Annotated in this window: 59 protein-coding genes and 1 tRNA gene (2 of these 60 running past the window's edge); 52 read left to right on the top strand and 8 right to left on the bottom strand. The window is 44.6% G+C overall.

Going from position 1 to position 57,671, the window contains the following annotated elements; all coding sequences use genetic code 11:
- On the bottom strand, positions 1-337 hold the 5' end (the start) of the coding sequence (gene dnaN, locus I2H74_RS11270) for a DNA polymerase III subunit beta (protein ID WP_195574030.1). 806 nt of this gene lie to the left of the window's left edge; only the first 337 of its 1,143 coding nucleotides appear in the window; its start codon is at positions 335-337; its stop codon lies beyond the left edge, outside the window.
- Positions 338-518: 181 nt separating this feature from the next.
- Positions 519-1,874 (bottom strand): chromosomal replication initiator protein DnaA, encoded by a 1,356-nt coding sequence (gene dnaA, locus I2H74_RS11265; RefSeq protein ID WP_195574029.1) that lies wholly within the window; start codon positions 1,872-1,874, stop codon positions 519-521.
- 992 nt (positions 1,875-2,866) lie between these two features.
- Here dnaA and rpmH point away from each other — a divergent pair.
- The 12 genes from rpmH (at position 2,867) to I2H74_RS11205 (ending at position 15,074) form a co-directional block, all read left to right on the top strand.
- Complete coding sequence (rpmH, locus tag I2H74_RS11260) at positions 2,867-3,001, top strand: 50S ribosomal protein L34 (protein WP_085494584.1); 135 nt, start codon at positions 2,867-2,869, stop codon at positions 2,999-3,001.
- A gap of 134 nt (positions 3,002-3,135) precedes the next feature.
- Positions 3,136-3,492, top strand: a complete 357-nt coding sequence (gene rnpA / locus I2H74_RS11255) for a ribonuclease P protein component (RefSeq protein ID WP_195574028.1) — start codon at positions 3,136-3,138, stop codon at positions 3,490-3,492.
- Between the two features lie 90 nt (positions 3,493-3,582).
- On the top strand, positions 3,583-4,353 hold the full coding sequence (locus I2H74_RS11250; RefSeq protein WP_195574027.1) for a YidC/Oxa1 family membrane protein insertase: 771 nt from the start codon (positions 3,583-3,585) through the stop codon (positions 4,351-4,353).
- Entirely contained in the window at positions 4,350-5,108 is a 759-nt protein-coding gene (gene jag / locus I2H74_RS11245; RefSeq protein ID WP_195574026.1) for an RNA-binding cell elongation regulator Jag/EloR, read from the top strand. Before I2H74_RS11250 ends, jag begins: the two co-directional genes overlap by 4 nt.
- A 94-nt stretch (positions 5,109-5,202) precedes the next feature.
- On the top strand, positions 5,203-6,585 hold the full coding sequence (mnmE, locus tag I2H74_RS11240) for a tRNA uridine-5-carboxymethylaminomethyl(34) synthesis GTPase MnmE (RefSeq protein WP_195574025.1): 1,383 nt from the start codon (positions 5,203-5,205) through the stop codon (positions 6,583-6,585).
- Positions 6,586-6,637: 52 nt separating this feature from the next.
- Entirely contained in the window at positions 6,638-8,545 is a 1,908-nt protein-coding gene (gene mnmG / locus I2H74_RS11235) for a tRNA uridine-5-carboxymethylaminomethyl(34) synthesis enzyme MnmG (protein WP_195574024.1), read from the top strand.
- A gap of 76 nt (positions 8,546-8,621) precedes the next feature.
- Positions 8,622-9,344 carry a 16S rRNA (guanine(527)-N(7))-methyltransferase RsmG gene (gene rsmG / locus I2H74_RS11230; protein ID WP_195574023.1) on the top strand — a complete coding sequence of 241 codons (723 nt, stop codon included), beginning with the start codon at positions 8,622-8,624 and terminating at the stop codon, positions 9,342-9,344.
- Between the two features lie 975 nt (positions 9,345-10,319).
- Positions 10,320-11,135 (top strand): nucleoid occlusion protein, encoded by an 816-nt coding sequence (gene noc, locus I2H74_RS11225; RefSeq protein WP_195574022.1) that lies wholly within the window; start codon positions 10,320-10,322, stop codon positions 11,133-11,135.
- A 373-nt stretch (positions 11,136-11,508) separates the two neighbouring features.
- Positions 11,509-12,270, top strand: a complete 762-nt coding sequence (locus I2H74_RS11220) for a ParA family protein (RefSeq protein ID WP_195574021.1) — start codon at positions 11,509-11,511, stop codon at positions 12,268-12,270.
- Entirely contained in the window at positions 12,263-13,111 is an 849-nt protein-coding gene (locus I2H74_RS11215) for a ParB/RepB/Spo0J family partition protein (protein ID WP_195574020.1), read from the top strand. The genes I2H74_RS11220 and I2H74_RS11215 overlap by 8 nt, the downstream gene beginning before the upstream one ends.
- Before the next feature lie 280 nt (positions 13,112-13,391).
- A complete protein-coding gene (locus I2H74_RS11210) occupies positions 13,392-14,528 on the top strand; it encodes an aminotransferase class V-fold PLP-dependent enzyme (protein ID WP_229106586.1) in 1,137 nt (378 codons plus the stop codon).
- Between the two features lie 30 nt (positions 14,529-14,558).
- A complete protein-coding gene (locus I2H74_RS11205) occupies positions 14,559-15,074 on the top strand; it encodes a DUF4446 family protein (RefSeq protein ID WP_195574018.1) in 516 nt (171 codons plus the stop codon).
- Here the strand turns inward: I2H74_RS11205 and yyaC are convergent.
- A complete protein-coding gene (yyaC, locus tag I2H74_RS11200; RefSeq protein ID WP_195574017.1) occupies positions 15,071-15,658 on the bottom strand; it encodes a spore protease YyaC in 588 nt (195 codons plus the stop codon). The two genes, I2H74_RS11205 and yyaC, sit on opposite strands and share 4 nt — an antisense overlap.
- Before the next feature lie 300 nt (positions 15,659-15,958).
- Between yyaC and I2H74_RS11195 the strand changes: the two genes are divergently transcribed.
- The 4 genes from I2H74_RS11195 (at position 15,959) to I2H74_RS11180 (ending at position 17,644) form a co-directional block, all read left to right on the top strand.
- Complete coding sequence (locus tag I2H74_RS11195; protein WP_195574016.1) at positions 15,959-16,246, top strand: DUF3343 domain-containing protein; 288 nt, start codon at positions 15,959-15,961, stop codon at positions 16,244-16,246.
- Positions 16,246-17,175: a mechanosensitive ion channel family protein gene (locus I2H74_RS11190; protein ID WP_195574015.1), complete on the top strand. Its 930-nt coding sequence runs from the start codon at positions 16,246-16,248 to the stop codon at positions 17,173-17,175. Before I2H74_RS11195 ends, I2H74_RS11190 begins: the two co-directional genes overlap by 1 nt.
- A complete protein-coding gene (locus I2H74_RS11185; RefSeq protein WP_195574014.1) occupies positions 17,165-17,371 on the top strand; it encodes a DUF951 domain-containing protein in 207 nt (68 codons plus the stop codon). Before I2H74_RS11190 ends, I2H74_RS11185 begins: the two co-directional genes overlap by 11 nt.
- 182 nt (positions 17,372-17,553) lie before the next feature.
- A tRNA-Ser gene (locus I2H74_RS11180) sits at positions 17,554-17,644 on the top strand.
- Between the two features lie 83 nt (positions 17,645-17,727).
- Here the strand turns inward: I2H74_RS11180 and I2H74_RS11175 are convergent.
- Positions 17,728-17,970: a zinc ribbon domain-containing protein gene (locus I2H74_RS11175; RefSeq protein WP_195574013.1), complete on the bottom strand. Its 243-nt coding sequence runs from the start codon at positions 17,968-17,970 to the stop codon at positions 17,728-17,730.
- Between the two features lie 246 nt (positions 17,971-18,216).
- On the opposite strand from I2H74_RS11175, the gene I2H74_RS11170 reads away from it, so the two are divergent.
- A complete protein-coding gene (locus tag I2H74_RS11170) occupies positions 18,217-18,603 on the top strand; it encodes a hypothetical protein (protein ID WP_195574012.1) in 387 nt (128 codons plus the stop codon).
- Positions 18,604-18,908: 305 nt separating this feature from the next.
- On the opposite strand, the gene I2H74_RS11165 is transcribed toward I2H74_RS11170, so the two are convergent.
- On the bottom strand, positions 18,909-19,103 hold the full coding sequence (locus I2H74_RS11165; RefSeq protein WP_195574011.1) for a YjzC family protein: 195 nt from the start codon (positions 19,101-19,103) through the stop codon (positions 18,909-18,911).
- Between the two features lie 224 nt (positions 19,104-19,327).
- Here I2H74_RS11165 and rpsF point away from each other — a divergent pair, with 224 nt between their 5' ends.
- The 18 genes from rpsF to I2H74_RS11075 all read left to right on the top strand — a co-directional run bounded on the left by rpsF (position 19,328) and on the right by I2H74_RS11075 (position 37,077).
- Positions 19,328-19,612 carry a 30S ribosomal protein S6 gene (gene rpsF / locus I2H74_RS11160; RefSeq protein WP_195574010.1) on the top strand — a complete coding sequence of 95 codons (285 nt, stop codon included), beginning with the start codon at positions 19,328-19,330 and terminating at the stop codon, positions 19,610-19,612.
- A gap of 43 nt (positions 19,613-19,655) precedes the next feature.
- Positions 19,656-20,153: a single-stranded DNA-binding protein gene (ssb, locus tag I2H74_RS11155; protein ID WP_195574009.1), complete on the top strand. Its 498-nt coding sequence runs from the start codon at positions 19,656-19,658 to the stop codon at positions 20,151-20,153.
- Between the two features lie 47 nt (positions 20,154-20,200).
- Positions 20,201-20,473, top strand: coding sequence for a 30S ribosomal protein S18 (gene rpsR, locus I2H74_RS11150; protein ID WP_195574008.1), 273 nt, complete (start codon positions 20,201-20,203; stop codon positions 20,471-20,473).
- Positions 20,474-20,724: 251 nt separating this feature from the next.
- Positions 20,725-21,420 carry a DUF421 domain-containing protein gene (locus tag I2H74_RS11145; RefSeq protein WP_195574007.1) on the top strand — a complete coding sequence of 232 codons (696 nt, stop codon included), beginning with the start codon at positions 20,725-20,727 and terminating at the stop codon, positions 21,418-21,420.
- 57 nt (positions 21,421-21,477) lie between these two features.
- On the top strand, positions 21,478-22,509 hold the full coding sequence (locus I2H74_RS11140; protein ID WP_229106556.1) for an LCP family protein: 1,032 nt from the start codon (positions 21,478-21,480) through the stop codon (positions 22,507-22,509).
- 119 nt (positions 22,510-22,628) lie between these two features.
- Positions 22,629-23,051, top strand: a complete 423-nt coding sequence (locus tag I2H74_RS11135) for a CBS domain-containing protein (protein WP_195574006.1) — start codon at positions 22,629-22,631, stop codon at positions 23,049-23,051.
- Between the two features lie 51 nt (positions 23,052-23,102).
- Positions 23,103-23,405, top strand: coding sequence for a MazG-like family protein (locus I2H74_RS11130; RefSeq protein ID WP_195574005.1), 303 nt, complete (start codon positions 23,103-23,105; stop codon positions 23,403-23,405).
- Positions 23,402-24,334, top strand: coding sequence for a DUF2232 domain-containing protein (locus I2H74_RS11125; RefSeq protein WP_324254050.1), 933 nt, complete (start codon positions 23,402-23,404; stop codon positions 24,332-24,334). The genes I2H74_RS11130 and I2H74_RS11125 overlap by 4 nt, the downstream gene beginning before the upstream one ends.
- 12 nt (positions 24,335-24,346) lie before the next feature.
- Entirely contained in the window at positions 24,347-26,311 is a 1,965-nt protein-coding gene (locus I2H74_RS11120) for a DHH family phosphoesterase (RefSeq protein WP_195574003.1), read from the top strand.
- Positions 26,308-26,751 (top strand): 50S ribosomal protein L9, encoded by a 444-nt coding sequence (gene rplI, locus I2H74_RS11115; RefSeq protein ID WP_195574002.1) that lies wholly within the window; start codon positions 26,308-26,310, stop codon positions 26,749-26,751. The genes I2H74_RS11120 and rplI overlap by 4 nt, the downstream gene beginning before the upstream one ends.
- A 1-nt stretch (position 26,752) precedes the next feature.
- Positions 26,753-28,105, top strand: coding sequence for a replicative DNA helicase (gene dnaB, locus I2H74_RS11110; protein WP_195574001.1), 1,353 nt, complete (start codon positions 26,753-26,755; stop codon positions 28,103-28,105).
- 312 nt (positions 28,106-28,417) lie between these two features.
- A complete protein-coding gene (locus tag I2H74_RS11105) occupies positions 28,418-29,206 on the top strand; it encodes a spore coat protein (RefSeq protein ID WP_195574000.1) in 789 nt (262 codons plus the stop codon).
- 542 nt (positions 29,207-29,748) lie between these two features.
- Positions 29,749-31,275, top strand: coding sequence for a peptidoglycan DD-metalloendopeptidase family protein (locus I2H74_RS11100; RefSeq protein WP_195573999.1), 1,527 nt, complete (start codon positions 29,749-29,751; stop codon positions 31,273-31,275).
- A 243-nt stretch (positions 31,276-31,518) separates the two neighbouring features.
- Positions 31,519-32,244, top strand: a complete 726-nt coding sequence (gene yycF, locus I2H74_RS11095; protein WP_195573998.1) for a response regulator YycF — start codon at positions 31,519-31,521, stop codon at positions 32,242-32,244.
- Positions 32,244-34,124: a cell wall metabolism sensor histidine kinase WalK gene (walK, locus tag I2H74_RS11090; protein WP_195574090.1), complete on the top strand. Its 1,881-nt coding sequence runs from the start codon at positions 32,244-32,246 to the stop codon at positions 34,122-34,124. Before yycF ends, walK begins: the two co-directional genes overlap by 1 nt.
- Entirely contained in the window at positions 34,121-35,485 is a 1,365-nt protein-coding gene (locus tag I2H74_RS11085; protein WP_195573997.1) for a YycH family regulatory protein, read from the top strand. Before walK ends, I2H74_RS11085 begins: the two co-directional genes overlap by 4 nt.
- Before the next feature lie 18 nt (positions 35,486-35,503).
- The gene (gene yycI, locus I2H74_RS11080) at positions 35,504-36,250 is read left to right on the top strand and encodes a two-component system regulatory protein YycI (protein WP_195573996.1); all 747 of its coding nucleotides are present in this window, start codon (positions 35,504-35,506) and stop codon (positions 36,248-36,250) included.
- Complete coding sequence (locus tag I2H74_RS11075; protein ID WP_195573995.1) at positions 36,247-37,077, top strand: MBL fold metallo-hydrolase; 831 nt, start codon at positions 36,247-36,249, stop codon at positions 37,075-37,077. Before yycI ends, I2H74_RS11075 begins: the two co-directional genes overlap by 4 nt.
- On the opposite strand, the gene I2H74_RS11070 is transcribed toward I2H74_RS11075, so the two are convergent.
- Positions 37,022-37,252: a hypothetical protein gene (locus tag I2H74_RS11070; RefSeq protein ID WP_195574089.1), complete on the bottom strand. Its 231-nt coding sequence runs from the start codon at positions 37,250-37,252 to the stop codon at positions 37,022-37,024. The genes I2H74_RS11075 and I2H74_RS11070 overlap by 56 nt on opposite strands.
- A gap of 315 nt (positions 37,253-37,567) precedes the next feature.
- Between I2H74_RS11070 and I2H74_RS11065 the strand changes: the two genes are divergently transcribed.
- The 9 genes from I2H74_RS11065 (at position 37,568) to I2H74_RS11025 (ending at position 48,418) form a co-directional block, all read left to right on the top strand.
- Positions 37,568-38,794: a S1C family serine protease gene (locus I2H74_RS11065; protein ID WP_324254049.1), complete on the top strand. Its 1,227-nt coding sequence runs from the start codon at positions 37,568-37,570 to the stop codon at positions 38,792-38,794.
- Between the two features lie 115 nt (positions 38,795-38,909).
- On the top strand, positions 38,910-39,083 hold the full coding sequence (locus I2H74_RS11060; RefSeq protein ID WP_195573993.1) for a CxxH/CxxC protein: 174 nt from the start codon (positions 38,910-38,912) through the stop codon (positions 39,081-39,083).
- Between the two features lie 260 nt (positions 39,084-39,343).
- Positions 39,344-39,901 (top strand): hypothetical protein, encoded by a 558-nt coding sequence (locus I2H74_RS11055; protein WP_229106555.1) that lies wholly within the window; start codon positions 39,344-39,346, stop codon positions 39,899-39,901.
- Between the two features lie 464 nt (positions 39,902-40,365).
- A complete protein-coding gene (locus I2H74_RS11050) occupies positions 40,366-41,235 on the top strand; it encodes an aminoglycoside 6-adenylyltransferase (protein ID WP_195573992.1) in 870 nt (289 codons plus the stop codon).
- Positions 41,236-41,476: 241 nt separating this feature from the next.
- Complete coding sequence (rlmH, locus tag I2H74_RS11045) at positions 41,477-41,956, top strand: 23S rRNA (pseudouridine(1915)-N(3))-methyltransferase RlmH (RefSeq protein ID WP_195573991.1); 480 nt, start codon at positions 41,477-41,479, stop codon at positions 41,954-41,956.
- A 385-nt stretch (positions 41,957-42,341) separates the two neighbouring features.
- The gene (locus I2H74_RS11040) at positions 42,342-42,995 is read left to right on the top strand and encodes a hypothetical protein (protein ID WP_195573990.1); all 654 of its coding nucleotides are present in this window, start codon (positions 42,342-42,344) and stop codon (positions 42,993-42,995) included.
- A 215-nt stretch (positions 42,996-43,210) separates the two neighbouring features.
- Positions 43,211-44,593: an ATP-binding protein gene (locus I2H74_RS11035; RefSeq protein ID WP_195573989.1), complete on the top strand. Its 1,383-nt coding sequence runs from the start codon at positions 43,211-43,213 to the stop codon at positions 44,591-44,593.
- 497 nt (positions 44,594-45,090) lie between these two features.
- Complete coding sequence (locus tag I2H74_RS11030; protein ID WP_195573988.1) at positions 45,091-45,447, top strand: nucleotide excision repair endonuclease; 357 nt, start codon at positions 45,091-45,093, stop codon at positions 45,445-45,447.
- An 841-nt stretch (positions 45,448-46,288) separates the two neighbouring features.
- On the top strand, positions 46,289-48,418 hold the full coding sequence (locus I2H74_RS11025) for a diguanylate cyclase (protein WP_195573987.1): 2,130 nt from the start codon (positions 46,289-46,291) through the stop codon (positions 48,416-48,418).
- A gap of 112 nt (positions 48,419-48,530) precedes the next feature.
- Here the strand turns inward: I2H74_RS11025 and I2H74_RS11020 are convergent, their stop codons facing one another.
- On the bottom strand, positions 48,531-49,016 hold the full coding sequence (locus I2H74_RS11020; RefSeq protein ID WP_195573986.1) for an NTF2 fold immunity protein: 486 nt from the start codon (positions 49,014-49,016) through the stop codon (positions 48,531-48,533).
- 386 nt (positions 49,017-49,402) lie between these two features.
- Here I2H74_RS11020 and I2H74_RS11015 point away from each other — a divergent pair, with 386 nt between their 5' ends.
- The 6 genes from I2H74_RS11015 (at position 49,403) to I2H74_RS10990 (ending at position 55,782) form a co-directional block, all read left to right on the top strand.
- The gene (locus tag I2H74_RS11015; RefSeq protein ID WP_195573985.1) at positions 49,403-50,044 is read left to right on the top strand and encodes a TetR/AcrR family transcriptional regulator; all 642 of its coding nucleotides are present in this window, start codon (positions 49,403-49,405) and stop codon (positions 50,042-50,044) included.
- 13 nt (positions 50,045-50,057) lie between these two features.
- Positions 50,058-52,370, top strand: a complete 2,313-nt coding sequence (locus I2H74_RS11010; RefSeq protein ID WP_195573984.1) for an ABC transporter permease — start codon at positions 50,058-50,060, stop codon at positions 52,368-52,370.
- 4 nt (positions 52,371-52,374) lie between these two features.
- Positions 52,375-53,133, top strand: a complete 759-nt coding sequence (locus I2H74_RS11005; RefSeq protein ID WP_195573983.1) for an ABC transporter ATP-binding protein — start codon at positions 52,375-52,377, stop codon at positions 53,131-53,133.
- A 348-nt stretch (positions 53,134-53,481) separates the two neighbouring features.
- Positions 53,482-54,318: a helix-turn-helix domain-containing protein gene (locus I2H74_RS11000; protein WP_195573982.1), complete on the top strand. Its 837-nt coding sequence runs from the start codon at positions 53,482-53,484 to the stop codon at positions 54,316-54,318.
- Positions 54,319-54,396: 78 nt separating this feature from the next.
- Positions 54,397-55,371 (top strand): ABC transporter substrate-binding protein, encoded by a 975-nt coding sequence (locus I2H74_RS10995; protein ID WP_195573981.1) that lies wholly within the window; start codon positions 54,397-54,399, stop codon positions 55,369-55,371.
- A gap of 72 nt (positions 55,372-55,443) precedes the next feature.
- A complete protein-coding gene (locus I2H74_RS10990) occupies positions 55,444-55,782 on the top strand; it encodes a cupin domain-containing protein (RefSeq protein ID WP_195573980.1) in 339 nt (112 codons plus the stop codon).
- A gap of 177 nt (positions 55,783-55,959) precedes the next feature.
- Here I2H74_RS10990 and I2H74_RS10985 read toward each other — a convergent pair whose 3' ends face one another.
- Positions 55,960-56,625: a DUF4097 family beta strand repeat-containing protein gene (locus I2H74_RS10985; RefSeq protein ID WP_195573979.1), complete on the bottom strand. Its 666-nt coding sequence runs from the start codon at positions 56,623-56,625 to the stop codon at positions 55,960-55,962.
- Positions 56,626-56,854: 229 nt separating this feature from the next.
- On the opposite strand from I2H74_RS10985, the gene I2H74_RS10980 reads away from it, so the two are divergent.
- Positions 56,855-57,010, top strand: coding sequence for a hypothetical protein (locus tag I2H74_RS10980; protein ID WP_195573978.1), 156 nt, complete (start codon positions 56,855-56,857; stop codon positions 57,008-57,010).
- Between the two features lie 28 nt (positions 57,011-57,038).
- Positions 57,039-57,671, top strand: the 5' portion of a protein-coding gene (locus I2H74_RS10975) for a MerR family transcriptional regulator (protein ID WP_195573977.1). 141 nt of this gene lie beyond the right edge of the window; 633 of the gene's 774 nt are visible here — the first part of the coding sequence; it begins with the start codon at positions 57,039-57,041; the stop codon falls past the right edge of the window.

Genomic DNA, 57,671 nt, shown 5'->3' with positions numbered 1-57,671 from the left:
TATCTGTCGATCCTGCACGAAGCAGGGTTTGGAATTGGTCCTGCATTTCGATTTCGATATGTTGGGAAGGAAGCTTTTTGATGATCTCGACAAAAAACTTTGCAGGCAATACAACACTGCCTGGACGTTCTACTTGAACTATGGTTTGTCGATCATCCTCGATTGGAATAAAGCTTTGGATGGAAATATCAGTGTCGCTTGCTGTCAATGTTACGCCTTGAAAAGTAACGTCCACTTTAATCCCTGTCAAAATAGGAATCGTTGTCCGGCTGGAAATTGCTCTAGATACGTTCTGTATCGCTTCGTTTAGCTCGTTTTTCAAAATGGATAGCTTCATGGTTCCACTCCTTATGCGAGAAGAAATAGTTCTTGCTGTCTATTTATAAGATGAACTTATTAATCTTTTTAAAATAGTAGTAATAGTAGGGCCTCTTGATACTGTGGATAACTATCATGAGGGCGCATAAGATAGAGCCTATTCACATGTGTATAGATTGTGTATAGGCTCTTTGAATTGTTCACAGTGTCGGATTTTTAATTTTCTCAATGAGATTCTGAACGACCTTGTATAGCTCCTGGTCATGATTCAGGCTTTGCGTGATCTTTTCGTGCGCATGAATAACGGTTGTATGATCTCGTCCGCCAAACGCTTCACCGATCTTCGGCAGCGAATAATCGGTCAACTCGCGAGAGAGATACATAGCGATTTGACGAGGGAAGGCAATGGCCTTGGTACGCTTGCGCGCTTTAAAGTCTTCTAAACGCAATCCATAATATTCCCCTACGCGCTGCTGGATATCCTGAATTGTAATCATCTTCGGCCGGCCAGTCGGGATAATATCCTTTAGGGCTTCTGCAGTTAGATGCGTTGTTATGTCTTGATTCGTCATGGTTGAATACGCGACAACGCGCGTAAGCGCGCCTTCGAGCTCACGAATGTTGGTGTTGATTTGATTCGCGATATAGACCATGGCTTCGTTCGGAATATCGAGGTTGTCGGCTTTAGCCTTCTTCCTCAGAATGGCGATCCGTGTCTCCAGATCCGGCGGCTGGATATCAGTAATCAAGCCCCATTCAAACCTAGAGCGAAGTCGCTCTTCAAGCGTTTCGATCTCTTTTGGAGGACGGTCACTGGAAATGACGATCTGCTTATTGTCGTTATGCAAGGCATTGAACGTATGGAAGAACTCTTCCTGCGTCGATTCTTTCCCTGCTAAAAACTGAATATCGTCAATGAGCAAAATGTCGATATTGCGGTATTTGTTGCGGAAACTTTCCCCGCGGTTGTCGCGAATCGCATTGATGAATTCATTCATGAACTTCTCGGACGTTGTATAAACGACGCGACTTTTGGGATTGTGTTCAAGAATATAGTGGCCGATGGCATGCATTAAGTGAGTCTTTCCAAGACCTACGCCTCCGTATAAAAACAACGGATTGTACGCCTTTGCCGGCGCTTCGGCTACAGCGAGCGAAGCCGCGTGAGCAAAGCGGTTGTTGGACCCGATGACGAAGGTGTCAAACGTATACTTTGGGTTCAAAATATTGGACACCGGCTCTTCCTGCATGGCAGCACGAGGCGGAGGTGTATGCTGCTGGACCTCTTCAGGCTCAGCTTGAGCAGCCTCCTCGATAATAAACTTGACTTCCACCTGTTTTCCCGTCATTTCGAGAATGACAGAACTGACGAGCTTCGTATAGCGGCTCTCCAGCCATTCGACAGCAAATGTGGTCGGAGCAGTTATTAAAATTTGGGTGTCAGTATACTTGACCGCCTTCGTGGCTTTAAACCAGGTGTCAAAGCTCGGCTTACTGAGCTTTGTTTGGATGACGGTCAGTACTTCCTGCCAACGTTCTTGTAATTGGCGATCCACAGATGGTTTCACTCCTTCAAACCTGTTGCGCCGTCGCTTCCTGACGCACGCTTTAAGAATACAACTCGCCTGAAAAGGACAAGCTCCCCGACAAATGGCGCAAAAAGGCTCTCTAAAAATCCAGAAAGCCCTCTAAACGACAGGGCGCTTTGTCGGGGTCTATGCTGATAGACATGCTTCAACATGTCGAAATATAAAGTATTGCGGTAACCTAGTTATCCACAATAGCAACATAATTAAGTGCGATAATATCAGGGTATGGATAACTTGTTCACAACTTTATCCACAGGATGTTGATAATTATATTGTGGAAAACAATTATTCACATCCGAAAAACAATATAATCATAGCAGATGAGCCCTTATATTTCAACGATAGTGCGAATTTTATCCACACTTTCAAGACCTTGTGTATAAAAATTATTCCCACCACAAGATATTGTTTATAAAGTGTGCCTGCTGTAAGGGAGGCAGGAAAATGCTGTCGAATGTTATACACAACTGTCGGATACGAAATCGGGGAAAAACGAAAAGTTTTGCACATGTGAATAACTTCTAATATAAATAGTGACGCGATTTAACAGGAAAATACCTGTGGATAGTGTATTTCCGAAAAACCATGAATATTCACAGCTTGATTGCGGCTATATTCGTTAATCAGAATGTGCACAAATGCGGAGAATGGCGAAAGCTAGAAGTTATAGAGCGCAGGATTTGAAAAAGCGTGGCATGAGATGGAATGGAGCGGAGTGGGATACTGTGAGAATGACAAAATTAAAAAAAGAGGGAGGAGACGGCAAGATCGCTATAAAAGCAATAAAAAGAGGAAGAGGCGGTTAGGGATTTCATAATGGAATACTTTTGCGGTAGTATGCTCCATTGACTTTTAATGGGGTATCTGTTTAAATGTATAAAGGAATTTTGCGCAGAAATATAAACCGTGCAAATATGCCGGATTATTTTTAATTCCCGCATGAGGAGGTGCAAACAATCATGAAACCAACATTTAAACCGAATGTTAGCAAACGCAAGAAAGTTCATGGTTTTCGTGCGCGTATGAGCACAAAGAACGGCCGTAAGGTGCTGGCTGCTCGTCGTCAAAAAGGCAGAAAAGTATTGAGTGCTTAAGTTATTGAAGCGAGACCACCGCGGTGGTCTTTTTTTCTTTCTACACGTTTAATTGATTGATCTCAGGTGCATACTTGGAGAATGATGCTAATCATGATCCGGCACTACGTCGAATAAGAGGTAGGAATACGACTGTGCAAAAACAATACCGTCTAAAGGATCGCGCGGATTTTTCCCGTGTATACCGTCATGGCCGTTCATGGGCTAACCATCAGCTTGTTCTCTATGTGTTTCATAGACCTGAGGTGGAGCGATTCCGCGTCGGGATATCTGCAAGCAAAAAAATCGGAAATGCCGTCGTCCGCAATCGCATGCGGCGATTAATCAAAGAGATAGTCCGGCTTGAAAGCGACCACATGATCAGTCATGTGGACCTGGTCTTTATCGTGCGAAAAGGCGCAACAGAAATGGATTATGAGCAGTTGAGAAAGAGCGTTTTGCATGTATGCAGAAAAGCTTCTGTCTTGAAAAAAGGAAATCCAGTGAAATGATGCCGAAGTCGTAACTTGGACCGTTTCCTTTGAAACCGGTTATATGATATATTTACAATGGAATCGGATGGTTAGAGAGGAGTTTTGCTATTGTCGCTTAAGAAGTTGCTTTCGAACCGAAAATTGCTCTTAGCGGTGCTTGCCGTTGTGTTTGTTACAGTTTTAACCGGATGTACAAGGGCAGCACAAGGGTCTATGACAACGGACATGCTCAAAGAGGGGAACTTCTGGGAGTCTAATGTTGTCTATTATTTCTCGTTAGTGCTTGATACGTTTGCAGGTTGGTTCAAAGGGGAGTATGGTCTTGCCATTCTGATGCTGACAATTATTGTCCGTTCAGCAATTCTTCCGCTGACCATCAAGCAGATGAAGAGCTCAAAAGAAATGCAAAAAATTCAGCCTCAATTAATGGAGCTGAAGAAAAAGTATCAAAACAATCCACAAAAACAGCAGGAAGAGACGATGAAGCTGTTCCAACAGCACAACGTCAATCCTATGGCAGGCTGTTTCCCGATGTTGATTCAAATGCCGGTCTTTATCGCTTTGTATAATGCGATCTATTTGAACTCCGATATCGGTGGCCATCAGTTCTTGTGGCTCCAACTTGGAGAGAAGGATCCCTATTATATATTACCGGTCATTGCGGCCTTAACGACATTCATCCAATCGAGAATGATGTCTTCGCAAATGCAGTCCTCGATGCAGTTCATGCTGCTCGTGTTCCCGGTACTGATCTTCGTTATGTCGATCAGCTTCCCGTCTGCGCTGCCGCTTTACTGGGTGTACAGCAATATCTTCACCATTGTTCAGAACTATTTCCTTTACCGTAACAAGGATAAGGAGGTCAAACCGGCGAAATGAACACGTTGATTGTATCAGGGAAGACAATCGAGGAAGCCGTTCAGAAGGGATTGACAGAGCTTCAAACGACAAAGGACCAAGTAACGGTTCAAGTGTTGGAGCAGCCATCACGTGGCTTGTTTGGATTGATTGGGGTTCGACCAGCAAAAGTCGAGCTTACCCGTATTGCAGCAAAGCCAGCGGCCGTGCCTGTTGAGGCACCAAGTCAGTCTTCTGATGCAAGTTCAAATCATGTTGCCGTGTCAATGGATGAGAAGCTGACCGAAGAGGAAGGCGATTCATCCAGTGCCAAAGCCCTTTCCAAGGAACAAGGATTGGAAGAGGCGAAGAAGTTTGTATACGACGTTGCGGAATCCATGGGATTACACATTGACGTTACCGTGGACAAGCGTAAAGATCATATCTTATTTGATATTGCTGGCTCTGACCTTGGGCTTATTATCGGCCGCAGAGGACAGACATTGGATTCATTGCAGTACTTAACCAATTTGGTGGCGAATCGTTATTCCGATCATCATCTTCGAATCATTTTAGATGCGGAAAATTTCCGTGAGCGCAGAAAAGAGACTCTCGAGTCACTTGCCGAGCGACTTGCCAACAAGGCGATTCGTACGCGCAAAGAGGTTATGCTGGAGCCAATGCCTCCACAGGAACGCAAGATTATCCATGCCAAGCTGCAGGATCATGCGAAGGTCAAGACGTACAGCAAAGGCGAAGAACCAAATCGCCGTATCGTAATTTCATTGAAATCATAGTCAATGTTATCGTTTAACACGATGTTACAAATGCAATGATTGCCCTTATATGAGGTGTAATCATTGCTTTTTTTCTAGAGGTAGGGTGATAAAAATGATGACAGATACCATTGCAGCGATTTCTACGCCGCTAGGCGAAGGGGGAATCGCGATTATCCGTGTGAGCGGGGATGAGGCGATCAAGGAAGTAGAGCGTATTTTCCGCTCCAAGACAAAGCTGTCCGAAGCTTCCTCTCATACGATTCATTACGGGCATATTGTAGATCCAGATACGAAGGAACGAATTGAAGAGGTTATGGTGTCCGTCATGCGAGCTCCGAAATCCTATACGACAGAGGATGTAGTGGAAATCAATACCCATGGCGGTGTCGTGTCGATGCGCCGTGTGATGGAGCTCCTTTTGAAGCAAGATATAAGAACGGCTGAGCCTGGGGAGTTTACAAAGCGTGCCTTTTTGAATGGACGTATTGATTTGTCCCAAGCGGAAGCGGTGATGGATCTCATCCGCTCGAAGTCAGATCGCGCCTTTGATGTGGCAATGAAGCAAGCTCAAGGCCAGCTGTCCACCAAGATTAAGGATCTTCGCCAAACCTTGATCGAGACGCTTGCCCATATCGAGGTCAACATTGATTATCCAGAGCATGATGTAGAGGAGCTGACAAGCCAGTACATTCGCGAACAGTGCGGTACAGTGATCACTTCTATTGAACGCTTATTGAAGACGGCCTCTGAGGGTAAAATACTGCGCGAAGGCATCGTTACGGCGATCGTTGGACGACCGAATGTTGGGAAGTCCTCGCTGTTGAATGCTTTGGCACAGGACAATAAGGCGATCGTGACGGATATTCCAGGCACGACGCGTGATGTGATTGAAGAGATGATCACGATCAATGGAATTCCGCTGCGGTTGTTAGATACCGCAGGGATTCGAGAAACGACCGATCTCGTTGAAAAGATCGGGGTAGAGCGTTCCCGCAATGCGCTTCAGGAAGCCGATCTAGTGCTGTTCGTGGTGAATAACAACGAGCCTCTTCACGAGGATGAGCGGGAATGGCTCAAGCAGATTCATGGTAGACAAGTGATTGTAATTGTGAATAAAATGGATTTGCCTAATCAATTGGAGCTTGATGAGCTTCAAGCGATGGAAGAGAGTGGCACGATCCGCATCGTAAAAATGTCCGCCATGCTGCAGGAGGGCGTAGATGCTTTGGAGCAGGCGATCTCTGACCTGTTCTTCACAGGCAAGATCGAATCTCAGGATGCGACTTATGTCAGCAATGTGCGCCATATCGGCTTGCTGCATAAAGCAAAGCAAGCCTTGGTCGACGCCGTTGAAGCTACAGAAAGCGGCATCCCGATTGATATCATTCAGATCGATGTTCGCACCGCTTGGGAAGAGCTTGGCGAGATTATAGGGGATTCAGTCGGCGATTCGTTGATCGACCAGATCTTCTCTCAATTCTGTTTAGGCAAATAATAAAAAGTAAGCGGGCGCTGCGCGTCCACTTTGTGATAAAGGAGGGAATGTCATGCCGTTTGTTGCAGGGCATTATGATGTCATCGTGATTGGAGCGGGTCATGCCGGTGTTGAGGCTGCGTTAGCTTCAGCGCGCATGGGCGTAGATACGCTATTGTTAACGATCAATCTGGATATGGTTGCATTTATGCCATGTAACCCATCGATTGGCGGACCAGCTAAAGGGCACGTCGTTCGAGAGATTGATGCTCTTGGCGGTGAGATGGGGCGCAATATTGACAAGACCTTCATTCAGATGCGTATGCTGAATACAGGCAAGGGGCCGGCGGTGCATGCGCTTCGTGCACAGGCCGATAAATTTTTGTATCAACAAACGATGAAGGAAACGATCGAGAAGACGGAACATTTAACGCTCCGTCAAGGCATGGTCGATGAGCTTATCGTTGAGGATGGCAAATGTGTTGGAGTTGAGACGCAAAGCGGGGCACAGTACATGGCGAAGGCTGTGGTTGTGACAACAGGGACGTATTTGCGCGGGAAAATTATTATGGGCGAGCTGTTGTATTCCAGCGGTCCAAACAACCAGCAGCCTTCCTTGAAGCTGTCCGACAGCCTGAAGTCGCTAGGACTTGAGATGGTTCGCTTTAAGACGGGGACACCGCCGCGTGTGCACGGGGATACGATTGATTTTTCGAAGACTGAAATCCAGCCAGGGGATGAGCATCCAAAGTTCTTCTCTTATGAGACAAAAGGCTCCGACAATGAGCAGCTGCCTTGTTGGCTAACCTATACGTCCGCAGAGACGCATGAGATTATTAATCAAAATCTTCATCGTGCACCGATGTTCTCTGGCGTGATTGAAGGTACAGGACCTCGCTATTGTCCTTCCATTGAGGATAAGATTGTTCGCTTTGCTGATAAGCCAAAGCATCAGATCTTCCTTGAGCCAGAAGGCAAGAATACAAAGGAATACTATGTGCAGGGCTTGTCGACGAGCATGCCTGAGGATGTACAATTGTCCATTCTTCGTTCGGTTCCAGGCTTGGAGAAGGTTGAGATGATGCGTACGGGCTATGCGATCGAATATGATGCGATCGTACCAACGCAATTGTGGCCTTCCTTGGAGACGAAGAAGGTAGAAGGGCTGTTTACGGCTGGGCAAATTAACGGCACTTCAGGCTATGAGGAAGCAGCTGGTCAAGGTCTGATGGCGGGTATTAACGCTGCTAGAAAGGTGCAAGGAAAAGAGCCGGTTATTCTCAATCGCTCGCAAGGGTATATCGGTGTCTTGATCGATGATCTTGTGACAAAAGGGACGAATGAGCCGTATCGTTTGCTTACATCTCGTGCAGAGTATCGCTTGCTGCTTCGTCATGACAATGCAGATCTTCGCTTGACGCCGCTTGGACATGAGATCGGATTGATCAGCGATGAGCGATTTGAACAGTTCCAAGATAAGATTAAATTAGTGGCAGAGGAGACAGAACGCCTCAAAGCCACGAAGGTGAAGCCGGATGAAGCCGTTCAATCCATGCTGGCGGAAGTGGGCTCAGCCTCGCTTACCAATGGCTGTGATGCGGTCACGCTGCTTCGTCGTCCGGAAGTAACGTATGCGCAGATAGAATCCCTGTTTCCATCACCGCTTCCATTGGATCAAGAGATGAAGGAGCAGGTCGAGATTCAAGTAAAATATTCGGGATACATCGAGAAGCAGCTTGCTCAAGTGGAACGCCTGCAGAAGATGGAGAACAAAAAGATTCCGGAAGATATGGAGTACGACGATGTGCACGGTCTGGCTTCGGAAGCGAAGCAGAAGCTGGCTAATATTCGTCCAATCTCCATTGGTCAGGCTTCCCGTATCTCTGGCGTTACGCCAGCGGATATCTCTATCCTTCTTGTCTATCTCGAGCATTATAACCGTGTTACGGCTAAGCGTAATGCCAACCATGACGCGAGCTAATTCCTCTTGCTTCAGATTACGAATGGAACATGAGCAATCAAACACGGATATTCGATAAATGACGGGGAAGGTATGTATGGATCATATTCAAGAGCAATTTGCGGCGTGGCTTGAGCCTCACGGGCTTCAGGTCACGGAGCAGCAATTCAAGCAGTTCGACCGATATGTAGAGGTTTTGGCGGACTGGAACGAACGCATGAACTTGACGGGGATTACCGAGCGCGGAGCGGTGTATGAGAAGCATTTTTATGATTCTTTGACGCTGTCTTTTCATGTATCCATGAAGGAGGTCCGCTCGATGGCCGATATTGGGTCTGGGGCTGGGTTTCCGGGGATTCCGTTAAAAATCATGTTTCCGCATCTTCAATTGACGATTGTGGATTCATTGAACAAACGCATTCAGTTTCTACAGCATCTCGTCAATGAGCTCGGACTTGATGGGGTAACCTGTCTGCATGCTCGTGCAGAAGAGGCGGCTAGAAAACCAGAGCATCGCGATCAGTATGATCTGGTGACGGCTAGAGCTGTAGCTAGGCTGAACGTGCTTAATGAATTCTGTCTGCCATTTGTGCGCAAGGATGGACTCTTTGCCTCGATGAAGGGGGCAAACCCTCAAGAGGAGGTTGCAGAGGCAGCACGCAGCATGCAGGTCCTGCAAGCAAGCCTTATGGAAGAGCATGCGCTCAAGCTTCCATTGGAGCAGTCAGAGCGTCATATTGTAATCGTGCAAAAAAAGGGTTCTACACCGAAGGCATACCCTCGGAAGCCAGGAACACCCTTGAAATCTCCAATCGTTTAAACGATTGCTAGTGTATGAATCCCATTTCGTTGTTTGAACGAAGTGGGATTCTTTTTATCGTATATGGAATGGATAAGTGATGCTCTTCAAACGTATCGCATTCTATTGGCTATAAGAAAAAACCTCTAAACACGGTTACTCATTGTGAATGATATTGGTCTAAGTTTCTCTCATCCGGTATGAATGGTTGCATGTTGTCACGAGGAAGAAATCAGCTTTTTGCAGGGTGAAAGAGGTCTGTAATCATTCTATATGGACTTTTATTGGCATGCTCTCAAACATTAGTAGGAGGACTTTTTATTGTTCGATTTACAATAAATGAAAATATTTCTATTTATGTTAGTTCCATAGACTCGTCTTTAAGGACTGGACGACATTCCGCTACGAATTCACATTACAGCCTCTTGAATTTGTGGTACGATAATAGAGTAAAGAGCAGCAGGGCTGGCCAATGTTCCACGTGGAACAGAAGGGCCTTTCTTCGAAGTTTTTTCGTGTTACAGCCAAATGAGAAGAGAGTGTCACTGCTGATAGACATCGGTCGTCTCTATTGGAAGAGATGGGGAAAATGTACAATTTGATCAAAGCTTCATATGCCGTATAAAAATGAGCATTTTAATATTGTTATGTTCATATGTTCACCATGTAGGATATGGATGAAACGAAGACCTTGATAACACGTATGAAGGAAAGGAAGTTTTTCCTTTATGGCCTGACTTTCCAAGCAGGAAATAAGGCTTCGGCTGGAGAATACATACAGGTAGGACATGTTGTATTGACGCCATAATAAGTAGGTATAGGAGAGTTTTTAGCAAGAATTGCCAGACTATGATATGAGTTTGGCTAGTTCGTTAAGCTGAGAGCTTCAACTGTACGAATGTCAGTCGTAAGAATTCAACGGTAGACGTAGGGTACCATTGACCGCGTAATGGACTTGCCTGGCATTATTATGAAGTTAGGTGGTATGACTATCATATGAAAGAACAATTGTCTCGGTTATTTGGTTTTGCGGAACGTTCCTCTGTGGATGAAGTTAAGCAGCTGCCAGTGGATGAAATCGTGATGAGTCCTTATCAGCCACGAACGGTATTTGATGATGACCGAATTGATGAGCTCGCTCAAACGATCAAGACTCATGGTGTCATACAGCCTATTGTAGTTCGTCAACGTGACGGACATTATGAGATTATCGCGGGCGAACGTCGTTATCGTGCGGTGAAGAAGCTCGGTTATGATACGATTCCTGGAATTATTCGTGAAATTAATGATTCGCAGGCTGCTTCGATTGCATTAATTGAGAATTTGCAGCGTGAAGGCCTTACTTCTGTTGAGGAAGCGTTCGCTTATCAGAAGCTGATTGATTTGCATGATTTGACACAAGAGAGCCTTGCTCAACGATTAGGGAAAAGTCAGTCTACCATTGCGAATAAGATTCGACTGCTTCAGCTTCCTGATGAAGTCAAGCAGGCGCTGATGGAACGGAAGATATCAGAGCGACATGCTCGTGCTTTGCTTGGACTTGATTCGCAGGAGCTGCAAATCAAGCTTCTTCATGAAATAATGGAGAAGGAATTGAACGTAAAGCAAACGGAAGCGAGAGTCGCTTTTTATAAACAAATAAAGAAACCAAAGAAGCCGAAGCGTATTTCCTATTCCAAGGATGTTCGTCTAGCTCTCAACACGATTCGTCAATCTATAGATATGGTATCAGGCTCTGGAATGGCTATTAAGACGGACGAACATGATCACGAGGATCATTATGAGATCGTCATACGTATTCCAAAGCGTTAAGTCGCATGGAGATATCGTCTGCTCGCGATGGAATCTGAGGCGACTACCGTAAGATGATGAAGGATAGAGGCATGCAGCGGCTAAAAGAGCCGCTTTTTTGCTGGACTCGAAGGGGATTTGCTAATTGCTATTGGTTTGTATGAACTAGGAAGCACTGTAATGACTTAGGTTTGTCGTATCGCGTTTAATAAGGAGGACATTCTTCTTGTAAACCTGGGGAGCGTTCTTCTTCGTTGATTGTGAAATGCATTATTACATGGAATTCATTCAGTATGTCATGATGTGAGTCTTAACTTGTATTGTCAGCATGTCATGCAAGCTTGCAGGGCGAGCATCTAAGATGGACAAGAAGAAAGGGCATGGGGTGAGGAGAATGGCTAAGATTATTGCCATTACCAACCAAAAAGGCGGCGTTGGAAAAACGACAACGACTGTGAATTTGGGTGCAGGCCTAGCAATGCTGGGCAAGCGGGTGCTATTGGTGGATATCGATCCGCAAGGCAATACGACAAGCGGCATCGGAATTAATAAAGCAGATGTAGCCAACTGCATCTATGATGTTATTATTAATGATGTTCACCCTCAGGAAGCGATCAACAAGACCGCTATTGAGGGTTTAGATATTATTCCCGCGACGATTCAATTGGCGGGAGCCGAGATTGAGCTTGTTCCTACCATTTCGAGGGAAGTTAGATTGAAGAAGTCACTGCAGCTTGTAGCGAAGCAGTATGATTACATATTAATCGACTGCCCACCTTCCTTAGGGATCTTAACCATTAACTCTTTAACAGCTGCACATTCCGTGATTATTCCGATTCAATGTGAGTACTACGCTCTTGAAGGGCTTAGTCAATTGTTGAATACGGTTCGATTGGTACAGAAGCATTTGAACACGGCTCTTCAAATAGAAGGCGTTCTGCTTACGATGCTTGATGCTCGAACGAATCTCGGCATTCAAGTGATTGATGAAGTGAAAAAGTATTTTCAGCAAAAAGTGTATCAAACCATTATTCCGCGCAATATTCGATTAAGTGAAGCGCCATCCCATGGTCAATCGATTATGACGTATGACCCTAAATCTAAAGGTGCCGAGGTGTACCTGGAACTAGCCAAGGAAGTGGTTACTTATGAGTAAGCGTTTAGGTCGAGGATTGGATGCACTTATTCCATCATTGTCAGTGCAGGAGGACGATAAGGTGATCGAGGTACCTTTGAAGCAGCTGAGACCGAACCCTTATCAGCCGAGAAAAAATTTTGATGAACCTTCGATACAAGAATTAGCCGAATCCATTAAGCAGCATGGTGTGATTCAACCGATTATTGTACGTTCTGTTCTAAAGGGTTATGAAATCATTGCAGGTGAACGGAGATTTCGAGCTTCGCAGCTCTTAGGCTTGGATTCGATTCCAGCGGTCGTAAGACCGTTCACCGATGATCAAGCAATGGAGATTGCGCTTATTGAGAACCTGCAAAGGGAAAACTTGAATGCGATTGAGCTTGCACAGGCTTACCAAGGCTTAATGGATCAATTATCCCTTACACAAGAGGAACTGTCCGTAAAGGTAGGGAAGTCTCGATCCCATATCGCCAATTTCCTGAGATTGCTCCAGCTTCCAGAGGAAGTAAAAGATTATGTTTCACGTGGAACACTGTCCATGGGACATGCACGTGCAATTGCCGGGATTAAGGATCCTCAGGTTGTGAAGCAATTGGCGAAGTCTACCATTGACCAAGAATGGAGTGTACGTCAGTTAGAGGAAGCGATTCAAATGATGAATCGTAAAAATAAAGATAAAAAGAAAACGATAAGCAAAGATCCTTACATTGAGCAGCTAGAGGAGGATTTGCGGGAAAAATTCCGTACCACCGTCAAAATCAAATCCTCAAAAAATAAAGGAAAAATTGAAATTTCATATTTTAGCAAGGATGATCTGGAACGGTTGCTGGAGATGCTTCAGTCGTTCTCTTCAAAATGAGAAAGCCTCTTTCAAGGCCATTCAAAGAGGAGCGAACGCATTTAGAGGTGGACTTTATCGCCAATATAGAATTGGAAGACACTCAGGAAGAGGTTCTTTTCATTCTCTATTGGGTAAAAAAATATTGCAAACCTTAAAGCATACTTAGTTGTGATCCGTGCCAAATGGGATTAAGCTAAGTATGCTATCTTTATGTTCAGGCTCATTTTGTATCAGAAATTTAACCCTTGTCTTGCTTCAAGGAGGTATAGTGGTGAAGAGTGATCAACCGATTCTTTATATGGATCATGCTGCGACATCTTGGCCAAAGCCAGATCCTGTATGGGGTGCCATGGAAAAAGCGATGCGTGAGGAAGGCGCCAATCCCGGGCGCGGGGGACATACGATGGCGGTACGAGCCGGCAAACGACTGATGAGAGCTCGAATGGCTCTGGCAGAATTGTTTCATGTTCGGAATCCGATGGATATCGCTTTTATGTTAAATACAACGATGGCTCTCAACACCGCACTTCATGGCTTTATTGAAGCAGGTGACCATATTATTACCACCTCTGTAGAGCACAATTCGGTAAGTCGACCCTTAGAATCGTTGAAAATAGAGAAAAATATCACGGTAACCGTAATAGAGACAGATGAATCCGGGCGATTGGATTTGGATGTGCTGGAGAAGGCTTTTACTCCTCGTACACGTCTTGTTGTTTGCAATCATAGCTCGAATGTACTGGGTTCTATTCTTCCTGTTGATCAGATCACCAAGCTCGCTCATGACAAAGGAGCAAAAGTTCTGGTCGATGCCGCCCAATCGGCAGGCTTGCTTCCCATTGATGTGGAGCAGATGGAAGTGGATATGTTGGCTTTCCCTGGTCATAAAGGGCTTCTTGGTCCTTCCGGAACCGGAGGATTATATATTCACCCGGAATTGGAATTAAGACCTCTCATGCAAGGAGGAACTGGAAGCCACTCCGATTCGGTTTACCACCCGACGACGAGACCAGATTGCTATGAGGCAGGAACCCCGAATACCATTGGAATTGCTGGGCTGGAAGCAGGCGTCAGATTCCTTCTGCATGAAACGGTCGAGAACTTTTATACTAAGGAATGGGCGCTTACGCAGCGTATTCTTTGTGGCTTGCAGGGGATAAAAGGCATTCGCTGGCTCGGGCCAGAAATCGGACAAGCGCGTACAGGGATCGTTTCGTTCCATTCAGAGCATATGGATGCGGCGGCATGTGCGTTCCGCTTGGATCGGGAGTATGGGATAGCGGTTAGAGCGGGGTATCATTGTTCTCCGCTTGCACATCGTACCGCTGGGACCTTGAAAGAAGGGGCTGTACGTGTGAGCGTCGGCTGGAATACAACGGAGCAGCAAGTGGATGATGTATTGGAAGCTATAGAGCACATAAGCAAGAAAGGTTAACTTCATATTGGAAGCAGGAGATTGACTTCGATGAATGAAATGATCAAAGAATGGCTGCCTTATTTAATTGTTGGCACAGCATGCTTGTCTGTACTTTTACTTATCCTTGTTATTGTGCAAAGTGTAAAGCTAAGCAAGATGAGACGACGTTATGAAGGCATGATGAATGGAACTGGGGTTCAGAATTTAGAAGAACTGCTCATGCAAATGAATTTGGATCTAGAATCGATGCATGTGGTGCAGGAGAAGCATGCGGTACAAATGAAACAGCTGCTTCAACGCGTGCATGAGCATGCGGCTCACCTTGGTATTGAGCGTTACAATGCCTTTGGCGAGTATGGCAATAATTTGAGCTTTTCCCTCGCTCTAATCAATGATGACCATGATGGAATCGTATTAACAGGGATTCATGGTCGTGAACATACGTATGTTTATGCTAAGCCAGTAGAGAAGGGGCAATCCCAATATACATTGTCTCCAGAGGAACAGCGTTCGTTAGAGACTGCCATCTCTAAAGTTCAAGCTCATCTTCCGAAAGAAAATTAGCTGAGACGTGGTTGGGTAAGTGCCACGTGCAAGCACTCCGCAATTTTATCCGCCATATTCATAACAAGATGCAGACGCGTATTCTGCAGCACAAAGTATTCCATAAAGCCTCCGATGTTGACGATGCCCGTAACATGCATATCGCCGACCGGAGGTAATTGTTTATTTACACCTGCTCCAGGGTGGACAGGTCCGGCTTGAATTTGAATATGCCCCACACTGCTGCTTTGGCCTAAGCAGGCATCAATCGCAATGGTGAAGGCATTTGGATAGTTATGTTTTAGCTCTTGTAAGGTATCTTGGAGATTCATCGCATGGACAGGCTGATGAAGCGTTCCAAGTGTGATATACTCATTGCTGTTATACTTCGCCAAGCGGCTGCCAACGAGCGGCCCAAGGCAATCTCCTGTGGATCGATCGGTGCCTATGCATACAACGGTTATCGGGGCCTGTTCTTTGCAAAGCTGCAAGTGATCGCCTAATGCTTTTAGAATCAAAAGCTCAGCATCTGGATGGTCATGTGCAATCTTAGCAGGAACTGGGTTTGGATCAGGAGAAGGTCGAAATAATGGGAATGACAGCATGAGCAAGCCTCCGTTTCGATATTCATGGTATTATTTAGTATATGAATTTAGGGGTAGTTTTATACGTTTGGAGCACTTTGCTATACAGGTGGACGAAAGAATGATAGATGAAGAAGAAAGAGCTAAAAGACCTTAATAAGAGATTGCGTAAGCTGTTGTTTGAACCTCTCCGCTTCATTCATATTCAGTTAAAGAAGGGATCAGACTACAGATATCTTGAGGATCTTTTGTTCATGTAGTAGAGGAAAACCATCAACCGTCTATCGATACTCTAGCAGTGGGAGGCAAGGAAGAGGAATCATGAACGACATAGAGAAAGATCCAGGAGTCGTGATGTCTTTTGACTCTACGCAGCAGGCTCTCCGAGCAGAAATGCTGATGGAGTACATGGATATGGAGATCGATACCTTTCCAACACCGAAGGAAATTACGGCAGGCTGTGCATTGTCCATTCGCTTTGATGAATCGTTACTTGAAGAGGTGAAGCAGCTCATTATCCATGAGAATGTTGTCATTCGGGGATTATTTCAATGGGCGAAGGATACATATAGATGTATTTGGACAGGAAATGGAGGAGAGGATTCTTAATGTTTTTAGCGACAGAACCTTCTACTGAAGAATCGATAGAACAAACACTTACGGTATTTGAAAAATGGAAAAATAGCATGTGGGATTGGTTGACGGACTCCAATACATGGGAGATGTTCTTGCTAAATGCGATCAAGATCATCTTGATTGTTGTTGTTACTCGTATTCTTATTCGAGTGATCCACGGCATGATCAATCGTACGATGGCTGCGAAAGAGCATAAGAGGGTCAACATGAACCCGCGGAGACTCGTAACAGTAGGGAAGCTTCTAAAGAACATTGTCTCCCTTTCCATGAACTTTATTATGATTCTTGTCGTCCTATCGATATTCCATATTAATTTGGCACCGCTTATTGCAGGTGCGGGGGTTGTCGGGTTGGCGATTGGTTTTGGTGCACAGAGTCTAGTTAAAGACGTCATGACAGGCTTCTTTATCGTCTTTGAAGATCAGTTTGCGGTCGGGGATGTCATTCAGGTGGGACAATCTCTTGGAACGGTGGAGATGATCGGACTTCGATCAACGCGAATTCACAGCTGGACAGGAGAGGTCCATATTATTCCGAATGGTGCCATTAATGAAGTGACCAATTTTTCATTGAACAATTCGATTGCGGTTGTGGACATGTCGGTCTCCTATGAAGAGGATGTGGAGAGAGTAACGTCCGTGATTGAGCAGACTTTAGCAAAGCTGCCTGAACGATGTGCGGATGTCGTAAGTGAGCCATCTGTGTTGGGCATTCAGAATATGGGGGCTTCAGAGATTATTATCCGAGTAACAGCGGAGTGCAAACCCTATACACAGGCTGGTGTAGGGCGTAAGATTAAGCTAGAGCTTAAAAAGGCATTTGATGAGCATCATATAGAAATTCCATATCCTCGCTTGGTTACATTCCAGCGTGATGAAGGAGGCAAAGCAGGTGGAGTCTAAAAGCTTTCAATTAGGGGACATCGTCATGATGAAGAAGCCCCATCCTTGTGGAACCAATGAGATGGAGATTATTCGCATGGGGATGGATATTCGGATCAAATGTGTAGGCTGCAAGCACAGCGTGCTTCTGCCGCGAGCCAAGTTCGAAAAAAGTATGAAAAAGGTGCTGCGATCCACTTCTTCATCTTCAGAGTAAGCCAATGCATCACCAATGCGATAAAATAAGAGCAGCTTAAGGTGTTATTAGCCCTTAGGCTGCTTTTTTCTTGTTTATTTGGAGAGAAAATTACATGAAAAAAAACAGGACAACATTTCCACTAAAGAGGAAGTTGTCCTATTGCATCCCGCTTACAGATATGCTACAATCAGTTATGCTGTGGAAAGGTACCCAAGTGGTCCAAGGGGGTTGACTCGAAATCAACTAGGCGTCGCGAGGCGTGCGTGGGTTCGAATCCCACCCTTTCCGCCACCATTTAACTTTAACTTTCGTTATACATAAGAATGCCTCTTACCAACTAGGTAAGAGGTATTTTTTATTCAAAGCCCGATCTTCTACCCAAATAATATATCCAATACCGTTCCAAGCTGTCCTCTTGATTTGCCTTCTAAAATCTTTGGATTATATATTTCAACATAGCCGCAGGTTCCACATGAGACAAATAAATAATGATTGTGCTGAATATCAAGCAGCTTGCTAAGTCCTGTCCCTGTCATGGCCACCTCTTTCGTATGACACGTATGACCACCGCATTTTGAACATTTGAATCGCTCCTGAATTGCATCCTCAATTCTCACGTTATCAATCCTCTCTATTAGGGAATAATAGGTAATACGCAGTTTATCAACTATAGATGTCATTTCTTTACGTTCTAATGTCGGAACTCTCAGTTAAAGAAAAGAACTCGTGTACTTGGATGTTAGTGTTAAGTCATTTATTTTTCAAAACCGTCAAGGAGAGGGAACCGTAGGTAACGGGATTGCATAGGAATACCATATAGACTTCCTTCAAGCCGGTTACGGTTGGATGAAAGAAGGTGTGAAATGATGAAATGGAATTTGTTTTTGCTGGTGCTCGGGCTATTGTTTGCTTTTGTCTCCAAGGAAATTCCTTTGATCGCGCCTAATTGGACCTGGGTTGGTCAGGTGTTCGTCTATGCTGCATCTGCGACGCTTATTGCAGCTTTATTGTTATCCATGCCTGTCTACACCCAAATGCTAGATCGTGAAGAATCGAGACATAAAGCGATATATATCGGTTTGCTATCGGTTATTACATTTGTTTCCTTTCAATTCAGCATGATTCATGCTACAGAGCAGGATTGGCTGCTATCAGGAAGCGGAGCCGTTGTCTTCTTTATTGCGGGGAGCGGGCTAATTCGGATGTTAAGCGTACCTAAGACCCATTATGAGGATCAACAGAAGATGTAAATCATGAAAAGACCTCGCCATAGACGAGGTCTTTTTCTGGTTGACGGTGCGTTATTCTGACAACTTTTCCTTATCGCATTCTGAATAGCTTGGATCTTCTTCATGAGCTAATAGCCATGAATGCGTGTGTTTAGACAAACTTGTCTTTAGCACAACCCCTCGCTTCTCTTCATGTTCTAAGATTCTGTTAGTCAACCTCACTTGGTACAAACACTCCACTGTTCAATGGAACGACACCTCGCTTGCACCGTCAGTCATTATTATGGTTATCGATAAGAGCTTTTATACATGCCGTGTGAAAAAATTTAATGTGTCAGCGCGTGGGATTTTTTCTTCCACTTGCGATCCTTATTTGTCGTCTCAGGGAATCGCTCGCCTTTTTTCAGCTTAATTTGCTTCGGATTCTGAATTTCGGTGTGGAAGCTTGCTTCGCCTACCTCCATGTAGATCGCATCATTGGGAGCGCGGTCGCCTGGATTGTATTCCGTACGTTCACCCATGGTGGTTACCTCCTGTCGAGAGCTGTATTGGACTTGCAAAGAGTAGTGTGTGTATCGCACGCCCTCTCTATAAGTAACAACGATTGTCATTTAGAACGTGGAAATGGCTTTTAGTTGCTTCTTGCGTCAAGTTTTGTTATATTATTTTAGTGCGAGTTTGTAGGCTCGTGCTCCTTGCTCTTGACTTAAGATCAAGGGCCAATGTCCATAGGGAGGTGAAAGATATGCGCAAGTACGAATTGATGTACATTCTTCGTCCAGACTTGGAGCAGGATGTGGTTACAGCTACTGTTGAGAAGTTCCAAGGCGTCATCTCTAACGGCGGTGAAATTACAAAGCATGATGTGATGGGTAAACGCCGTCTTGCGTACGAGATCAAGAAATTCCGTGATGGTATCTATGTGTTGGTAAACTTCACAGCAGAACCAGCTGTTGTAGCGGAAGTTGACCGTCAGCTCAAAATCGCTGATGAAGTCATTCGTCATCTCGTCGTAAACGATGTGGCTTAATGCCATCCATGATTTGTAATGCAGTTGTCGAAGGAGGGATACGATGTTAAATCGCGTGATCTTGATTGGTCGTCTGACAAAGGACCCTGAACTACGCTATACTCCGGCAGGTGTTGCGGTAACGCAATTTACCCTCGCAGTGGACAGACCGTTCTCCAGCCAAGGCGGAGAGCGTGAGGCGGATTTCATTCCAGTTGTCACCTGGAGACAGTTAGCAGAGACATGTGCCAATTATTTGCGCAAAGGTCGTCTGACAGCTGTGGAAGGGCGTATTCAAGTACGGAATTATGAGAATAACGAAGGTCGTCGTGTATACGTGACTGAAGTTATTGCCGATAATGTTCGTTTCTTGGAATCCAATCGTGATAGCGGAGGCTATCGTGACGATATGGGTGGCGGCGGTGGACCTAGCTATAGTGCACCATCCGGAAACTCCAACGCACGCAGCAATAACTCTGGCTATTCTCGCGGACCATCAGCGGATCCGTTCTCAGACGACGGCAAGCCGATTGATATATCGGATGATGATTTGCCATTCTAAGCAGCTTGCTTAGAAAACGGGATTTTTAAACAAAGGAGTTGAACACAATGAGCGTAAGACAAGAAGGTTCTGAGCGCAGCGAGCGTAAATTCAACGGTCGTCGTGGACGTAATAAGCGTCGTAAAGTTTGTTACTTCACAGCGAACAAAATTCAACATATCGACTACAAAGATATTGATTTGTTGAAAAAATTCATCAGCGAGCGCGGCAAAATCTTGCCACGTCGTGTGACTGGTACAAGTGCAAAATATCAACGCATGTTGACGATTGCAATCAAACGTTCCCGTCAAGTTGCATTGTTACCTTACACTACGGAGTAAGGTTTATATAGAGAAGCAGTCAAGAGCAATCTTGGCTGCTTTTTTATATGCAAAATAATTGAAATTAAGCCTAAAAAATCAGGATTCCACGCCTAAATATTTACATATGACATTTTGTAGTTTTATTTTTTCGATCATTCCTTGTAAAATAAACAAGTATCTTTGTTCCTAGATCTCACAACCCTGTCAGACGAGTCCTACAGATAAAATGACTATGGTTTGCTCATCCTACACATGTAGGAGGAGGAGCCATGAATGAATTGATGGTGTTAGTCGCAAAGACCTGGTTTGCCATGGCGCTCTTGTTATTCATGACGAAGTTCCTAGGCAAACGGCAAGTATCCCAGTTATCCTTATTTGAATATATGACGGGATTGACGCTGGGAAGCATGATTGCCACCATCGCGCAAAGTCCCATCGATGATTGGATGACTGGATTTGTTCCATTGATGGTCTGGGTGCTGACTTCCTTCGCCTTGGCCTGGGCGCAGTTGAAGAGCAAGCGATTCCGAGATCTCATGGACAGCAAGGGAACCGTCATTATAAAGAAGGGGCGGCTCTTGGAACATAATATGCGCAAGGAGCGCTTAACTATTGATGAGCTGATGACACAGCTACGCAATCATAATGCTTTTCAATTATCAGATGTGGAATTTGCCATCATGGAGCCGACTGGCGACATTAATGTTCTGCTCAAGCATGAGCATCAGCCCTTAACCTTAAGCAAAATGAGGGAAGAGCTTGCCGGCCAGCATGAACCGATCATTGTATTGATGGATGGTGAGATATTAGAGAAGGAGCTTGAGCAAATAGAAAAAGATGCCGAATGGCTAAGACGCGAGCTCAACAAACGGGGACTGCAGGAGAAAGATGTGTTCGTCGCTGAAGTGAACGCGAAACACGAATTGTTTATTGATGTGTATAAAAATGATGGCCATACCACATAGGAAACAGGATTGTTGATGATGTCGTTGTAATTATCATTAGGGGAAGAAGTGAATCATATGAATCATACACCTAAACGCAAAAAGGTGAAAAAGACGAAAAAATGGTGGATTATTCTCACAATCGTCTTCGTACTAGGAATCGGGGGCTATTTCTTCCGCAAGGATCTTGCGATTCTGGCCTTTGACCTTTTCTTGTCGGATACGGTTCAGGAGAAGCTCGATCCATCCTACAAGCCCATACAGGACAAGCCTGAAGTAACACGTAAAATAACAGAGCCGTTTTCTGTGCTGCTGCTTGGTGTAGACCAGCGCGAGCATGAGATTGGTCGCTCCGATACGCTTATCTATACGGTTGTGCGTCCAAAGGACAACAAAGTATTGATGGTATCCATCCCGCGTGATACGTATACCGAGATTGTCGGACATGGAACATCAGACAAGATTAACCACGCTTATGCATTTGGTACGGCAAAGGATAAAGAAACCGGCGGTGCCAAGATGAGCATGGATACGGTATCGAATCTGTTCGACAGTGAGGTCAGCCACTACGCAAGCATTAACTTTGAAGGACTAAAGGATGTAGTGGACGAGCTTGGTGGCGTGAAGCTGCCGATTACAGAGGATATCGTAAATAAGGATCCCAACCATGAGAAGTTCACCATCGAAGCGAACAAGCCGATCTACAACGGGCAGGAGGCACTATGGTATGTACGTTACCGCGAGGACTCCGATATGAACCGTACGATGCGTCATCGCATCTTCTTGAAGGCCGTCATGGATCGCATGATCGAGCTGGATAAGATTACGAAGATACCAGAGCTGCTCACGATTGCAGGTCAAAACTTCACGACAGACATGAAGCCGAAGTACATGATTGATCTGGCGAAGCAAATGTTCCAGAATGATACAGCTCCTGAGATTAGCAGTTATATGCTTCATGGCGAGGGTGAGCGTATTGACGGCATCTGGTATTATGCTCCAGAAGAAGAGGACTTATCCTATATTAATGAATTGATTCAAAACTGGATGAATGAAGATACGCCATCAACATCTTTGATGTCTCCGCGTAAGTATGAGGGAGAAGAATAAGCAGGAAGTCAGTCGCATAAAGATGCGGCTGACTTTTGTTTTAGATGCATAAAATGTGTTAAGTTATTGTTAGAACCTTCTAGACCAGAAGGGAGCTGCTAATGGGAGGGAGCTTGGTAATGAACATCGCGTTTTTCTTGTTGCCAAAGGTTGAAGTGGTAACAGTTAGTGAACAGGCGACACTTCGACAGACGCTTGAGCGAATGGAATATCATCGCTACACAGCTGTACCCATCATTAATGATACGGGGGAATATGTGGGCACAGTAACCGAAGGCGATTTGCTGTGGTATATGAAGAATTCAGAAGGAAAGATTACCTTTGAGAATGCAAACAAAATTGTACTAAAGGATGTACCTTTAAATAAAAATATCAAGCCAGTATCCATTGACTCCAATATGGAGGATCTCATCAATCTGGCTAAGGTGCAAAACTTTGTTCCAGTTGTCGATGATCGTCAGCGTTTCATCGGTATTGTAAGACGCAGTCAAATCATTGAGTACTGCGAGCAGTTCGTTACCAAAGCGATGGATGCCATGTAATTATGGTATAATAGGAATAATGCTCTCACGGAAGGATGTGTAGGAGCTAGTATGCCAAAAGAGACAGATGTAGCGAAGCATGCCAAGGTTGTGGAATGGTTGAAGACCGAGGTAGCGGACTATGTTGCGAAGTTGTTCAAGGCTTTGTGGCAGGGCAGCGCAAGTAAGGTGCAGGATAGCCTAGCAAGCCTTATTGTGAGCAGTTACATATTAGGTCGACGGGTTGGAATATCCTTTCGAGATCTCGATAACAGCATTCTAGACAAACTCCATCAATCCAAGCGGGAAGGACACCAGCTCGAAGACTGGTATCAGGATTTATCCATGCTCGAAGAACACTTACGCAAGAGGTGAAAATATTGAATAGAAAGTGGACATCGTTAGTATGGGCGCTAGTCGCGCTTGTACTATTGCTTTCCATAGGCAACCCCGTCCAGATCTTGACGATGAGCTTTTTGGCGGTTCCCTTTGTCATTTTGTTCACAACGCTCTCTATTGGGGCGGCCGCCATTCATGTGGTGGCGCTGCTTGCCATCGTCTTTTTGCTGATGGGCCCCGTTGGATCGGTCGTGGTGCTGGCATCACTATACTTTATCATCCCGGCGATCGTCATCGGGATCTCATTTAAACGCAAGCGTCCAGCTTGGAATGTGTTTGCTGCAGGAACCCTCACATTCCTCATAGAATCGATTCTGCTGCTCGCCTTCGCCAAAGTTGCATTCAACTTTAACTTTGCAGAATATCTACGAACCCAGGTCGATGCAAGCCTTGCTTCTCTTGAATCAGCGATACCAGCTGGCTTCAATATGGATATGATTGATCTTGTGATCAAGCAAATGAACTTGATGCTACCTGTTATGCTGATTATGAGTGCTCTATACATGGGTACCGTGACCTATGCAATCAGCCGAAGATTGTTGACAGCGCAAGGTGTAGATGTAAACCGGATGCGTCCAATCAAGCATTGGATGCTGCCAAAATCGCTTTTATGGTATTACTTGATTGTAATCATTATGGAACTGGTGATGTCCGGCAATACGGAACCAAACTTCCTCACCATTATTTTGCTTAATCTGTCGCCGCTTCTACAGCTTGCCTTTATCGTGCAGGGGATTTCCTTCGTGTTCTTCCTTGCTGACTTTAAGCGTTGGAACAGAGCGTTTCCGGTACTCATTACGATTGCCGTGATCTTCATTCCGCTGTTATACGGATTGGTGCGTATTATCGGAATTATTGATCTCGCGTTTCCGCTTCGGCAAGTGGTATCAAGACCAAAACAATAGGGTGATTGATCTATGCCAAAATCATGGTTTCATCGATGGTATGCCAAGCACACGATGTGGATGCTTGTTGCCATATTGCTGCTTACCATCGTGCTATCCTTCTACAATTGGATGTTAGGCTTGCTTGGTGTCGTTGCGCTCATTGTGCTGATTGGGATTGCTCTGTCAGCGGAGCGCAACTTTCGCAAGGAGCTCGAATCATACCTGACCACGCTTGGCCTTCGGGTGAAGCGGGCAGGAGAAGAGGCTTTGCTTGATCTCCCCTATGGGATTCTGCTGTATAGCGACCAGGGGAAGGTCGAATGGCACAATCAGTATTTAATGGAGCTGCTTGGTCAGGAACGATTGCTGGGCGAGAAGGTCAATGCACTTTTTCCTTCATTACTCGCAGCAGGCAAGGATCGTCCGGAATCCATCCAGCTTTCTTTTGGAGAGCGTACCATTCAAGCTAACCTGGATTATGAAGAAAGACTGATCATCTTCATGGACGTCACGGAGATGGTTTCTGTGAAGCAGCGTTATGAAGATGAAAGGCTCGCGGTAGGCATCGTCGTTCTCGACAACCTTGAGGAGTCGATGCAGGGGCTTGATGATCAGCAGAGAGCTGCGCTGCTTGCGAAGGCGACTTCGCACTTAACCGTATGGGCGAGCGAGAATGGAATCTTAATGAAGCGCCTATCTTCTGAGCGCCAATTCATGGTGATGCATGCGGAAACGCTTCGCAAGCTGGAACAGGACCGATTTGTCATCTTGGATGAGATCCGGGAGATGACGATGGATAATAAGCTTCCGGTGACGCTTAGTATGGGATTTGCCGCTGAAGCCGACTCGGTCATGGAGCTTGGTCAGCTCTCGCAGGCAAGCTTAGATATCGCGCTTGGACGCGGCGGTGACCAGGTGGCCGTTCGAGTAGGGCAGCGATTGTCCTTCTATGGAGGCAAATCGAATGCGGTGGAAAAACGCACGCGAGTTCGCGCGCGCGTCATTGCCCATGCCCTGCGCAACTTTATACAGCAAAGTGACGCGGTATTCATTATGGGTCACCGCACGCCTGATACAGACAGCGTCGGAGCTGCCATCGGCGTGCTGCATGCGTGCCGGCTGCTTGAAGTAGAGGCTTATATCGTACTGGAGGAGAGCAATCCATCCATTGATCGCCTGGTGGCGATGCTGAAGAAGGATGAACTGCTTTGGTCACGATTTATTAGCCGCAACGAGGCGCTTGAGATGGTGACTGAGGACAGCCTGGTGGTCGTTGTGGATACGCACAAGGCTTCGCTTGTTGAAGAGCCACGCCTCCTGCAGGCGAGTAATCGCAAGGTTATTATCGATCACCATCGCCGAGGCGAGGAATTCATTTCGGACGCGGTGCTCGTTTATCTAGAGCCATATGCTTCATCTGCATGCGAGCTTGTAACAGAGCTCCTGCAGTATATTCATACGCGTACACAGCTAAGCGTTCTGGAATCGACCTGCATGCTTGCAGGGATAACCGTTGATACGAAGCACTTTACGCTACGTACGGGCTCTAGAACGTTCGATGCAGCAAGCTTCCTGCGTCGTCACGGCGCAGACCCTGCGATCGTTCAGAAGATGCTTAAGGAAGATCTGGAGGAGTATATACAGAAGGCAGAGGTCATAAGACATACAGAAATGGTGTATGACCACATTGCCATAGCCGTGACGGAGCCAGGACGTAAATTTTCACAGTTGCTCATTGCTCAGGTAGCTGATACGCTGTTAAATATGACAGGCGTGCTGGCTTCGTTCGTGATTAGTGAGCGACCAGACGGAAATATCGGGATTAGCGCCCGCTCACTAGGACAGATCAATGTTCAAGTCATTATGGAGCGCCTCGGTGGAGGCGGTCATTTGACGAATGCCGCCGTACAGCTTCCAACGACATTGGAAGAGGCGGAGACGAAGCTGAAGCAGGTGCTTGCCGAAATAGATGCAGAAGAGGGGTTATTCGAATGAAAGTCATCTTTTTGCAGGATGTTAAAGGACAAGGAAAAAAAGGACAAATAAAAGAAGTATCCGAAGGATATGGAAATAACTTTTTGATTAAAAATGGTCTTGCTCGCCCGGCTACAGAGGGCAATATGAAGACTTTGGAGCAGCAGAAGAAGTCGGAAGAGAAGAAGAAAGAGCAAGAGAAGCTTGATGCTGAAAAGCTCGCAGCTAAGCTAGGCGAAACAACAGTGGAAGTGAAGACGAAGGCTGGCGAAGGCGGCAGATTGTTCGGTGCCGTGACATCGAAGCAGATCGCAGAAGCACTTGCGAAGATCGGCATGAAGATCGACAAGCGCAAGATCGAGCTGAATGAGCCGATTCGCTCGCTTGGCTATACAAATGTAGAAGTAAAGCTTCATCCTGACGTGCGCGGTACACTGAAGGTTCATGTAACGGAGGAGTAAGATGAACGAGGCATTTGTCGATCGTATTCCCCCTCAGAACCAAGAAGCCGAGCAGGCCGTTCTCGGTGCGATTCTGCTGCAATCGGAAGCACTGATTACGGCGATGGAGCGGGTTCAGGTCGAGGACTTCTATCTTCCTGGCCATCAGCATATCTTCGAGGCGATGATTGAGCTTAATGAGGAGAATCAACCGATTGACCTGATTACGCTGACGTCTCATCTTCAGGATAAGAAGCTGCTGGATGAGGTTGGCGGTGTCTCTTACCTCGCAAGACTTGCGAATGCGGTGCCTACGGCCGCAAACGTGGATTACTACGCTCAAATCATTGAAGAGAAATCCATGCTCCGACGCCTGATCCGCACTGCGACTCAGATCGTAACGGAAAGCTATGCGGGTGACGATGATGTCGGTGCCCTACTAAGCGATGCGGAGCGAAAAATTCTTGAGATCTCCAACCAACGTTCATCAAGCGGCTTTATTGCGATTAAAGATGTCTTGATGGAAGTATATGAAAAGGTGGAGCATCTCAACGAGAATCAAGGCGGAACGACAGGGATTCCATCTGGCTTCCATGATCTTGATAAGATGACCGCCGGCTTCCAGCGAAGCGACCTTATCATTGTTGCAGCCCGTCCTTCCGTTGGTAAGACGGCGTTCGCCCTCAACATCGCACAGAATGTTGGCGTTCGCGCGAAAGAAACGGTTGCGATCTTTAGTCTTGAGATGAGTGCTGCGCAGCTTGTTCAGCGTATGATTTGTGCAGAGTCCAATGTAGATGCGACAAGGCTTCGTACAGGCTCCCTTGAGGATGACGATTGGGAGAAGCTAACGATGTCCATCGCTTCCTTATCGGAAGCGGAGATCTATATCGATGATACGCCAGGCGTTACGGTGGCGGATATCCGTGCGAAGTGCCGCCGCTTGAAAAAGGAACGTGGCCTCGGCATGATTCTCATCGATTACTTGCAGCTCATTCATGGACGCGGCAAGGCTGGAGAGAGCCGTCAGCAGGAGGTCTCGGAGATTTCTCGTACGCTGAAGCAGATTGCGCGTGAGCTTGAGGTTCCTGTTATTGCCCTGTCCCAGCTAAGCCGGGGGGTAGAGCAGCGTCAAGACAAGCGCCCGATGATGTCTGACCTTCGGGAATCCGGTTCGATCGAGCAGGATGCCGATATCGTAGCCTTCCTTTACCGGGATGACTACTACGATAAGGAATCCGAGAAGAAGAACATCATTGAGATTATTATCGCGAAGCAGCGTAATGGTCCGGTTGGCACGGTTGAGCTTGTGTTCTTGAAAAACTTCAATAAGTTCGTAAGCTATGAACGAGCGCATGACCCGCAGGCCGGTTGATTTTGTGGAATTTTGAACTTATTTATATTTAGATGAAAAGGAAGCGTCTGATCTCTTTAAGAGATGGGGCGCTTTTTTTGTCTATCTTATTGATTTACTTCTAGTGCATGAGTCTTTTCTTAGGATAACTTCCGATCATGTGGTCTCCCTCCCTATTCATCTGTCAATGATGCCTGTGGTGTTCCAGTATTATGATGCTCTAATAGCGCGCATCACGAACTCTATGACGGTGCATGAATCTCGCAGAACGGGCAATAATGGGAAATAGAATGGATGGGTGAAATACGCAGGCAAGAGGAGGGACATACCCGCATGAAATGGTTAATCCAAATGTGCAGGACGGTTGCGATCATATCGGTCACGGCTGTCATTTCTAGTATGCTGACGATGGGAACGACTGCGATCGTAGTCGATCGATATATTCAAAGCGCACTAGATCAATTTCATATTCCGATTGAGAGAGAACCGCTCACCGCTATGAATCTATGGAGCACGCTGCTAGGCACAGGAAAGGGCAAGTCTCCCAGCGGCCAATCATCGAAGACTAACACAGATTCTTTATCCCCTGACAAAGGCACGGAGAACAGCGGCAAGGTTGAGGCATCCGATGATGGCGAGGATGGTTCACTTCCGGTATGGGGCAACGTGACTGAAGATGAACAAGCAGCACAAGGCTCTTCAAATGATGAACTTGTCATGACACCAGAGGAATGGACGAAGAATAAGGACCAGCTTCCTCAGGATAAAAAGAATGAAATCTTTAGCGCCTTGATGAAAAAGCTGCCGCAGGAGGATTGGCAGCGCATCTCCACCTTGATGGAGGACGGGCTGACATCAAGCGAGCTGACAGAAGTGGAGCAGATCTTAGCGAAGCATCTTAATGATGAGGAATACAAGCAAATGCGAGATATGCTGACGGGATCGAGCGGTACAGGTGAGACTGGTGCGGGAACTCCTATTGGTGAAGGAGGGGCAGACTCTACAGAACGAAACGCTGGAACCAACTCAGGAGAAGCGGATTCCAATGAAACACCATCACCTGATTTCAGTGAGAATCGCACGGACTCTTCGGTCTCAACCGATACACCTCCCTCTAACTGACAGAGCCATAAGATAGAAGGACTCTTGGGAAAAGCGAGACTACCCTAAAAGGTTAAACTGGGTATAGCCCTGCTTTATAAGGAATTGGACTGGGATAACGCAACCTCTTTGTGATGAATAAGATTCAGAGTTCAATCGTTTTTCGTAAAGCTGCCCTAAGAATGATTCTTCGATCATCGAGGGCATGTTCATACAATCCATTGCATATGGTCCTTCATTTGTTGTGCTGTCGGCAACATTTGTAGAACCTCCTACATATAAAAATCCTTTTTGATGGTCATCGCTGTCTTCCATGATAGTGAATGACATCGGAGGGATTTTTTTAGTGATTGGAAAGGTTTATGGGCATAATGAAGGAGGGAAAAGGAGAATATTGTTCGTTAATATGTCGAATCTCCACGAATGGGTGATAGTTGCATCGAAGAAACGACTTATGATAGAGTAAAAAAGGTAACAAAATATTAATAAATCAAACATTGTACATGTATCGATATCATTATATTTATGCACAAATGAAGTGTAATAGGTAAAGGAGAAGAAACATGGAACGTTCCGATGAGCACCTTCAGGAAGAAGGTAAGAATTCGCAGCCTTCCAACCGTTGGAATAAGCTGCTCTCTGCTTGGCGTAGCAAGGCTGCCACTGCATCGGCGATGCACTGGGTGCGGCAGTCCCGCAAGCAGATTCTCATGAGCGTTGGCGGAGTCGTCATCATTACCGCGGCTGCTTGGGGCGGTAACGCTTATGTACATGCCAATACCGTAGAATATCTCGAAGTATATAAAGGAGATCAGTTGATTGGTACGGTCTCCAGCCAAGAGGACTTGAATAAGCTTTATGAAGTGCGCCTTCAAGCCATGAATGAAAAATACCCGAATGTTCATATGAAGATTGATACGTCTGTCATCCGTACGGTGGATGCAGCTAAGTTCAAGGAAGTACCAGAGACCGAAGAGACGCTGAAGAAGCTCGAGACGATGATTCCTGCTTATGCTGAAGGTGTTGAGCTTAAGGTTAATGATCTGGTGGTTGGAGTTGTAAAAGACCAAGATACCGCGGACAAGCTGCTTTTGCAGGTTCAGGAGTTGTATAATCCGGATACGAAAAAAGGAAAAGAAGTAAAGACGCTGTCGGCTAATACTCGATCTAATAACGCAACCAAGGTGATGTCTCGAGTAGAGTCCGTATCACTGCGTGAACGTGTCGCCATGACGGAGAAGGATACCGATCCGAACAAGGTATTAACGGAAGAAGAAGCGATGCAAATGCTGACGAAGGGCAAGGAGAAGATCTTCGAATATACCGTCCAGAAGGGTGATACGGTGTATTCCATCGCGAAAGAGCACAACGTAGCGATGGAGACGATTTATAAGAATAATCCTGATGTGCAGGAGCAGTATCTGCAAATTGGGCAGAAGCTTAATCTAACCGAGAGCAAGCCGCTTCTTACCGTGAAGACGGTTGAGACTTATACAGAGTTTCTCGTGACAGAGCCGCAAAAGGAAATTCGCTATGACGATTCCATGCGTTCTGGTGAAGTGAAGGTCGTTCGCGAAGGCAAACAGGGCATGAAGCGCATGACGTACAAGCTTACGAAGGATAACGGCAATCTCACGAAGGAAGAATGGATCGATCAAGAGGTGATTACACCTGCAGTGTCGAAGATCGTCATTCAAGGCACAAAGGTCGTTAATGGTGAAGGTACCGGCTCCTTTGCTTATCCTGTGAGCGGTGCGACTCTGACAAGCGGCTTTGGCGAGCGCTGGGGACGGATGCACAAAGGGATTGACCTTGTTTCCTCCGATCGGACGATTATGGCTGCTGATGATGGCGTCGTAGTCTTTGCCGGCGTGAAAAACGGCTATGGCAATACGATCATTATTAATCATCGCAACGGCTACAAGACGCTGTATGGCCATTTGAATTCCATCGACGTGAATGTCGGCGATATTGTGGAAAAGGGTCAGGCCATCGCAGTGATGGGCAATACCGGCGATTCTACAGGAACGCATCTTCACTTTGAGATTCATAAAGACGATGTAATTCAGAACCCACTTAAATATTTATAAACGTTTATGGAGCAGGGGAAACAAAAGCCCCTGCTTTTTTGTGTTCTTCTTTTTGTGCTTACTTGGTTTATTGTGACGTTATCCAATCATAGAAGAGATATAAGCAGTATAGGCGAAAAAGATGGCAGGAGTATGGCCGTTGATAAGATTGGACAGCGAAGGTGTCCAACGTTTACTATCAGGATATCGAGACAAGTATGATAAAATAGAGAGATATATGGAAACTTTAGTGAGGTGAAGTTCATGTTCGGCAAAATATTGGTCGTAGACGATGAACAACCAATTGCAGATATTTTAAAATTCAATCTTGAAAAAGAAGGCTATGAAGTGATTTGCGCCTTTGACGGCGGCGCAGCGGTGGAGCTTGCCCTTAAGGAGAAGCCGGATCTGATGCTGCTTGATCTGATGCTTCCAGTGAAGGACGGCATGGATGTATGTCGTGAGGTGCGTCAGCATCTCCATATGCCGATTATTATGCTGACCGCGAAGGATACGGAGCTCGACAAGGTGCTGGGGCTTGAGATGGGAGCGGATGATTACGTCACGAAGCCTTTCAGTACAAGAGAGCTGCTGGCAAGAGTAAAGGCGCATTTGCGCCGCCAGCAGAAGCATGCTTCAACGAGCGAGGAAGAGGCTTCAGCGCCAGAGAAGCAGGGCATACGCCTGCATGAGCTGCTAATTGATACAGACATGTATATCGTATATAAAAATGGCGAGGCGCTTGATCTCACCCACCGCGAGTTCGAGCTGCTGCATTATCTTGTGCGCCATAGCGGCAAGGTGATGACTCGCGAGCATTTGCTTCAAGCGGTATGGGGATACGAGTACTTTGGCGACGTTCGGACCGTAGACGTTACGATCCGCCGACTTCGCGAGAAGATCGAGGATGATCCGAGCAAGCCTGAATATATTATTACCCGCCGAGGACTTGGATATCTCATGATGAATCCAAAAAGCGGAGGGCTATGATGACAGCCTGGATCAACCGTTTTCTGCGCACGATCCAAGCGAAGCTCATTATTATCTATGTGCTGCTTATTTTAATCGCCATGCAGCTAATTGGGGTATACTTCGTCAGCACGATGAAGCATACCTTGACGAATAATTTCACCAATGACTTGCAGATGACGGCAAACTTTGTATTAACATATGCCGAGCAGAAGCTAAAGGGTGAAGAAGAGATTGATAGTGAAGGCTCGCTGGAAGACTTGGAAGCGATCGTTCGCAACTTGTTCAACATGAATGGGGTCGAGATTCAGATCTTGGATGCGACAGGCAAGGTGCTGATCACTTCCGTTCAAGCCCATTCGGATTATATTGGGCGCAAGAATACCGAGATGGTCGTGAACCGGGCGCTTCAAGGCATTCGAGACAATGAAGAGGTCATTATTGACGAGGAAAATGTACGGAAAAAGGTGCTTGCGAAGCCGATATCGTCCGGTACCAAGATCGTTGGAGCGATATATGTCGTCGCGTCCATGAAGGATCTGTATACGACCATTGAGGACATCAATAAAATCTTCCTGTCCGGGATGGTCATTGCATTAGGACTTACGGCATTGCTGGGCGTGATTCTTGCCCACACTATTACCCAGCCGATCAAGAATATTACGAGACAGGCAACGAGAGTAGCCGAAGGGAACTTCGAAGGCCAGGTGCCTGTGCTCGGCAATGATGAGATCGGCCAGCTGAGCGAAGCGTTCAATGACATGACAAGGCGCTTGCAGGAGGCGCTTAGCGTTAATGAGGAGGAAAAGGAGAAGCTTGCTTCAGTCGTCACCAATATGAGTGACGGTGTTATCGCGGCAGACGAGAATGGACGCGTTATCCTCATTAACCGCCGGGCGAGCGTAATGCTTGGCAAGCGGGCACAGGATTGCGAGAACAAGCAGATGGCGGATCTGCTTGGCGTCGAGCCTTGGAAGCTGGAGGAGCGGATGCAGGACAAGATAAACTGGATGCTGCTTCCGTTCCACTATACGGAGGGCGACTCGGAGCCGCATGAGACGATTCTGCGCGTCACCTTCACCCCGATTCATCGCCGGGGTGAAGGCATTACAGGGACGATCGTCGTCCTTCAGGACGTGACGGAGCAGGAGAAGCTGGATCAGTCTCGCCGGGAATTCGTGGCGAATGTATCCCATGAGCTCCGCACGCCGCTTACGACAATTAAGAGCTATGCAGAGGCGCTCGAGGATGGAGCGCTTGAGGAGCAGCAGCTTGCCGGACGCTTCGTCGGTGTTATCCGCAATGAGACGGAGCGCATGATTCGGCTCGTTACGGATCTGCTTCACCTCTCCAGGCTAGATTCCAAGCAAGCCAAGCTTCGCATGAAGCCAATCGATGTATCGGAGCTGCTGGATGAGGTGGTAGACCGCTTCTCTTTCCAGATGCAGAGCAAGCAGATTAAGGTGGATGTCAATGTGGAAGAAGGGGTTGGACAAGCACTGATGGATCGGGATCAGATCGATCAGGTGCTGGATAATTTGGTGTCCAACGCCCTGAAATATACCAGCGAGGGCGGCCGTGTAATGCTGACCGCTGCGCTGACGGAGGATCATCACTTCGTGTCGATTACCGTTCAGGATACCGGTATCGGCATTCCGAAGAAGGATCTGGAGCGAATCTTCGAGCGATTCTATCGTGTCGATAAGGGCCGCTCAAGAAATATGGGCGGCACGGGACTCGGTCTATCGATTGCCCGGGAAATGGTTCTCGCCCATGGCGGCAGCATTGTCATGGACTCTGAGCTCAATGAAGGCACGAGTGTGACCTTTACTCTTCCGGCTAGGGGAGAGGGCTTGCTTGGAGAAGAGACTGCACAGGAAGGAAGTGAAGCTGGCGCATGATGGAGCGTATAAAATCATGGGTACTGACGTTTCTTGTCGCCTTAAGCTTGATTCAGAGCTTCTTTCTGTCCTATAACATGCCGAAATTTGATGCAGTCGAGCGGTCCTCAAGCGAGTACTTGAAGCCGAATCCTTCCGGACCGGATGAGAAGGTGGAGAATCTGGTCTATCCCGAGCAGCTTATTCTTCATCTAGGCAATAACGAGCATGCTGTCATGTATCCGAACATGACCTTCTTCAACATCGTGATGAAGCGACTCGAAGGGCGTTCCTACGATGGCTTCCAGGCAAAGCCCGTTCACACCATGGATTGGAAGAAGATACGTGAGGAGCGGGAAGGGATTGAGCTTCGCTACAATACGGCCATTCCAGTGAAGCTGTTAAAGAAGGTTCTTCCGATCCAGGAGAGTGCGTCCTTTGAATCGGAGAGCATCTCGCGCATCTGGATCTTTGCCGCTGATGAAACGAATGAAGCGCGTGTATTTTTCTTTACAGCGGATGGAGATAACGTGTACGAGTCGACAGGCGCAGACTTAACGGTGCAGGACGTAAGACAGCATGTGGAGTTTGGACGTTCCTGGTATCGGTACAAGTTGGTAAACGATACATTCTATGTACCGATCGACCCCTATGAGATGGTGAACGTCACGCTGCCGTACACCCTGTATACACCTGAGCAGATGCAGAGCAGCTTGTTCTTTGACCCGACCTTAACGAAGATCATTCAGGAGACGGATGGGTCTAAGATCTATACGGACGGGAAGCGGGGCTTGCAGATCCATAGCGATCAGCGCTGGGTGACCTATTCGGATGCAACTGCACCGGGTGAAGGCCGCAATGATCCGACGAGTGATGTGGCGACAGCCGTCAGCTTTATGAACCAGCGTGGAGGCTGGAACGGCAGCTACCGTCTAGCGGAGATTTTGGATAACCGCAGCCTTATATCGGATATCGGCAGCACGATCAATCAGCAGAACACGCTCATTTTCCAGCAGTATTGGGGCTCGTACCCGATTGTGAGCACGAACCAATTCCAATTCGGCTATTTGCAGGTGACGATGCAGCAGGGCATGGTGACGAACTTTGAACGTTCACTTGTTCAGCTTGATTCGCACGGGATTGATAAGGAGCTTCGTCAGCTGGCAGGCGGTGATCTTCTGATCAATACATTAAAAGAAATGAACCGGATTGCAGATATTGTTGAACTGGACCCTGCCTATAAGCCTATTTTGAAAAAAGATAAAATTGAGCTCGTTCCGGTATGGCAGATCTCCTATCGTGACGGAACGTCAGAACTGCTGAGGCTGTATGCCGAGGATAAGCAGGATCAGGAGCTAGGCACAACCCATGAGCAGGAATAGAAGGGAGGATGGTGTTGGATGGATTGGAGTCGGGCGAAGAGCGTATTGATCTATGCCTTCTTGCTTCTTAATGTCGTGCTTGGCTATCAGCTGTGGCAGGATGTCCAGGATCGTTTGACGACACAGTTGGACTGGACGTCGCTGTCTGAGGACGCAAAGCAGATGAAGGAAGCGAAGAAGATCGAGATTATGGCTAAGATTCCATCGGAGACGCCATCTCTCCGAGACATTTCGTACAAGGTGATTGAGAATCAGCAGGCGATCGTTCCTCTTAAGGAAGCAGAGGACAGCAAGTATATCTATATGTCCCAACGGGACTTTATCGATGCATTGGGTGATGAGATTAATCATCTGGAGCAATATCGCCATGATATGGCGATTACGGAGGATGGGGTATTCGTTCTTCATCAGCAATTAACGAATGGGCTTCCCCTGTTCGAAGTCAAGCTGAAGCTGTATTATGAGAATCAGAAGATTACGGCATACATGCAGCAATACGTGGAAGCAGAGGAATCGAGGGAGCTTGAGGATCAGAAGATTATCACAGCTTCACAGGCTTTGGGGAGCGTTATTATGAATCATCTGCCGGTCGGTTCCATCGTGCGGGATATTCAGCTTGGCTATCACGGTCAGCTGTTCGATACGGATACGCAAGTCGCATCACCGACATGGCGCATTATGCTGGAGAGCGGAGACATCTATTATGTCAATGCGATCAGCGGCTCGGTGGAGCATGTGCAGGGAGAGAAGGAGAAGGAAGCATGAGTTTACGATTTACAGTATTGTCTAGCGGTTCAACGGGGAACGCAACGGTGATTCAAAATGAGGATGCCACCCTCATGATCGATGCCGGCTTAAGCTGCAAGCGAGTCGACCAATTGCTTGAGGAGCAAGGACTGTCAGGTTCGCAGATCGATGGAATTCTGGTCACCCATGAGCACTCCGATCACATTAAAGGACTTGGTGCTTTCTCTAGAAAGCATCAGGTTCCGATCTATGCAAATGAGAAGACATGGGAAGCCCTTGAGAAGCATATTGGTGATATAGCAGAGGAACATCGCATTGTGATGCAGACAGGGGAGGCGAGGGACTTTGGAGACCTTCGAGTAGAGTCATTTGGCATATCCCACGATGCTGCAGAGCCGGTGGCCTATAACTTCTTTGAAGGGGACACCAAGCTTAGTGTCGCAACAGACCTCGGCTATGTCAGCGATAAAGTGCGCGACCAATTGCAGGATGCCAATGTGATGGTGTTCGAATCGAATCATGATGTCGAGATGCTTCGCATGGGGCGCTATCCATGGAACATTAAGCGCCGGATCCTTGGCGACCTTGGGCATTTATCCAATGAAGATGCGGGTAATGCATTATGCGACGTGGCAACCGGCAATACCCGCCGTGTCTACTTGGCTCATCTCAGCCGAGAGCATAATCAGGTGGACCTCGCTCGCATGAGCGTGCAGGGCGCCATGGAGGATCGAGGCTACTTCTTCAAGGAAACGGAGCTTCAGCTTCGTGATACGTATTACGATCGTCCTACTCCATGGGATACGGTTCGGGAGAAGACGAAAATTCATTCGTTAAGTGAATAAAGGTATCGAGCTCAGACGCTTTGCTGGAGATGTCATCCTTCGTAATGACGCCCTTCTCAACAAGAAGCTCCATTAGGGTAGATACGGCTAGTGTAAGGCGGTATTGATCATTTTTCAGGTCGGCAATCTTGCCAATTAAATCAATCTCAGCCCAAGTTGGGGATATGCGTTCCATCATTAACAGCTCCTCTACTCATTGATTCTAGGAAAATGGGACTCTATTAAGCATTCTTATGATAGAATATGTGAAAGATTTCAAATCTATGACTGTTCATGACTGTCCAAGTAGCAACATATGCATTATTATTTAGTATATCCTATGGGCAATATTGCATTCCGATTGAAGAAAAATAGATTTCGCCAAGTCATGAAAGGCTTGCGATGAGATAGAGTGGCATTACAGCATGAGATGGCGCACGGTGGATCTTTTACGTCAAATGACAAGATCCGAACCTTAGGCGTTCTGCTGGGCTGAGAGGAGATGGAGCGGGTGAGTCTGTTTGAGGATGATTTTTACTCCCCTAAGGTACCGAAGCGGCATAAGCGGGAATGGTTGAACAAAGCAAAGGTCCCGCGGCGCAAATGGCAGAGGTGGAAGCTTCCCTTCTCATCGTCACGGGGAATGACGATTGTATTGGTGGCAGCGGCAACGGCAGTGCTGAGTTCTCTGCTTACATTGGCCATTGTTCTGCCATGGACAGAGTCGGGCGAGTCCGTACAGGCTGCAGGCGATCCGTATGAGCGAATTGTCGAGGCAGCAGACAAGGTGAGCCCAACGGTCGTTAGTATCGTGAACAAACAGAAGGATGCATCAGATAAATTGGCTACCCCAGAGGAGGCAGCTCTTGGGTCAGGCATTATTTTTAAGCAAGAGGACGGAAAGGCTTACGTGATTACCAACGAGCATGTGGTTCAAGGTGCGGATCTGCTTGAGATTGTGTTAGCCAATGGTTCACGGAAGAATGCCGAGCTTGTGGGAAAAGATAAGATTACCGACATAGCTGTGCTTCGCATGGATGGTGCCGGTATTACGGAAGTGGCGGAAATAGGCGACTCCTCTAAGCTTCGGCGCGGAGAGACTGTTATCGCGATTGGCAACCCACTTGGCTTTGGTGATTCCCTCACAGCAGGCATCATCAGCTACACCAACCGTAAAATCCCCGTATCCCTCAATCAGGACGGCGTATATGATTGGGAGCAGCTCGTTATTCAGACCGATGCTGCGATTAATGAAGGGAACAGCGGCGGTGCGCTTGTAGACTTAAGCGGTCGTGTCATTGGCATCAACACGATGAAGGTGGCGACGACGGGTGTTGAAGGGCTGGGCTTTGCGATTCCTACCAATGAAGTGATGTCCATCGTCGATCAGATTATGGAGCATGGCAAGATCGTTCGCCCTTATCTCGGCGTATACACGATCGATCTGGATAATCCGTATGCTCCTATTACCGATGAGCAGCGTGAGGATCTAGAGCTGCCATCCACCGTTAAGCATGGGGTGATTGTTCTGGAGGCAACGGGACCTGCGGAGGCAGGCGGACTTAAGTTGAATGATGTCATTGTCCGTCTGGACGATACCGATGTGACATCGACTTTAGATCTTCGCAAGTATTTGTACGAAGAGAAGAAGGTTGGGGAGACGATGGAGGTTGTCTTTTATCGTGATGGGAAGAGAATGACCTCATCGGTTACCTTAACGGATAAGCCGGAGTCGTAATGGAGCATAAATGAAGTAAGGCGGTCAAGGACTTGATGGAAATCCGCGCATCAGGTACAGTAAACGTATAGTCGATGCAATAACAGCAAGAAGGGCATGAGAAAGAGGGAACGTCATGTACGTAGTATGCAAAGAACATATTGAGCTTGCGATTGATAAGTTTGTAGATGAATATGAGGATGCGCCGGATGTGGTGAATCTCGATGAGCAGCAGTTCAGCGATTGGGAGCGTCCGATCAAGTGCTGCATGAAGGATTGCCAAGAAGAAGCGCAATTCCTCGTTGTATAAGTGAATCAGAGTAGAACGAACAAGGCTGTGGATAAGTTCCGCAGTCTTGTTTTTCTTTGTCGAAGTCTTTTTTTGTGGATATCTAATAGGATGGTGAAAAATAAAGTTATGCACATGTGGATAGCGGCTCCTTGATGATGGGTAATTCACAAAGATCGGTCTCTAGATGTAGATAACATTCGTTCAGAGGAGGAGGTAAAGGACAGGCCTAGGCACGTACAATAAAGGGAGCTAGGAAACGGATCGTGGAGGAGATAAATATGAACGTGGTGCAGCGAATCATTCAATTTGCCACTCGGCACTTTGGGGATGGTCGATTGGCTGATCAAGAGGATATTGATTATCAGTGGCCTGCGCAAGGCTTCCCTATTGTCAGTATAAGAAGCAACAAGGGATATTCGAGACAGCGGGGGCTTGTGAAGCCGAAGGTTGCCGTTGGATTGATTGCCTTTGGCGATATTGCAATCGGGTTAATCGCTGGGGGAGCGATTAGTATCGGATTGATTTCCATTGGAGCCATCTCCTTTGGACTCTGGCTTGCATTGGGTGCTGTTGCGGGAGGTCCTGGTTTAGCCGCAGGCGCAGTCGCTATTGCGGGAGAGATTGCGCTAGGAGCGGTTGCGATTGCCAACTGGGCAGCTGGAGCCGTAGCGATCGGAACAAAGGCGATTGGGGCAGTGGCAATTGGACAATGGGCGCTAGGGATTGTAAGCATTGGGGAGTATGTGCTTGGACTTGTCGCCATAGGAAAGAGCGGATTTGGCCTGATTCCGATCGTCGGTGATTTGTGGCGATGGGTTGGACAATGGTTTGATTGAGCGTTGAAGACATGATAATGAATTATGGCTTACGATCAGTAAATTGAACGTGTAGAGCCTAGAATAGGTTTATGAGGGTTGGCAGCTCGTTTCATTATTCCTTTTCATAGTGAGGGAGTTTCTTCTAGTTAAGATGGAGATTCACTTGCTTATGGACTGGAGTGATGGGACGGGCTTTTTTATGTATGGTTTTATGTTCGGAATGTTGAGGATAGGGTCACGTGAAAAGGAGATGAGGCAGAGGCACATAGTTAGCTTTGGATAAAAAACAGATCAGACCGGTCAGACAGCTGATTATGATAGAACGTAAGGATAGGTTCTTGCTTTTTAATTGACCATTGGTCATGTAAGATTGGCTTACTTTTGTCTTCGTTCTCGCACCTCCTTTTGAAAAACAAGGCACTTCTAGTGTATGTTGAAAGAGTATCTATCAAATGATTCGAATTCATGGGGAGGTTGGAAGGATGAGAAGCAAGCAAGAGATGATGGAACTGGTGCTTCGCGTTGCAAGAGAAGACGAGCGTGTTCGTGCTGTCGGAATGAATGGCTCCCGAACGAATCCGAATGTGCCGAGGGATATGTTTCAGGACTATGATATCGTGTACTTGGTTACGGATATGGAATCATTTATTCAGGATCCGCACTGGATCGATGTGTTTGGGGAACGGCTGATCATGCAGATGCCAGAAGCGATGTCGATGTTTCCGCCTGATCTCGGCCGCTGGTTCTCGTACTTGATGCTGTTCGAGGATGGCAATCGAATCGATATGATCCTGATTCCAATCGAGGAGAAGGAAACATATCTTCAAGACGATAAGCTTACGGTCATCCTGATGGATAAGGATCAGGCCTTGCCGGAAATTCCGCCTCCAACGGATGAGGATTATTGGGTAAAGCGGCCATCCGCTGCAATTTTCGCAGATTGCTGCAATGAATTCTGGTGGGTATGTACATATGTGGCTAAGGGCTTATGGCGTCAAGAAATACTGTTTGCACAGGAGCATCTCCATTCGATCGTTCGTCCGATGCTGATGAAGATGCTGAGCTGGAAGGTTGGTATTGAAACGGACTTTTCCTTAAGTGTAGGGAAATGTGGGAAATATCTGAAAACCTATATGACCGACGAAGCTTGGAATAAGCTTATGGCTACTTATCCGAATGGCACTTATGATGGCGTATGGAATGCGTTGTTCACCATGTGTGGGCTATTCCGGGAAACGGCGCTGTTTGTGGCGGATAAGCTGGGATTCGAGTATCCGATAGAAGATGATCGAAAAGTAACCGGTTATTTGGAGCGTGTAAGGAAGCTGCCATCGAATGCGACGGAGATGTAGGAGAATGAAGAGAGCTTTGGCTGCTCGAGAGGATGGTAGATGATTCCTCTAGTGTGGGCAAGGCTTTTTTATTATGCATTTGAAGCAGTATGAAAGCGCAGCACCACATAGCTTAGCAAGTACAGTATTGCGTATAATAATGAGATAGATGAAAGATAAGATGGCTGCCTGCGGATATTGCTTCATAACGTGGTCATAGGGATCAAAGGAATCCGCAATATGAATGAATTGAGGTCTATAAATGTTTATACAAATAGTTGGCGTAGGAAAATTAAAAGAAAAATATTTGGTACAGGGGATTGCGGAGTACAGCAAGCGGCTTGCTCCTTTTGTGAAGTTTCAAGTGATTGAAGTGCCGGATGAGAAGGCACCCGAGAATATGAGTGATGCGGAGCTGCTTCAGGTGCAGGAGCGGGAGGGCGAGCGAATCCTGCCCCATATTAAGCCAGGTGCGCATGTCGTGGCTTTAGCGATCGACGGCAAGCTCTGGTCTAGCGAGGAGCTGGCCGAGCATCTGGACAAGCTCAGCACCTATGGAACGAGCCATGTGGTATTCGTCATTGGCGGTTCCGTTGGGCTGTCGCCAGCCGTTCTGAGCCGCGCACAGTCGAAGCTCAGCTTCGGCCGCATGACCCTGCCGCACCAGCTGATGCGGCTTGTGCTCGTGGAACAGATCTATCGGGCAGTGAAGATAAATCGGGGGGAGCCTTATCATAAGTAGGGCGAAAAATAATGTAAATGGGAACATGTGTAATTGTTGAGAAGGCTTGGAATAGTGTGATTTCGCGGCTCTATGACCTTTGGTTTTCGGGTTTTTTCTTATGAGTAAAATCGGGGCATTCGTCTATAATTTTCCATAATGTGATATAATAAGTGGATATATGAGGGATATCGGAGTTCAAGAATATGGATAAGTCTGAAATGTTTTAGAAAATTTTAAGTGATATTTTCATGGAACTGCTGAGAGCATTCGAAAGTTAGTATTCGTCAGATGGAGACGAGAGTTGAAAGAATGAATACAGAGAAAAAATCTATGCATATTATGTAGTTCTATCGTGTATTGCTTGTTGACTTAAAAAATATTATAGAAAACAACAGAGGGCCTTATGATGAACTGCGATGGATGTGGTAAAGAAGTTAAAGATGAATTCACATGGTGCCCATATTGCTCTAAACATTTGGGTAATAAGGACTTCAGTATGAATATTGCAAATTTCGGAGATCACAATATCAATATTGGTGGGAGCAACAGTGCACAGCAAAAAATATATATCAATAAGCATATTCAAAGTAGTAAAAGGGAGGTTGAGTATGCAGATCGTTACGACCAAAGAGTTTTAGGTGGTGTAAAAGGGTATAAAAAGAAGTTTGAAATCTCCGCAGTAATTTCTGTAGTATCAGGTATCATTACGATACAACAATACTTTATGACTTCACCAGTAATATCGCTATTCCTTATGCTAACGGTAGGATCAGTCTACTATAGTTACAGTTCTTTTGAGAGTTACAAGAGCTTACGTGATAAAGGAATTGTTGTTAAGGAAGGGGCGGTAGTTTTGGAGGAGGATGAGGGAGAAGTATATACAGTAAGAAAATATGGAATTTGTCCAATTTGTAATGGAAAAGTCTATATTGATAGATACCCGAACTCGAAGTCCAAAAGACGTTTTGGCAGATGCCAAAACAATCAAGATCATCTCTATACTTATGATCATACTATTGATAAGGGGGAACTTATTAAGGCAACTTATCATGAGTGAGGTATCTTTGAAGAAAGCTTCTTTCACATGAGTTGCCTTAATTCCAATGACCTGAACCGTATTATAAGTAACGGAGAAAAAATTGGGTTGAGGAACTAGCATGGGAATTGGGAATGTTACCCATCACTTTTCATGTTGAAATACGGTATATGGGTAATTTTATTTTTTTTATTGATTGAGTAAATATATTATTTGATGCTAAAGGTGGAGTGCTTATGAAAACAAAGGAAATTTCTATCGAGGAAGCTATAGCTTATTGTGAAAAGCAGGAGGGATACTTTTATGATAAAAAAGCATTGGAAATTCAACCGAGAAAGTTAGAAAAACATGCTGTTGCATTTGCAAATTCAGATGGAGGGGAGCTTGTTATTGGTATTGTGGATGATTCAGATGAGCAAGATGCTCTTAAACGCTGGAATGGAGCAAGTGATATGGAGGATTTTAATGGTATTATTCAAAGCCTAATAAATTTATCTCCATCTATCAACTTCAAGTATAATTTTTTAAAGTGTGTCAAATTGAACGGATTGGTATTAATTTTAACAATTGAAAAAGGAAATCAAGTCCACAAAACTTCTGATGATTGTGTTTATGTTCGGTCGAATGCATCCTCCATGCAGGTTAAGGATCCATCAAAAATTCAAGAACTCGCGTTTGCAAAAGGAACATCTTCCTATGAGGATGAGTTGGTTAAATCAACTCAACTAGAAAAAGTAGTAGAGTCAAATGCCATAAAATACTTTCTTGAACAAATTCCCACTAAATCTGATTCGTTAGATTATGTAGTAAATGAAAATTTGACAAATATAAAAGATTTTTATCCAAGAGTTGCAGGGATTCTGCTATTTAGTGATAATCCTTCGGCTAACTTACCAAGGAAGTGTGCTGTTAAGATAGCTCGTTATGAAACAAGGGATGATAATCCAGAAAGAGATCATCTCAAAGATTCATATACACTAGAAGGACCACTATACAACTTAATCTATGATTCAGTAGCGAAGGTTGCAGAAATAATGTCAGGAATCCAAATTTGGACTGTGGATGGATTGAAATCAGTAAATTATCCACCAGAGGCTGTACATGAAATTATTGCAAATGCAATAATTCATCGAGATTATTCAATTTCGGATGATGTACAAATAAAATTATTTAATGATCGAATAGAGGTACTTAGTCCAGGAAGACTCCCAGGTTACATAACTGTTGAAAACATACTGGACTCTCGATTTTCAAGAAACACCAAAATAGTAAGAACCTTAAACAGATATAATAAAGCACCGAACAAAGATATGGGAGAAGGTTTAAATACTGCATTTCAAAAGATGAAAGAGTGGAGACTAAAAAGTCCGCAAATAATGGAAGAGGAAAATTTTGTTCGTGTAATTATCCCACATACATCTTTAGCTAGTCCTGAACAAACAGTACTAGAGTTTTTAGATAAGAATGATATGATTCAGAATAGGCAAGCAAGGGAATTAACTGGTATCAGATCAGAGAATACGATGAAGAATGTATTCTATAAGTTGAGAGATGAGGGGCTAATTGAGCGAGTGCCTCATTTGGATGGTCCTAACTCTGCTTGGAGAAAAACCCAATAACTTCTATACCTCCAAATGAGGACATTTCAAAAGGTGCCCTCATTTTGGGGTTTTTTATTGTAAATAAATACTGTGGTTTTCAATGATTGTTGTAAAAATATATTAAGAATCTTTATGTAAATCAAGACTGAGTTTTAACTTCTAAAGTAATAAGAGATAATCGGATATAGTTGCTTACAAATGGGCTGAATAATTAATATAAAGCATGAAATTATGTCTTGTAATTATTTTAATAATGATTACTTACTAATAAATAAGAAATTTCGCCGTTAGAGCGATACGGAGAACCGTATCATAAGTAGGGCGAAATATTTGGGGGTAACTGCTACATAGCGTGATAAGCCCAGAGCCTTTTTTTCCTTGAAACTAAGTACCTTACCATCGAACTTCCTGCACGGAATAGACAGGTATGTCCATAATAGATAGAATATAACCTAGACTCGAGAACATGAGGCGAACCAGAAATAACAATGACACAGAAGAGAGAGTGAATGTTCATGATACAAATAACGATTCCAACACCGGATGTCACGATTTACAAACAAATGGCCCCTAAATTAAGCCATATATACGGGTTTACGGATTTCATTCTGATTCCTAGAGACAAAGCGGGGATCTTTATGTTCTACAATGATAAGGATGAACTCCTATTCGTCGGCAAGGCGCGGAAGCTAAGACCTCGGATCAAGAAACATTTCGAGGATACAGTGTCGGTCATCAAAGAGAATCGGGAGGAAGTGACCAAGATCGAGGTTTGTTTGGTCGAGGATCCCGTCCATAGAGAAATATACGAGACGTACATTATTAACGAATACAAGGCTAAGTACAATGTAGATAAGGTGTTATACAAATAATAGACAGAGCTCCTATCGCACAAGGAGCCATGAAATGATAAGATAACGCAAAAATGCCTTTAAACCGCTTAACGTGGATTAAAGGCATTTAATATATGTGCCGAGCTAAGAAGGGCATCCCGAATCCTTTGACCGAAACCGGCGGACCATAAAAACCTCCATCCATACTAAGGGCTGCCTTCACACGGGGTTAAGCTGATGAAGTGGCTTGACGATGCCGTGAATCAGGATAAATATGACTCCGTGGGAGAGCATTTTGTAGCACGATAGTTAAATCATCGAACTAGGCCGCCGATTATTTCGACGGCCTTCGTTACATTTGAAGACGGGTCAAAATGGATTGCTTCATTTTTTACATATAGAAATATACAAACGCTAGCTAAAAGGAATAAGCAACAGGAGAGTGATTTTTAGATCTACAACATAGATGTTTCGCTTTATAACAGAAATGGCTTTATTTATGAATATTGATGTGTATATTATGGTCAAACTGTACTTTTCGTTTAAATGCAGTACGGAAATTCTTATCATAAGTATGGCGAATTTTTGGGTGGAGGTAGTCCTAGATTGCTTGTAAGTAGTGGATGGGGAAGTAGTTAAAATATTTACAGGTTGGAATCTAGTCCCCATTAACGCTCAATGAAAATGTTGCTCTCCCCTACAGGTAAAACACTATAACACTTCCCAATTATTCATTATAATAGAGTGAATGAAGTGTCAATTTCTTCGCTCATAAAAGAGTTGGATAGCCACGGATCTAAGGTGATAACGAGGATAGCCAGGTTGCAACATTAATAATTTTTTTACAAAAGCTACAATTGAGAAACTAGGTGAAAATGAAATGTGGCTGGAGGAGTTAAACAAAGAACTGGGCAAGTTGAAGGATGATGAAAATTATATCATCAAAATATGTGAAAAAATAAGAGAAACTGAGCCTAAAGTTGCAATAGAAGCCTACGAAGCAGCTACTACATTTGTAAGAGAAAATAATATGGTGACCTGTGCTTACCCATGGATTCTTTATAATAAAGGTTGGTTATACTTTGATTCGACAGACTTTAAAACTGCGATCACCCTTTATGAAGAGGCTTATCAAATTTTTAAAGAAAATAACAATATAGATGGCCAATTGGCGACTAGCAGTGCATTCGTAAGTGGTTATTCGGTACAACAAAAACTTTCGAAAGCCATTGAGCATGGTATGCAGGGTATAGAACTGGCAGAAAAAGTGGGTAACTATGAACGACTAACTCAAATCAAAGGAAACCTGGCCGCTTTGTATATGGAAATCGATGAGTATGAAAAGGCGAAGGAGCTATTAGATCAGATTGTAAACACACCTCGTGTTTATAGTAATGCTTTTAAAGTGACTTGTTACATTAATCAAGCTGAATGTTGCAACCATTTGGACGATCTAGATCAGGCGATAGTGTATATAACAAAGGCGCTTGAGTTAGCAGAAGAATACACTCCCAAAATGGTGCCCAATGTGTTAAAAGAAATGGCTCATATTTACGCAACTAAAGGGTGCTACGTTACAGCAGAAGAATACTTCGTCAAGAGTGTAGAAATGGCGAAGGCGGGAGGAGCGCAACTGTATCTTCAAGATGCACTATTGTACTGGGCAGAGCTAGATTTGGTACAAGGTCGATATAAGGAGACTGTTGATAAGCTGCAACAAGTAGAAGAAGAGATAGAAAAGGCCAATTCTATAAGGAATTTGAATAAAGTGTATTTGAACATGAGCAAAGGTTTTAAAGGACAGGGCAATTATGAACAAGCCTATACGTATTTAGAAAAACATATGGAATTAGAAAAACAAATGCAGGCTATTCGCAGTGCTGAGAGTATGGAAATGCTGAATCGAAAAAGAGAAGAAGAAGAGGGGAAAATCTACAAGTTTCTCTATAATCAAGCTGAAGCATTAAATGGTGTGGGTCAGAATATCCTATCTAACTTGGACAAGGAAAGTATCTTTTATATTGTTGCCAAAGAAATACAGGATTTGATCCAAGCGGATATTATTCAAATTGGCATTTATAACGAAGAGGAAGGGGTCCTTAACAATGAGTTGTCTATCGAAAAGGGACAACGGTTGGTCATAGGGCCTATGTCTATAGTAGAAGACAGCTTTTGGGCATATAGTGTCAAGCACAAGCAGGATATCTTTATCAAGGATATCGAAAAGGAATATAGCCGCTATTTTGAGGATTTTAAGGAATACTTAGATAAGGTAAGGAAGAAAAAGGAGTATGTAATAGAGACAATACCTTATTCCCTTATATTTGTACCTATTATTATGAAAGATAAGGTAATAGGGGTGATAAGTACGCAAGCTTACAAGAAAAACGCTTTTAACTTAAAAGACTTGAGTACATTAAAGACCCTATCTAATTATCTAGGGATTGGGTTAGAGAATGCTAGACTATATACGGAAGTTGAATTTGCATCTAAGTATGATATGTTAACCAAAGTCTTTAACCGAAAAGAGTTATTTAAAGAAACTACCCAAATGTACGAGCAACTTAAAGAAAGCAAGAACGCAAATAGAACACTATGTATCCTGATGATTGATGTGGATAATTTTAAGAGAATAAATGATGCTTACGGTCACCAAGAAGGTGATAGGGCGCTAGAGCGCGTGGCAGAACTGATTCAAGCTAGTATAGGAGAAAAGGATAGGGTAGGCAGATATGGCGGAGAAGAGTTTATGGTGGGAATTCCCGATGAAACGTTGAAGCAATGTATTCAAAAAGCAGAGATTATCCGAAAAAATGTGGAGAAGGCAGTTATAACATCAGTTCTAGGGATACCTATTCCTATTACCGTAAGTATAGGGGGAGCCAACCTAAATACAAAGAAATATACCTTAGAGCAAATGATTAATTACGCTGATAAAGAATTATTCAAAGCTAAAAACTCAGGAAAGAATAATGTATTTGTATATCATCAAGAAGGTACAGGCGTTTAGATAGGGGATGTCCCAAAAGCACGGAGATGTCTTGGGGCATCCCCTCTAGGTATAAGTCACAACTATTATATATGTATAAAAGCTAGTACCATTTTATCACTTCTTTTGTCATTTATCTCGTTCCAAACATCAAAAGAAGCTGTCCATTTTCTTTTGCAAGGGCAATGTAAATGACCCCGCCAAGACTTCCCGGAGGAAGAGTTCCTTCGATAATCCAAGCTTCTGCAATAGGGTTATAGCTGATAGCGAAGGGAGATTCCTCTAAAATATAAGAATAGTACTCCGCTAAATAAGTGAAGATTGCCGTTGCAACTGCATGTTCATTTGTAAGCTCACCAAAAGCAGTTTCATTTCCAAACCGATGTTGTTGGAGTAGAGTGTCGCGATCGGCGAAATAGAGTTCAAACCTTCCATATAAATTCTCATCATCCAAATCGCGTTCTACAAAGCCATATTCGATGACTTTTTTCTTTTGATGAACGTTGTGTTTGCTCTTTTTCTTATAGTCTACCTGTACGGTGATTTGATTGATTCGGAGCTGGTTACGTTCTTCCTCCTGCTCCGCTATTATTTTCTCCCAAGCATCCATAAAGCTCATTCTAATCACCCTCAAAGAAACGTAATTGGGTTTGCTTGTTATTGTTGTACATACAAGAATTGGTCTATATTACAATTATATAATAATTTTGAAGCCGACTCTATCGTCTACAAGGTGTAGAGAGGGAATGCAATCCATGTATGAACGATGCTTTAGCTAGAATATAATGGTCCGATCTGAAAATAAGGGATTTTCGTGGGGGGAATAGATCCGCAATTTTCATCGGACAATGCCGTTGCTGCCATCGCATCGATGAATCTGTCCGCTTAATTTAGCAATTGTACTGGCGGATTCATGTTTTACTTTAAATTTACTTGATCATTCGCTAATAACTATGTTACCATCTAATCGACCGATAGTCGGTCTATACGATAGGAGATGCAAAAATGAGAGTCGTAAAAGAAGCAGATGAACGCAGGAACGAGATACTTGATGTGGCGGACGAGCTTTTCGCTCAGAAAGGCTTTGACGGCACAAGCACAAACGATATTCTTGAGAAGGTCGGAATTGCGCGGGGAACGTTATATTATCACTTCAAATCGAAGGAGGAAATTCTAGATTCGCTCATAGAGCGGTATAATGTCCGTCTTTTATGCGCAGCCCAGGAAGTGGCTTCTGATAAGAGCATCCCCATAGTCGAGCGGATTATCCGTGTTGTTATGGCGCTGAACATTAGCGGCGGAAGCAGCGAGGAGATTATGGATCACATTCATAAGCCGCAAAACGCACTGATGCATCAAAAAATACAAAAGGTCATTATTAATGGCGTTCCGCCGATATTGACGGGAATCATCCTTGAAGGCATTGAGCAAGGAATGTTTAATACCCCGTTCCCGTATGAATGCATGGAAATGGTTGTGATCTATGCGGCTACTGTTTTTGATGATGACATGATTACGATGACGAACGAGGAACGCTTTTCACGAATGGTTGCTTTTATAAGCAATGTAGAAAGGCTGCTTGGCGCTGAAAGCGGCAGTCTAATGGAAACCTTGAAGATGTTTGGAGTAGAGGATGAAGAGGCTTGAACAGGGGTGACTTATGTATTACAGAATAATCCGCAATGATTTTTCTAAAAGCAAGCTGATCACGTTGACCACCATGATATTTGTTGCTGCTGCAGCTATGCTTGTTTCACTTGCGGCGATTCTTACTGTGAATCTATCAGGCGCGATAGATACGCTTATGAAGCGGGCGGAAACTCCGCATTTTTTGCAGATGCATACTGGGGAAATAGATACGTCAAGGTTGACGGAATTTGCCCAAAAGAACAGTTCTGTCGATAAATTTCAAGTCTTGGAGTTTCTCAATATTGATGGCGCGCAGATCAAATTAGGCGATAGCTCGCTGGCAGATAATGTTCAAGATAATGGATTCAGCGTCCAAAGTGAAAAGTTCGACTTTCTTCTTAATCTTGATGGAAGCGTCATAAGCGTATCCGACGGCGAGCTCTATGTGCCCGTTCATTATATGAACGATGCTAAGCTCGGCGACAAGGCCGTAATAGGTGGCAAGGAATTGACAATTGCGGGATTTCTGCGCGATTCGCAAATGAATTCTATGCTGTCCTCCTCCAAGCGGTTTCTTGTTAGTGCAAATGATTATGCAGAAATGAAAAGCCTAGGAAGCACTGAGTATTTGATCGAATTCAGATTAAAGGATTTATCTGCGTTAGGGGCATTCGAAGCAGCCTATACCGCTGCAGGACTTGAAGCGAACGGACCAACGATAACCTTTCCGCTGTTCAAAATGCTTAACGCTATTTCTGACGGAATGATGATTGGGGTCATTTTGCTGGTAAGCGTGCTGGTCGTTGCGATCGCTTTTATGTGCATACGTTTCACGCTCCTTGCGAAAATTGAAGACGATTATCGTGAAATTGGCGTAATGAAGGCAATAGGGCTGCGTGTTTCTGACATTAAAAAGATGTATATCGTGAAATACGCCGTGATTGCGGCGGCAGGCAGTATAGCAGGCTTTTTACTTTCATTTCTTATGAAAGGTATGCTTCTCGAAAATATTCGGCTTTATATGGGGGAAAGAGACCATTCTTCTTTTACGTCACTTTTCGGAATGCTCGGTGTATTGCTAATATTTGTTGCCATCATTGCCTACGTAAGTGGAGTGCTTAGGCGGTTTAGCAAAATATCCGCTGCTGAAGCTATACGCTTTGGCGTTTCACCGGAGAAAACAGCGGGAGCAAAGTATTTGCGTTTAAGTGGGAATAGGCTGCTTAATACGAATGTTTTTCTGGGAATAAAAGATGTTCTCGCTAGGAAAAAGCTTTACGCTACTATGATGTTGGTATTAATACTTTCATCATTCATTATGATTGTTCCGCAAAACCTGTATACCACGATTTCCTCAAAAAACTTTATCGAATATATGGGGATTGGAAGCTATGATATGCGCATTGATCTTCAGCAGACTGATCGTATGCCCGAAAAAGCCGCTGAAATCATACAGCGTATGAAAAGCGACAGTTCCATTTCAAAGTATGCTGTACTTACAACAAAAACGTTCAGAGTAAAGGCGGAGAATGCCACGCAAAAAAGTATTAAAGTTGAGCTTGGCGATCATTCAGTGTTCCCTATAGCCTATTCACATGGCAGAGCACCCGCTGCAGAAAATGAAATCGCGCTGTCAACGTTGAACGCAGATGAGCTGGGCAAAACGACCGGTGAGAACCTTACTCTTTTAATCGACGGGGAGGAAAAAGATTTCTCGGTAAGCGGTATTTATTCCGACATCACGAACGGCGGCAAAACCGCAAAAGCTGTTTTTAACGACAACTCGGCAAATATGCTGTGGTTCGTTATTTGCGCGGAGCTTGCGAATAAAGCGCTTGTTGACGAAAAAACGGCTGAGTATGCGGACAGATTTGCTTTTGCAAAGGTTTCAGACATTGAGCAATTTATTTCGCAGACGTTCGGCTCGACAATAGACTCTGTCAAAAAGGCTTCCTATGCCGCTATTGCTGTTGCGCTGATCATATCGGTATTAGTTAGTTTATTGTTCATGAAAATGCTTGTTGCTAAGGACAGATATTCAATAGCTGTTTTGAAGGCATTCGGTTTTAGAAATGCGGATATTAATGCGCAATATATTTCACGCTCGATATTCGTTCTCATTATCGGTATTGTACTCGGCACGCTTCTGGCAAACACGCTTGGAGAAATGCTTGCGGGCAAAGTCATCTCCTCCTTTGGCGCTTCGACGTTTAAGTTTGCGGTTAATCCACTTTCGGCGTATGTGCTTTGTCCGCTGATGCTAATAGGCTCAGTGCTTATCGCAACCATAATCGGCACATCGGGGGCGGGTCAAGTCAAAATATCCGAACATATGAAGGAGTAGGCACATGAAGAAGATAATTATCGGTGATCGGATCGTGAAATCTTTTGGGGAAGGCAGTGACAAGCGCAATATCCTCGACGGTGTGAACGTTGAAATAAATGAGGGTGAGTTCGTTGCGGTTATGGGACCCTCCGGCTCAGGGAAATCGACGCTGATGTTGGCACTAAGCGGGGCAGATAGCATTAATGGCGGAAAGGTTGTTTTTGATGGTAGGGATTTATCAACAATCGGAGAAAATGAGCTTGCGGATATACGCAGAACTAAAATCGGATTTGTTTTTCAACAGCCGACCATGCTGAAAAATTTGAATATCCTTGATAACATTATTCTTCCTTCGATACGGGATAACAGAAAAAACGTTACAAAGATAACAGAAAAAGCAAGAGCGCTTATGAAAAGGACAGGGATTGCTGAGCTTGAAAAACGTGATATTACGCAGGTATCGGGAGGCCAGTTGCAGCGTGCAGGATTATGCAGGGCGCTTATGAACAGCCCGGCAATCATTTTCGGAGATGAGCCTACAGGTGCGCTCAATTCAAAATCTGCGCAAGAAATTATGGACATATTAGGGGAGATCAATACGGACGGTACAGCAGTTATTCTTGTCACTCATGACGCCAAGGTTGCCGCACGGGCAGAGCGTATTATGTTTATGCGTGACGGAACAATTGTGAGTGATTTGAAGCTTCCAAGGTTTGACGGGATGAATATGAATGGCAGGATTGAGAAGGTTTCGTTGAAAATGAGGGAAGTAGGCATATAGAAAGTGTACGAAATATATATTTTTATAGGGAAATCATACATATGCTTGAGCAAATTAAGGAACTAGGCATAAAGATTTGTCTATCTCCGCTAAAATGCCGAAGTGAAATCTCCGAGCGATTCTCGGGCACTAGACTGAAGGACCCTAACGGCGGTCACGCCCCTATCTTTAAAAATATTCTAACCTGATGCCGCTTCCCGGCTGTTTGAACATTAACCGGGAGCGGTCTTTTTGTTGCTTAGATGTATTGACAATGATTATTATTATCAATAATGTGAACATAGACGAGAATCCTCTGGTCCTCTTTCAAGATGATCGGCAAACTACTATAGAAATGAGGTATGCAACGTGAAAATAGACGTGAATCAGCTAGCAGAGCATTTTGCGCGCATTCCTTTTCAAGTAGAAGGAATATACCGATATGCTAGACATCCAGGTGTGCCTCACGCTGACTATACAGATACTGTTCCCGGATTTGTATTTCCCCTTACCGGAAAGGTGCAATTTCAATTTAATGACACGCCTTATATCCTTATGCCAGGTAAAGTGGTGCATGGGGGAGCCAAAATGAAACTAGCTCAAAAAATGTTTGGCAACACGGACTGGGAATACATTCTTGTCTTATACCGGATATGCAGCTCGGAACTTGAAGAGACAAGCTTATCTCATCAGCATTTTGAATTATTAACGGGACAATCTCCTCGTCTTATCGAGCTCATTAAGCGTCTTTGGCAAGTATATAATCAGCGTGGAGGCATATCGAGATTTCAGACCGAGATGCTGTTTCGCGATGTACTGAATGAAGCTTTATTATGTGTAGTTAATAGGCAGAACAGCTGTGAATCCCATACTTTATTCGAACGGGTATCGAGTTATATTCATGAATATTATGATCAAAGCCTATCAATAGAATCACTTGCAGAACAAAATAATGTGAATCGAAATCGGCTTTCTTATGTATTTAGAAGACATGCAGGTATGGGGCCGGCGGAATATGTATTGAAATATCGTATAAATATAGCGCAAGAAATGCTATTTACAAGTGATGCGCCTGTACAGCAAATTGCACAAACGGTGGGAATTGCTGATCCCTATTATTTTAGTAGAGTGTTCAAGAAACAGCTTGGTATTTCTCCTACTCAATATCGAGAGCAGTTCATGAATAATCCATGTGAATTTCAATAGGCATCCATTCTAATCGAAATTCGACTTTACTATACTAGTGGCAAACGAAAGAAAACATATTGTTGGAGGAATTTCGTCATGCCAAAAATGAAGGGCCTGCTAATCGCAATACTATTGCTAGCAGGCATGCTAGCAGGTTGTAATGGAAAGCCTGCTGAACATAAAGGGTCAACGACAAAAGGTGCAACTGCATCAGCAGCCATTGTAGAAGCGGAGTGGCCAAGAACATTTAAGGATGCTCTAGGCAAAGAAATTATTATCCAGAAAAAACCAAATAAAATAGCCTCGCTATGGTATTTTTACCCCGAAATCTTAGTTGCATTAGGCGAGTCGCCCGCTGCTTCTACTGAAAAAGAGTATCTGTCATCTTTATCTTACTTAAAGGGAAAGCTGGATTCAGCTGAAGAATTAGGGGATAAGGTGTCTCCTAGTATTGAAAACATTCTATCTATTGAGCCGGATTATATTTTGGCAACGGAATATCATGACAAGAATTACGATTCACTAGAAAAAATTGCGCCCGTCATCACGTTAAATACCAAGGATATCTACGAAGATTGGCAATATGGACTCCGCACCATAGCCAAGATCATTGGCAAAGAAGATGAAGCCGAAAAAGTAATTGATAACATGATGCACGAAATTACGACTGGGCGAGAAGCGCTACAATCAATTCAGGGAGAGTCAGTAGCCCTTATCATTTCTTGGGATGGAAAAACGTTTAATGTGCTAGGTGAAGGAAATCCTGTCTACACCCTTGCGTTTGATAAGGAAAAGGGACTAGGGCTTACACCAGACGATTCCTTTACAGGCACTAATAATGAATTTACTGCGTTTGAAGGACTGTCAACGGTTCAAGCAGATCATGTTTTCCTTATTGGTGACATTACAAAACAGGAAACTTTAATGAATGAACTTAAACAAAGTAAGGTATGGAATAATCTAAATGCCGTAAAGAAAGACCATATCTATGTAATGGATACGTCCGCGATTACAGGTGGCCCATTAGCGATCGATTACGCTTTGCAGAATATAACAAACGCTCTGCGCTAGTTCATAAAACCCCAGAAACATTCTATTGAACACAAATGGCATTCTGAAGGTCGAAAATGAGGAGGGACTACGATGGATTACCAAACGATTAATTTGAGTGAGAAGCTGTCTCAATTCAACGAGCTCTGGTCTCCGAAAGTTGTTGGCGAAATTCACAACTTTCAATTCAAGCTGGTTAAGATTGAAGGGGATTTCATGTGGCATGAGCATCAGGGGGCCGATAAAGTATTTATGGTGATCGAAGGAGAGATGTTCATTGCATTTCGTGATGGTCAGGTCAAGATTTCCAAGGGCGAGATGTTTATTGTCCCGGGAGGTGCCGACCACAAGCCTTTCGCCGAAAAGGAATGCCATATCATGCTGGTCGAGCCTAAAAGTGTAGCAGACACTGGAGGTACAGATTCCGAATAAGCAGCTGCCAGTGTTACTCGAATCTAATGCTTGTTACTAGTAAGAACTCTACTGGACAATGAACTCTTGTTCCCAATTAAAAACACCTTCAGGGTTGTTGCCATATCTTACGACATGGCTGCATGCTCTTGAAGGTGTTTTAATTATTCACAGAATGTGGTTCGATTGGTCCCTTTTTTATTGGATCGTTATATTTCCAGAAGTTGTTTGGAGCTGCACATTAAATCTGCCGTCCCCCGTTTGTCCTTGTGTCTTTCTGTTGCTCTGTTGACGATGATCCAAAGGAATAGCGATAGACTGTCTTCCACTACCAGATTGCAAAAACCACTGTACATTGGGGTCTTTGTCTTCAAGATTAAAAAGTAGGTTGCCACTTTTGACAGAAACATTGATGTCACTGTTTATTTCTAAATACTCAAGGGATACATTTCCGCTGCTTCCTTTAATATCGAGTTGAGGTGCGTTCAGATTGTTTATCTTTACGTTGCCGGAAGAACCCTCAATGGTGACTATTCCCTCATAGTTGTTCGGAATTCGGATGAGTAGCTTAGGCATTTTTCCGATATTAAATATACGCTTGATATCACTCTTAAGCCGAATTTTGATTTTTTGATTCCCTTCATCAATAACGACTCCTGGTCCATTATGCTTCATAAGCAAGGTAGCTTCAAGTGACTCAATATCCGCTGATTCTACTTCTAATGTTGTGCTGCCATGGTCAATATGGAGGAGATCGATGTCGGCGAGTGAAATGGTTTGCAGTTCGGCTTTTTCCCCATGATTGCTGCAGGCGCTCAGAAAAAGCAAACCCACTAATAGAAGATAAACACAGTATTTATTCATTTTATTACCTCTCAATCATTGTATGGTGAACATGATTATATAAGGTTACGTTACGTCAGCATCAAGCCATTTTTTAAAACAGTTATGAAAGAAATAAATCATAATATATACACTTGAAAGTGACGTAACGTCATTTCGTATAATGGAGCCAATGATTTAAGCTCCTCATGCGTTAAGTCCACTCATCCGGTGGAAGGGGAGGAGAAATTACACCAAGGGGCTGTTCGATATGAAACAAGGAGATATCATCATTTATGCATGTGTCATTATAGGAGCAGGGATTGGGCTTATGCTGGATCAAGCATTTCCAGGCGTATTAGTTGGTCTAGGATTAGGATATTTAATCAAACACAGTATCTATAAAGACAAAGATCATGAAAGTTAATGTTCTCTATCAATGGAGGTGAATGTGCATGATTCATATCAAAGAAGTAGCGAAACAAACGAACATCACGGTTAGGACACTAAGGTACTATGATCAGATCGGATTATTGACAGCCACTTCCAAAACAGAAGGGGGGCATCGTTTATATTCGGATGAGGATATGAAAAAGCTTCAACAGATTCAATTTTTAAAAGGAATGGGCTACCGTTTGCAAGATATTAAAGATATGCTGTTAGATACTAAATGGAATTGGCCGATTAGTTTGAAAAGCCAGCTGGTGTATATCATTGAAGAGCAAGAAAGGTTAAGGAGTATAGAGTTATCTCTAAGAGAATTGATAAATAGTATTGCAGTAGAAGGTGGAGATGACCATCTAGCCGTACAGAAACTCATCCAATTATCGAATCAAAATAAAACAAGATTGCAAACCTTCAGAGAGAATATGTTTAATGACAAAGAACTTGAGCTGTGGACAAGGCTTCCCAAAATGAGGGGTGAGGATCCTGATTCTCTGGAATGGATTGCTCTGCTGGGTCAGATAAAACGACATATGCGGGATGATCCTGCATCATTAAGAGTGCAGAACATCATCCGGCGCATGCTTGAAAAACAAATGGATGAATTCGAAGGTGAAGATGAGTTTATCAATAAATTATGGGAT

This window comes from Paenibacillus sp. 1001270B_150601_E10 (assembly GCF_015558675.1).
GTDB lineage: Bacteria > Bacillota > Bacilli > Paenibacillales > Paenibacillaceae > Paenibacillus_B.
The sequence above is the reverse complement of the archived record's forward strand: the minus strand, read 5'-3'. Positions and strand labels throughout refer to the sequence as shown.

Excerpts from the sequence above, each read along its gene's own strand:
- I2H74_RS11005 (WP_195573983.1), top strand. The coding sequence starts at position 52,375 with ATGAAGAAGATAATTATCGGTGATCGGATCGTGAAATCTTTTGGGGAA.
- I2H74_RS11055 (WP_229106555.1), top strand. The coding sequence starts at position 39,344 with ATGAACGTGGTGCAGCGAATCATTCAATTTGCCACTCGGCACTTTGGG.
- I2H74_RS11100 (WP_195573999.1), top strand. The coding sequence starts at position 29,749 with ATGGAACGTTCCGATGAGCACCTTCAGGAAGAAGGTAAGAATTCGCAG.
- I2H74_RS11210 (WP_229106586.1), top strand. The coding sequence starts at position 13,392 with ATGGATCATGCTGCGACATCTTGGCCAAAGCCAGATCCTGTATGGGGT.
- walK (WP_195574090.1), top strand. The coding sequence starts at position 32,244 with ATGACAGCCTGGATCAACCGTTTTCTGCGCACGATCCAAGCGAAGCTC.
- I2H74_RS10985 (WP_195573979.1), bottom strand. The coding sequence starts at position 56,625 with ATGAATAAATACTGTGTTTATCTTCTATTAGTGGGTTTGCTTTTTCTG.
- mnmE (WP_195574025.1), top strand. The coding sequence starts at position 5,203 with ATGATGACAGATACCATTGCAGCGATTTCTACGCCGCTAGGCGAAGGG.
- I2H74_RS11075 (WP_195573995.1), top strand. The coding sequence starts at position 36,247 with ATGAGTTTACGATTTACAGTATTGTCTAGCGGTTCAACGGGGAACGCA.
- I2H74_RS11220 (WP_195574021.1), top strand. The coding sequence starts at position 11,509 with ATGGCTAAGATTATTGCCATTACCAACCAAAAAGGCGGCGTTGGAAAA.
- ssb (WP_195574009.1), top strand. The coding sequence starts at position 19,656 with ATGTTAAATCGCGTGATCTTGATTGGTCGTCTGACAAAGGACCCTGAA.
- I2H74_RS11215 (WP_195574020.1), top strand. The coding sequence starts at position 12,263 with ATGAGTAAGCGTTTAGGTCGAGGATTGGATGCACTTATTCCATCATTG.
- I2H74_RS11035 (WP_195573989.1), top strand. The coding sequence starts at position 43,211 with ATGAAAACAAAGGAAATTTCTATCGAGGAAGCTATAGCTTATTGTGAA.
- yycF (WP_195573998.1), top strand. The coding sequence starts at position 31,519 with ATGTTCGGCAAAATATTGGTCGTAGACGATGAACAACCAATTGCAGAT.
- I2H74_RS11025 (WP_195573987.1), top strand. The coding sequence starts at position 46,289 with ATGTGGCTGGAGGAGTTAAACAAAGAACTGGGCAAGTTGAAGGATGAT.
- dnaB (WP_195574001.1), top strand. The coding sequence starts at position 26,753 with ATGAACGAGGCATTTGTCGATCGTATTCCCCCTCAGAACCAAGAAGCC.
- I2H74_RS11040 (WP_195573990.1), top strand. The coding sequence starts at position 42,342 with ATGATGAACTGCGATGGATGTGGTAAAGAAGTTAAAGATGAATTCACA.
- I2H74_RS11105 (WP_195574000.1), top strand. The coding sequence starts at position 28,418 with ATGAAATGGTTAATCCAAATGTGCAGGACGGTTGCGATCATATCGGTC.
- rpsF (WP_195574010.1), top strand. The coding sequence starts at position 19,328 with ATGCGCAAGTACGAATTGATGTACATTCTTCGTCCAGACTTGGAGCAG.
- I2H74_RS11190 (WP_195574015.1), top strand. The coding sequence starts at position 16,246 with ATGTTTTTAGCGACAGAACCTTCTACTGAAGAATCGATAGAACAAACA.
- yycI (WP_195573996.1), top strand. The coding sequence starts at position 35,504 with ATGGATTGGAGTCGGGCGAAGAGCGTATTGATCTATGCCTTCTTGCTT.
- I2H74_RS11145 (WP_195574007.1), top strand. The coding sequence starts at position 20,725 with ATGAATGAATTGATGGTGTTAGTCGCAAAGACCTGGTTTGCCATGGCG.
- jag (WP_195574026.1), top strand. The coding sequence starts at position 4,350 with ATGAACACGTTGATTGTATCAGGGAAGACAATCGAGGAAGCCGTTCAG.
- I2H74_RS11140 (WP_229106556.1), top strand. The coding sequence starts at position 21,478 with ATGAATCATACACCTAAACGCAAAAAGGTGAAAAAGACGAAAAAATGG.
- rsmG (WP_195574023.1), top strand. The coding sequence starts at position 8,622 with ATGGATCATATTCAAGAGCAATTTGCGGCGTGGCTTGAGCCTCACGGG.
- I2H74_RS11085 (WP_195573997.1), top strand. The coding sequence starts at position 34,121 with ATGATGGAGCGTATAAAATCATGGGTACTGACGTTTCTTGTCGCCTTA.
- I2H74_RS11195 (WP_195574016.1), top strand. The coding sequence starts at position 15,959 with ATGAACGACATAGAGAAAGATCCAGGAGTCGTGATGTCTTTTGACTCT.
- I2H74_RS11060 (WP_195573993.1), top strand. The coding sequence starts at position 38,910 with ATGTACGTAGTATGCAAAGAACATATTGAGCTTGCGATTGATAAGTTT.
- I2H74_RS11170 (WP_195574012.1), top strand. The coding sequence starts at position 18,217 with ATGATGAAATGGAATTTGTTTTTGCTGGTGCTCGGGCTATTGTTTGCT.
- I2H74_RS11020 (WP_195573986.1), bottom strand. The coding sequence starts at position 49,016 with ATGAGCTTTATGGATGCTTGGGAGAAAATAATAGCGGAGCAGGAGGAA.
- I2H74_RS11120 (WP_195574003.1), top strand. The coding sequence starts at position 24,347 with ATGCCAAAATCATGGTTTCATCGATGGTATGCCAAGCACACGATGTGG.
- yyaC (WP_195574017.1), bottom strand. The coding sequence starts at position 15,658 with ATGCTGTCATTCCCATTATTTCGACCTTCTCCTGATCCAAACCCAGTT.
- I2H74_RS11015 (WP_195573985.1), top strand. The coding sequence starts at position 49,403 with ATGAGAGTCGTAAAAGAAGCAGATGAACGCAGGAACGAGATACTTGAT.
- I2H74_RS11205 (WP_195574018.1), top strand. The coding sequence starts at position 14,559 with ATGAATGAAATGATCAAAGAATGGCTGCCTTATTTAATTGTTGGCACA.
- noc (WP_195574022.1), top strand. The coding sequence starts at position 10,320 with ATGAAAGAACAATTGTCTCGGTTATTTGGTTTTGCGGAACGTTCCTCT.
- I2H74_RS10980 (WP_195573978.1), top strand. The coding sequence starts at position 56,855 with ATGAAACAAGGAGATATCATCATTTATGCATGTGTCATTATAGGAGCA.
- I2H74_RS11030 (WP_195573988.1), top strand. The coding sequence starts at position 45,091 with ATGATACAAATAACGATTCCAACACCGGATGTCACGATTTACAAACAA.
- I2H74_RS11165 (WP_195574011.1), bottom strand. The coding sequence starts at position 19,103 with ATGGGTGAACGTACGGAATACAATCCAGGCGACCGCGCTCCCAATGAT.
- I2H74_RS11010 (WP_195573984.1), top strand. The coding sequence starts at position 50,058 with ATGTATTACAGAATAATCCGCAATGATTTTTCTAAAAGCAAGCTGATC.
- I2H74_RS11050 (WP_195573992.1), top strand. The coding sequence starts at position 40,366 with ATGAGAAGCAAGCAAGAGATGATGGAACTGGTGCTTCGCGTTGCAAGA.
- I2H74_RS10995 (WP_195573981.1), top strand. The coding sequence starts at position 54,397 with ATGCCAAAAATGAAGGGCCTGCTAATCGCAATACTATTGCTAGCAGGC.
- rpsR (WP_195574008.1), top strand. The coding sequence starts at position 20,201 with ATGAGCGTAAGACAAGAAGGTTCTGAGCGCAGCGAGCGTAAATTCAAC.
- rplI (WP_195574002.1), top strand. The coding sequence starts at position 26,308 with ATGAAAGTCATCTTTTTGCAGGATGTTAAAGGACAAGGAAAAAAAGGA.
- I2H74_RS11130 (WP_195574005.1), top strand. The coding sequence starts at position 23,103 with ATGCCAAAAGAGACAGATGTAGCGAAGCATGCCAAGGTTGTGGAATGG.
- I2H74_RS10990 (WP_195573980.1), top strand. The coding sequence starts at position 55,444 with ATGGATTACCAAACGATTAATTTGAGTGAGAAGCTGTCTCAATTCAAC.
- rpmH (WP_085494584.1), top strand. The coding sequence starts at position 2,867 with ATGAAACCAACATTTAAACCGAATGTTAGCAAACGCAAGAAAGTTCAT.
- rlmH (WP_195573991.1), top strand. The coding sequence starts at position 41,477 with ATGTTTATACAAATAGTTGGCGTAGGAAAATTAAAAGAAAAATATTTG.
- mnmG (WP_195574024.1), top strand. The coding sequence starts at position 6,638 with ATGCCGTTTGTTGCAGGGCATTATGATGTCATCGTGATTGGAGCGGGT.
- I2H74_RS11070 (WP_195574089.1), bottom strand. The coding sequence starts at position 37,252 with ATGGAACGCATATCCCCAACTTGGGCTGAGATTGATTTAATTGGCAAG.
- I2H74_RS11135 (WP_195574006.1), top strand. The coding sequence starts at position 22,629 with ATGAACATCGCGTTTTTCTTGTTGCCAAAGGTTGAAGTGGTAACAGTT.